Source organism: Bacillus cereus group sp. MG1, assembly GCF_040460035.1.
Lineage (GTDB): Bacteria > Bacillota > Bacilli > Bacillales > Bacillaceae_G > Bacillus_A > Bacillus_A cereus.
This window is the reverse complement of the sequence record NZ_JARVGY010000001.1, coordinates 5,127,495-5,185,165: the sequence shown is the minus strand read 5'-3', so window position 1 is coordinate 5,185,165 and position 57,671 is coordinate 5,127,495. Positions and strand designations below refer to the sequence as shown.

The window sequence follows — 57,671 nt, the reverse complement described above, 5'->3', positions numbered from 1 at the left end:
CGTAGAGAAAGTCTGGGGTTACGATTATTTTGGAGAAACACGAATAATTGATACACATATTAAAAACCTACGCAAAAAATTAGCTATCCCTTATATTAAAACAATAAAGGGTATTGGTTATAAAATTGATGAATAGTATTGTGAAACTCATGAAAATGAAGCAAATTACTTATAAACTCTTTATGACTACATCTCTCATTTTATTATCCTTTGCAGTATTGATTTATTTAACTTTATACTTCTTTCTCCCTACGTTTTATGAGCAATATAAAACAGATCAACTTCAAACAGGGATAAACGAAATCATTGATAAGTCTAAAAATCTTACGTTTCAAGATGCGATACCACTTTTTGATGAATACGCAAAAAAAAATAATGCGATGCTTTATCTTCAAAATAAAGAAGGAGTAATTATTTACTCTCCTTCATTTTCTTTTATTCAAAGTGGTACGCAAAAAACAGTAGTTACTAAAGCAACACGATTCGAGAATGCAAGTACCCTCAGCAATTCATATAATGTTACGAAACCAATTCAATTTCAAGATGGTAGTTTAACGCTTATAGTGTTTGCTACATTTCAACCGATTGATGAAGCTTCACAGGTTTTAGTACGCTTTCTCCCCTATATTAGTATCATTGTGCTCGTTATTGGTATAGGAAGTGCTTATTTTTATTCCAGGTTTATTACAAAGCCACTTATTTATATTAATGAAGGTGCACAAAAGATGGCAAATTTAGATTTCTCCGAAAAAATTGAGGTTCGCTCTACAGATGAGTTAGGAGAATTATCTAATAGTTTGAATGACATGTCTATTAACTTGCAACAAGCTATGTTTGATTTAAAAAAAGCAAATGAACAATTAAAAAATGATATTGAAAAAGAAAGAGAAATAGAAACAAAACGCAGAGAGTTTTTTGCGATTGTAGCACATGAATTAAAGTCCCCTCTTACTGTAATGAAAGGATACTTAGAAGGAATGATATACAATATTGGCCCTTATCAAAATCGCGATCAATATTTAAAGAAAAATCATCAAATTATTGAAAGTATGGAACAATTAGTTCGTGAAATTTTAAGCGTATCGAAATTAGAACAACACACCTTCAAACTAAAAGTAGAGAAAGTTAATCTTTCAAAATTAATAGGTACAATTACAAAAGATCTCGAATTTTTTGCTTCTCAAAAAAACATCGAAATAATAAAAGAAATTGATTTTGACCTTTCTATTTATACAGATTGTGCTCTTTTAGAAAAAGCATGTAAAAATATTATACACAATGCGGTTATGTATTCACCACATAATGAAAAAGTCTATATAAAGTTAAATGAGGATTCGAAACAAGGTCAAATCAAAATGCAAATTATAAATACAGGTGTCAATATTAAAGATGAAGATTTACAACAAATTTTCAAACCATTTTATCGAATTGAAAAATCAAGAAATCGAAATACTGGAGGAAATGGTTTGGGGCTATATATTGTTAAACAAATTCTTGAAACACTAGATATAAAGTATTCAATGAAAAATATGGAACATAGTGTGCAATTTTGCATGAGTATTCCATTATCTAAACATAAAAACAAACAAACTCTCCTTTAAATAGGACGAGTTTGTTTGTTTTTGTAGTAAGTATAAACTTATTAACAGGTTTTTCATTTGATGATATGTATGTTCTTAGAGCTGCTTTTGATAAGCAATCTATGCAAGATCTTCTTGGGAATTTAATAGTTGTTCGCCAATCTACCCTGCATTTACTTAGAAGCTTAGATAAAGAAGCTTGGTCACAAAGAGGAAATGCGAATAATTCTGAAGTTACAGTTCATGCATTAGCATACATTATTGCTGGTCATGAGCTTCATCATCTTCAAATTATAAAAGAACGTTACCTTGGTCCTGATCTATATCCAGCAACTTAATATTTGAAGAAAATGAGTCCTATTTATGTAGTGCTCTATTAGCGCTTAGAACCATGGCAATTAAATGCATTTATTTATAAAATTCACCACATAATATTTATGCTATCCCTTCTTATTCTGTACATAATTTTCTTTAGGCTGATATACTATAAACGCAATAGTTCTGGAAAGGTGATGATAGTATGTATGAACAACAAAATAATAGAGATAGAGATCAAAAAATGATGTTTTCTATGCAAGGAGTTCCCACAAATAAAATTAACATGCATCAATTACCTAAATGGATTAGAATTTTTGGCTATTGTGCGTTTGGTTGGATAATAGTATTTAGTTTAATTATGATTGTAGGTTTAATTCTGCAATAACTATACAGAGTAGGTAAACGGGACGATATTTAGGTCATACATCTAGGTAATGTCCCGTTTTTTATGTGTGATTATCCCATGATATAGGTAACCAATTATAATAAAAAGAACCTGTAGAATATCCTACAAGTTCTTTTTATTATATTATTAAAACGGGAACAACAAACTATTTTAACATTCAGTACAGGGAGACCATTTTGATTATGGCTTGATTTTATTATAAATCAAATATAAGCTTTTGAAAGGTCTAGATTTTGAAAATTATGTGAATTAAAAAACTACGATGTTTATATTAGATTTCATTTACGACCAACTTCTTCTTACTTAAATACACTGCACGATCTGATTTTTTAGCAACCTCCTGTGAGTGCGTCACAACAATAATGCATTTATTCTCTTTATGTGCAAGTTCTTGAAATAGTTCTATTATATCCATTGCAGTTTCCTCGTCGAGGTTTCCTGTCGGCTCATCTGCAATCAGTAAATCAACATTACAAGATAGTGCTCGAGCAATTGCTACACGCTGTTGTTGTCCACCGCTTAGTTGCAGGACGTTTCGTTTCGCTTCAACTTCTGTGAGTCCTACCCTTTCTAACAATTCTAATGCTCTTGCTGTTTTATTTTGCACTTTAACACCCGTAATTTCCATTGCTGTTAAGACATTTTGAAGAGCTGTCATATAGGTTATCAAATTATAAGATTGGAAAATTACAGATACATTTTGATTACGGTATCGATCCAAACCAATTTTTCTAATATCTTTGCCATTATACAGTACATAACCATTTTTAGGGACGTCCAGTCCACAACCTAAGCTCAGAGTTGTGGTTTTACCAGATCCAGATGGTCCTAAAATCGTGTAGAAATGTCCTTTTTGAAAAGAAAAGTTAACATTATCTAGTATCGCTACATTTTTCCCATTACTTTCATAATAATAATCCAAATTTTTAAACTGTAAAATCGTCTCCATATTAAGCCTCCTCATTCATCTTTTAAAAGAATTTGTTTTGGGTTTAAACGTAGAATAGATAATGCTGGAAGAAGCGTTGCTATTATAGCAATAGCTAGTCCAATTCCACCCATTTTCCCTACATCTTCTCCTGTTACACTTACATCAATTTTATCAATTGGATCTTCTTTTTGATTTTGTAGAGTACCACCAGATCCAGCCATCATTACAGTACCATGTTGCGAAGTATCTGTTTCTTCGCTTGCAGTAGCAATTTCATTCGAAAGTAAATTATCTCCGATATATTGAGAAACTTTAGCTCCTGTTGTTATGGATAATCCAAATGCTAAAATAGCGACACACACTACTTCTACTACGAATTGCGCTATCAATTTCCACTTTTTCTCTCCAATAGACAATAGAATTCCCATTTCTTTACGACGTCCTTTAATTGATAGCATAATGATTAATCCTAAAATAATTGCACCTGCAATCGATACAATATAAATAATCATTTGAGAAGTCGAAGAGATATTTTCGATAGGACCAATCATTTGCTTGTACAATGAATCATGCGCATCTAATTTATAATAATTAAAATCAATGTTAGATTTTTTTGCTTCTTTTTTAAATGCATCAATATATTGTGGATCATTCAAGAAATACACGACTTGACCACTACTTATACCTTGGTCTACTTCTAATTTTTTCATAGTTGAATGCGGCATATATAGTTTATTAGCTGGATCCATAATAGGAGGAGCCTGTTGACCCATTGCTTGCTCATTTGTTTCGTAAATGCCGATAATTTCAACCTCAAGAGTTTCCTTCTTATCCCCTGATTGTACTTTAACTTTGTCTCCTACTTTCAAATTGTTTAATTCCGCTAATCGTTTTTCCATTAAAGCTACATTCTGATCTTTCATTTGCTCTGTTATTGGTTTTCCATCAATGATTTTACTTTTTCCGTTTTTAAAGCTTTCTTGTAATGCAGTCTTGCGAACTCCCTCAATCATAAAAGAAGCATTCATATCTATTTCTGTACCAGAACTTGAACCGCCTCGCGCAGCCGTCATTCCCACTTTACCTTTTCCTTCTTCTTCTCCTTCTGAAGCTCCTACTAGTTTAAGCCCATCAGAAATACCGAAAGTGTTAGCTATGTAATTATAATCTTTTACATACTTGGACTTCGCTAATTGATTTGTTTCTTTTGCATCGAGCTGCGGCGGATTTGGCATTTCTCCAGTTTCCTTAGCTTTTTGACCTATTTTGTCGAAATCAAGACCTAAAGTAACATCTGCACCAAGTTTTTTTCTTGCAGCATCCGCTGCTTTTTTTGATGCATTTTGGATTGTGTAACCTGAAAGAACCAAATTTGTAACAATCAGAAAAACTGCCATCAAAATTAATGATGTTCCTATCCTTTTTTTCATACTGAGAATTGCTCGTTTCATAAAATTCATTTTTCTTACCTCCTTGATAACTTGTATTCTATATAGGTTATCTAGAGTTTATATGGAGCTAATCGGTAGTTTAACTAGAGATATAAGGAGTTTATGTGTAGTTATTCATTTACCTGTTCAAGAAAAACTAGAACACAAATTCAAAAATGCAGTCGTTTTTGAATATTGGTAAGGAGTTAGTCAATTTAAGAGACTTATAGAAAAAGAGGTTAAGCTTAATTTAATGTATATAATATAAAAAATATATTTATTGTATAATTTCTATACAATAAATATAGAGAAGCTATTTGTGAATATCTAGATGGGAATTGTTAAGTTCCTCATAGAAATTACATCTTTTAATAAGAAAAGAAACAAGTTAACATTCTTCTTAAATTTTAATATAAATTATTTATAGTTTTATTTTATTGCACGATTTATAATATAATATACAAATTTATCACCTATTTTTATAATTCAAGCACCTACTATTAGGAAAAGAGAATATTTCCTAATTAATTTAAAACATAAATTTTGTCTATGTTTTAAACAATATGTATTTTGGAGGAGGTTAATTTGATTTTTTCAAAACTCATTGATCGGTACGCCTTATATGATTTACACAAAAAAAGAAGTGTAGCATTTCAGTTTACTTCCCTTTCTAACACTTCATTAAATATAAAGAACATAGAATCTTTTTATAAAGTAAAACCATCACATTTTCATTTTGACATTAAGCATTCAAAGCAGGAAAATGAATACATGGTTGGGCAATTCAACTATAAAAGTTCGGTTCAATCCGGTGATTCACGCAACGACTCTGTAACTGGGGAATTATTCTTACATGAAAATGAAAATGCACCTCATGTTATCTTTGTTCACGGTTGGAGAATGGATTCTAACGAACGTGTGAAAAAAATATTCCACGATCATATGACCAGCCTGAAGTGGAATATGTATTATTTCACTCTACCCTATCATTTTGAAAGAAAACCCGATCAATCCTTATTCAGTGGAGAGTATATGGTAAGTGCAAATATTGAACGAACATTACAAGCAACTAGACAAGCGGTAGCTGATTTACGAGCTTTGATTAAATGGATTAAAGCAAATAAAAAGGGGACCCTGATTCTAATAGGAATTAGTTTAGGCGGATTTATTACTAACTTAACCTCTCTTGTTGAAGAAGAAATTGATGTGTTAGCATCCATTTTCTATGCAAATCGACTTTCTTATTCTATTTGGAATACAACTCCAGGTAAATTTATTAGAGAAGACTTGGAACATCATGGTGTTACGTATGATGATTTAATAGATTATTGGAAAATCACTGAACCGAGTCAAGCATTGCCAAAAGTAAAAAAAGAAAATATTTTATTAATTTCAGGTAAGCATGATCTATATGTGCATTCTGAGGATACAGACTACTTGTGGGAATCTTGGGAAAGACCTACACGATATATTTATAAATGTGGGCATGCCGGGATCGTTCTTAAACGTAAAAAAATTGCAACTGATACTATTGATTTTATTCAAAATCGATTGAACTCCTCACACTTATCCAATGTCATGCCTTAAATTGTGAGATTACTAAGTACAAAATCTTATACTTATATTGTTATATTTTTTACTAGTCACCTTTGTAAATCTTAGCCCCAAGCCTTACACGATTGAAAATGAAATAAAATAAATAACTAAGGAACTAATTTACCATATGGAAAAACATTGCTCAGCATTTTCACCAGTGGTCCCTGTATATGCAATATTACATACAAAAATCTTTATGTATTACGTTATTAATTTAAAAATAAATTATTCATCCATAAATCTATACCATCCGTATTTACAGTTATGGATACCCTAATTACATATGAAAAAGAGAGAAGAACATTGGCTAGTTCTTCTCTCTTTGTTTATTTTTAAGATAACTATCTATAAAATTTTGCTTTTCATAATTCTTCATGAGTCTAGAAAAGAATCTAATCCTTTTCTAGACTCAAAAATAAATTTTTCTAATGTACATAATTACAACGACATTAAACCACTTTGCTCTTAAATCCACTACTTGTATTATTGATTGCATGAAACTCCTTCTTGAGAAAGGTTTTAATTTCCGAATATTCTGTTGACCGTTATAACATATCCAATTTACAATTTAATTGTGGTGTTCTTTCACAATTAAACTACTTAGAATACACTTCATTTATTTGAAAACAATTACAAATAGAGGTGCTAAAATGAAAACTAGAGTAAATCCAGAATTATTACAAGGATTAGAGATGTTTCCGGATCTCGATTTACGCCCAGAAAATTTGCAATCAATCAGAGAAGGAATAGCTCAAATGAGACCACCTACCGTTGTTGATGACTCTCTTTCTTTAACAGATAAAGTCATTGTTGGGCCTGATGATAATCCGTTACCATTACGAATTTATCGTCCAAAATCAAATCATGAATCTTTACCTGTCTTATTATGGATACATGGTGGAGGTTATATCTTAGGGTCTATAGATGATAACGATGATACTTGTATGAGGTTTGCAAAAGAAGCTAGCTGTGTGGTCGTGTCTGTAGACTACCGCTTAGCACCTGAACACCCTTACCCAGCACCAATTGAGGATTGTTATTCAGCTTTAAAATGGATTGCTGATAATGCAAAGTCATTAAACATTGATTCGAATCGAATTGGGGTTGCAGGAGTAAGCGCTGGCGGTGGACTAACAGCAGCATTATCATTATTAGCACGAGATCGAAAATATCCTTCAATTTGTTTACAAATGCCACTATATCCAATGATTGATGACAGAAATGATACACCTTCAGCGAATGAAATTAAAGAGGGATTTGTTTGGAACCAAAAGGCAAATGAAGCTGGCTGGAAAATGTATTTAGGAGAAATGTATGGAACGGATCAAATCCCTGCCTATGCAGCACCTTCTCGAGCTGAGGATTATAGTGACTTACCGTATACTTACACATTTGTTGGTCAATTAGATCCATTCCGCAGCGAAACATTAACCTATGTAAGCAAACTAGCACAAGCTGGTGTTGATGTGGAGTTTCATTTATATCCAAATGCCTATCACTGGTTTGAAGGGTTAAATCCAAATGCCGATGTATCTATTTATGCTGTGAACGAAATAGTACAAGCAATAAAGACTGGTTTCAAACGAGTATCCAAGGTTGAGGCTTAATCCCATTACAAGAGAAACACTTATAAATAGTATATATGTATTTATCATTTAAATATAATAGCCGATTCTAAATAAGAATCGGCTATTAATATGTAAAATCCGCCTAATATATCAAGGTTGAGAAACAGATATAAGATGTTTAGGCGATGTGTTTATTTCCTCTGCTAATGCTTTTATGTTCATCATGATTTGAAGTATTTCTTCTTTTGTTGTTCTTGGGTTAATAGAGCAAAGTCGAATTACTACTTTTTCTTTTAATTTAGTCGTACTTAGCATAGCAAATCCTCTTTGATTAATTTCTTCCACCAATTTTTTGTTTATTTCATGAATTGTATCTGTAGATGTTAGCTCACATGGAATATAACGAAAAGTAACAATTCCTAATTGGGCAGGTGTTACTACTTCCCAATCTTTTTCTTTCCTTAAAAACTCTTCAACTTGTTCAGCTAGCATAATGCCATGATCAATTGCCTCACGAAAAGCTGTAACTCCGAATGCTTTAAAAGAAAGCCATACCTTTAATGCTCTAAATCTACGAGAAAGTTCAATTCCACGCTCCCCAAAATTCACTTTTTCTTCTATATTAGTTTCTGTATCCTTAATATACTCTGGGATCATACGGAATGTTTCACTTAAATATTGGCTATTTCGAATAAGTACACAACCAACATCATAAGGCTGAAAAAGCCATTTATGCGGGTCTAACGTTAAAGAATCGGCACGATGAATTCCACTTAATAACTCCCTTCCTTTTTCACTGAGAATTGCTGCAGCCCCATAAGCCCCATCCACGTGTAGCCATATATCTTCATCACCACATACATCAGCCAATTCATCGAGGGAGTCCACCGCTCCGCAATTCGTTGTCCCTGCATTAGCAATAACACAGAATGGTTTTTTCCCTTTTAATCGATCTTCTTTTATTTGTTTTCTTAAAGTACTAACTGAAATTTTTAAGTCTTCATCTGTCTCAATTCGGCAAATTTGATGCTGTTTAAAACCTAATACTTTAAGTGCTCGATCTACAGAAAAATGAGTTTGGTTAGAAAAATAAACAATCGCATTTTCTATGTCATTATTCAGCTTGACCTGTCTCGCTACAGTAAGTGCAGTCAAATTAGCCATGGAACCACCACTGACAAATAGTCCTTCAGCTGAATCAGGGAATCCTAGCATTGATTTTAACCAGTTAATTGTCGTTAATTCAATTTGTTCGGCACCTGCACCTACTATCCAAGCTGTAGGAAATACATTAAACCCACTTGCTAAAAAATCTGCTAATACACCAACATAATTATTAGGACCTGGCACAAAAGCCATAAAATGAGGATGATCCACATGAGTAATTTGATTAAACACATTGTTATTAAGAAAATGAAGTAATTCTTTTGGATTAGATCCGTTTTCCGGAATCGTTTCAATTAGCTTGTCTCTAAAAATATTACTATCAATCGTTTCTGAAACTGGTTTACTTTTTAAATGATTCATATGATCAACAATCAAGTCAACCGCTTGATATCCTAACTGACGCATTTCTTCGGCTGATAACTGTAATTTTTTTGTCATTTGATTTACTCCTATTCTATTTAAAAAGGCGAGTTCTTGCTCGCCTTTTCATTTTTTATAATTTGTAATCACAAATTGTTTGTATTGGATTTTGAAGAATCGTGTTGATTAACCCATGGATGTGATTTAATATTTCCTGTATTTTCTCTGCTTCATATACCGTTTGATCATATCCAAACTTTATTGTAAGTCTTTCTTCAGGGAAGCACATAATTCCATACTTTACATGTGGCTCATCAACAACTTCGTAATCCGTGATAGCAAAATGTCTGTTTTCATTTGAAGAAAAGATTGCTGGATTAGTTGGATAGTTTTCAAAAACCCAAAGATGGTCAGTCAACTCAGTTTTTAATTCACTTTGCTTTTGTATATCAACAAATGAATAGTATGCATACTCATTACATTTCAATGTCTCTAGTTGTACCTTTTGCAGGAAGTCCACAAAAGATTGCGTTTCTGTCCATGCTAATCGGATAGGCAAAACATTTGTGAACAGACCGAACATATTTTCAATTCCTTCTACTTCGGGAGGTCTGACTGATACTAGATTAGGCAATACTACTTCTCTCGTTCCGTTGAATTTGCCAAGCAATATTCCCCATACAGCTAGTAATGCCGTATTCATAGTTATATTATTTTTAGTTACAAATGTCTGTAACTGATCAGTCAAATCCTTGTCTAATGTTAAATCCATAAAAGTGAAGTTTAACCCTTCACTTTTAGATGGGACTTTCTTTTTAGGAATACTAATTTTCTGATTGTATCCTGATAAATAATCTCGCCAAAAATGACGTGCTTTCTCATGATCTTGTGCCAAAGTCCAATCTATAAATGTTTCAAAAGGTTTTACCATGGGTAACCCCGCCGTAGTTCCGGCATTTGTAGTTTCGTAGAGCTGGAATAATTCGTCTATCAAAATGCTGACGCTCCAACCATCACATAATAGATGATGGGAACTCCAAATTACTTTATGCTCGTTATTACCTAGTTGGAATATACAGAGACGTGTCATAAGTTCATCATTTTTAAATCCTCGACTTAAATTTTCATTCATCCACTGTTTTAGGAATTCTTGCTGTTCTTGTTTCGTCATCTCAATCAAGTTTTTTATTTCTGAATTTATTTGAACATCATATAGAACAGCTTGCCAAGGTTTTGCTTGTTCATCTTGCACAATTATTGTTCTTAAAGAATCATGACGATCAACTAATTGTTGGAAACACTGAATAAAGAGTTTAATATCCAGCTCCCCCTCAAGTGCCCAAATTGTTTGTTCAAAATATGCATTTGTATCAGGTTCATTCGTAGCATGCTCATAAATAACTTCCTGGAAAGGTGCTAACGGGTAAATACGTTCTATTTTTATATCCGGCATTTTTTCTTGTATTTTGTTAAGTGTATGTTGATTAAGTTGTTTATCTTTAACATTTAGTAATGTAGCTTTATTATCGTTCATTATGTTTACATCATTTGTTTGTGAACTTGAAAACTGGTCTAGCTTTTTAACAAATTGAACCATGTCCCTTAATATAGGAAATGAAAATATATTTTTTGGTTCAAGCTCGAATCCTTGTCGATACAGTCTGACGGACACTTGAATCGCTTTTATCGAATCTCCACCTAAGGCGAAGAAATGATCATTTACTCCAACTTGATCTATTTTGAGTACTTCTTGCCAAATACTAGTTAATATTTTTTCCATTTCAGTTTTTGGGGCAATAAATACTTTATTTTTTTGTTTCTCCGGAGTAGGGAGCGCTTTTCTATCTAATTTCCCGTTTGGAGTCAGGGGTAATTGGTCCAAATAAACAAAATAAGAAGGAATCATATAATCTGGCAAGTGATCTCGCAAATGCTTTCGTAGTTCTGTTGTACTAATATTTTGCTCAGTTACCACATATGCAACTAAAAATTTTATTCCGTTCTCATCTGTTTGATCAATTACGACAGCATGTTCGACTTGTTTATAAGTTAGAAGACAATGAGAGATTTCTTCTAACTCTACTCGATATCCCTGAATTTTCACTTGGTAATCTTGGCGGCCTAAAAATTCAATATATCCCTCAGAATGCATTTTTCCACAATCTCCTGTTTTATATATAAGACCAAAATCAGGATGTGACACAAACGCTTCATTTGTTTTCTTTTTATCATTTACATATCCTTTAGCAAGGCCCACTCCCCCGATATATAAATCTCCAATTACACCAACAGGGCACATTTTCTTTTCATAGTTCAACACATAATACGTTTGGTTTGCCAAGGGCATCCCGTATGGAATACTATTCCAATGTGATGCCACCTGTTTGATCGGATAATAAATTGACCAAATCGATGCTTCTGTTGCCCCTCCTAGTGAGACTACTTCTGCAATCGGAAAATGTCGTTTTATTTTTTCTGGTAAAGAAAGCGGAATCCAATCTCCACTATGTAAAACTAAACGTAAAGAAGGATATTCAAAATGAGAACCTACTTGCTCCAATGCCAAATCCATGATTGCAGGCACTGTATTCCAAATTGTAATCCCTCTACGTTCGACAGTGCGGATTAATTCTTGCATGTCTCTCGGATCACGAATCATTACTAACATTGCACCTGTGCTTAAAGCTCCGAAAATATCGTATACAGATAGGTCAAAACACATGGAAGAGATACCAATAATACGATCATCTTCATTCACCTCATATTTTTGATTTATGTCTTGAATAGTATTTGTAACCGCTTGGTAAGTAATAATTACTCCTTTTGGTTTTCCTGTACTTCCTGAAGTGTATATAATATAGGCAATATCTTCTGGACCAGCAATAGCGGGCATATCTTCTGTTGTATAAAATGACAAATGATTTTCTTCATAAAGACTAGGTTCTAATAAAAGCTTGCATGAGCTATTTTTTAAAATATATGTTTGGCGATCTAAAGGATGATCGGGATCAATCGGAACATAAGCGGCACCTGATTTTAAAATACCTAACATATTAACAATTGTGTCAACTCGCCTTTTTGCTAAAAGACCCACTTTGTCACCTAGACCAATACCTTGCTCTTTTAAGAAGTGGGCAATTTGATTAGAACGTTTATGAAGTTCCGAGTATGTTAACCATTCTTGTTCAAATACCACTGCTACTTCATCCGGCGTACGTTTTACTTGGTCTGTAAATAATTGATACAGAGTAGTTGAAGGTATTTTTTCTGTTGTTTCATTGTATTGCTTAATTAGAGTTTGATCCGATTCTTTCATATGCAAAGATGTTATATCGCTTTGTTTCACCAATTGTTCCAATAAGTCAACAAATTGGGAAAACATTGCTTCTATTACATCAACATCAAACAACTCTTCAACATAGTTCCAGCTAATTAATAACTCTCCATTTTTTTCAATTACTACATTATCCAAATACACTTGTGGAGTCCGAGCATGAATATAGCGAAGAGAACCAAGTTGTTCCCAAGAGAAAGCACCTGCACCTGCTAACATCGAGGTGAAAACGATTGGCATAACTGCTTTTGGCGTCATCTGATGATATCGAGTAAAATCTCGAATAAAGTTAACTCCATCGTAATGACGATGTTCAAGGCCATCTAATAAAGTAGCTTGCGTTTCTTTTACTCTAGTAAAGAAAGTTTGCTCTGGTTTTACATCAACATCCAATAAAATAAGTGATGTGAAATCTCCAACAATCTGTTCTACTTCATCATGAACAGGATAACGGTTAAATACAGTCAAGTTAATTGCTAATCGACGTTGATTACTCCAATATGCCAACACATCACCATATATTGTACAAAGTAGAGCGGAAGGCGTTACCTCTTTCTCTTGTGCTAACTTTCGTAGCTTTGTCCATTTTTTATTATCCAGGATTTTTGTAAGTGATTGGAATTTAGGAGTAGCAATCTCTGCTGGATCCTTTTTTAACAGCAAAGAAGGTGCAAACGGAAAGTCAGGAAGCTTACTTGTCCAATAATCTTTTGCTGTTTTATATTCTTCGCTTTGTTCCATTTCATCATAGATAAACATATAATCTTGAAAATCAAAAGATAAAGATTCTAATTTTTGATTTGGTTTATAATAATAATGCAACAAATCCTGTCCAACAATGTTCATGCTTGCTCCGTCCATTAATAAAGCATCGTATCGAAAACATAATAAATACGTGTCTTCTTTTAAAAGAAAAGCTTTCAATTCAAACAAAGGCCATTGCCCCAAAGGGAATACATGGTTAGTCATTCGAGAACGCTCTTCTTGTAAGCGAGCATGTTGATTCCTATCATCTAAATCTATGAGACTCACTATTTCAATCTCGTAATCAGGAACGCTTTGTAATATTTGCTGTTTTCCCTCTGGTAAAATTACAGCTCGCAACATTGGATGACGATGAATTACCTTTTGAAAACTTTTTGAAAGACGATTGATATCCAATGCTGTTTCATATTCAAAATATGTTTGAGGTGAAATACCGCTTAATTCAAACTGTGAATTCCGTCCTATCATATACGCTGTCTGAACTTCTGTTAAGGAAAATGGCTTAGACAAATCTTTAACATGAGTTGGTCTACTTTCAAGGTTTTCCTCTTTATGCTCTAACTTTACACAAGAACTCAATTGAGCGATTGTGGGGTGCTTAAAAAAATCTGTTGTACTTATTTTTAAGCAGTCTTTTCTTAATAAATTAATTACCTGAAGTGCTTTAATAGATTCTCCTTTTAATGCAAAAAAATTATCATGAATACCGATTCCCTCAATCTCCATAACTTTTTCCCATGCACGCACTAATTTTTGTTCAATTTCATTGCGCGGAGCAACGTATGGAATTGATACATAATCCGTTTGTGTTATATCCAACAATCTTTTTCTATCCACTTTTCCATTTGGATTCAATGGAATCTCTTCTACCTGAATCATTTTTTCAGGAATCATAAACTCAGGTAATTTATCACTTAAATATTTTCTGATTTCACCAAAAGACACCTTGTTATCCGATACATAGTAGGCAGCTAATAATTTCCTATTTCCATATACTTGATCAACAACGATAGCCTGGTTTATTTCTGGATATTCCCTTAATTGAGTTTCGATTTCTCTTAATTCAATCCGATACCCCCGAATTTTCACTTGATGATCCATTCTACCTAAATATTCAAGTTCTCCATTAGGCAACCAACGAACGAGATCACCTGTATGATACATCATTTCCCCTGCCGCAAAAGGACTCGGTACAAATTTTTCATCTGTCAGTTTATTTTTACCAAGATACCCTCGTGCTACCGCTACGCCAGCAATGCAGAGTTCACCAGGAATTCCAAATGGTTTTAATTGGCCATACTTATTCAATATATAGGAATGATAATTCGGGTTAGGTTTGCCAATCGTAACTTCTTTGGAAGTGCTCAAGTCTTTTACTGTTGCGCAAATGGTTGTTTCTGTGGGACCATAAATATTTAAAATTGTTGCTTCACTGATACAACGAATTTTTTCAACCAAATCAATGGAAAATGATTCTCCTGCTAATAAAATAGATTTTAAATCTTTTAGAAAAATCGCCCCTTCTGGATCACTCAAAATCACTTCCATTCGCGATGGCGTTGATTCCCATAAATCCACCTTATGTTTTTTGACCAAATGAGACAATTCTTTTGTTGCAAACTGGTCCTCTGTAGCAATTACTACTTTTGAACCTTGCGTTAAAGGAAGACATATTTCTAACAAGGAAATATCAAAAGATACACTAGCAAGAAACAAGAATGATTGATTAGCTTTTACTTTTTCTCTCATTACATTTAAAAAATGAACTAGCGATTTTTGTTCTATCATTACCCCTTTTGGATTTCCTGTCGATCCTGATGTGTAAATAACATAAGCTAAATCATTAGGATTATGTTCTCGAACTAAATTACTTTCTTCACCTTGAAAAAGATATTCTTTATCAAGATACAGTACTTCACCTGCAAATTGTGGCAATACTTCCTCTGTTCGCTTACTAAGTAAATATTTTGCTTGACTATCTTGTAACATATATTCAATTCGTTCAGTTGGGTAGTTAGGGTCGATTGGTAAATACGCTGCTCCTGCTTTTAAAATCCCCATCATACCAATAATCATTTCTAATGACCGATCTACCATAACACCAATAATACTTTCTTTTGAAACACCTTTACTTTGAAGAATAGAAGCCAATTGATTCGCTTTCTTATTCAATTCTCTATATGTCAAAGATTGATCATTACAAACAACAGCAATTTGATCTGGAGTTTTTAATACTTGCGCTTCAAACAAATCTTGAAATGATTGAAACAAGTCTATGCCCGTTTGAAAAGTATTCAATCCTTCTAACAACTCTTTTTCTTCTTCTGCAATAATACAAATATCTTTCAATGCCAAATTCGGATTTTGTGAAACTTGCTTTAAAACATAACAATACGAATTGGCAAACTGTTGCAAAGAAGAGAATGAACGGGACTTGCAAGAAATTTGAAATTCAAATTCATTATGTATTTCATTCCATTTTCTTCGTATCCATAGGGCTAAATTATTCTCTGCGTATTCTTCTAGCGAATTTTCATTATGTAATCCTTCCATCCCGATTACAATTTGAAAAGGAGTTAAATTGTGTTTAACTAATAATTCAGAGAGCGGATACTCCTGATTTTCATACCCGAATAAAGTCGTTTGTTCAATCTCATTTACTAATTGTTTAAAGGTGTGATGCGGCTGGATTTCACTTCCTAAAGGAATCAACTTATTAAGATTCTCACTTTGTTCAAGATTCTTTTCAATTATAGGAATACCAATAGTAATTCTTTCTTGATCTGTATAATGTGCCAAACAAACCCTTAAAGCGGCTTGAAACCAGCTAAATAATAATAAATCTTGAGACTTACTTATTTTTTGTATACTTTTACTAAATTCTACATTCACTATGACTTGAACGTATTCACAAGGTGTTTCTTTATTTAGTTGGTAATCGCTATTAAATTTAAATACAGAAAAATCGAGAACCTCGGAAGATAATTGCTCCTTCCAAAACGCTTCTACTTCTTTATTTTCATGAATCGAACTTCGATCTTTAATGTGCATTTTTATCTTTATCCCCCTAATATTCATTTCTTCTACTCGTTAATTTTCAAGCCAACTTCAAGCCCATGGAGAAACACTTGATGACTATCCAAACATAAAAATTGCTGAATATCTTCAAATTTCATATGACCAACTGAACAAACCCCTAAATTTAATGTCTCAGCAACCATATTTAAGGTAGCAGTGATAATGCCTGACTCAATACAAGCAAATAAATATCCATCTGAACCGTATTTCGGGATGGAAGCGTTCGCATTATAAACCAAATAAACTGAGAAGGCAGATTGAGTAAATAAATCCTGATTAATTAACTCATGATCACTTTTGATTACTTGATCAATGTTGTTTACAATCACAAGACTATTTTTTGATGGGTTATAATAATAAAATCCAGCTTTCATATCCTCTATACGTTTTGGTTTTACATAAACAAAGATATCAATGGGATAGAGCCCCCCTGCACTTGCGTAATGATAGTATATTTTTTCTTCCCTAACCTGTTTTAGAGTTGATAAGAATCGGGAAAATTCCGAAAAACTAATATGTTTTTCCATATCAAATTGACGACAAGACCTACGTTCCTTGATTATAGTAGGTAGCTCATTTGTTGTTTCAAGTTGAATTTCGGTCGACCGTGCAGCAACGTGCGTGCGATTTAATTGTTCACTCATATACTTATCTAACTTTTCTTTAGAAAAGCGAATCTGGTTGCTATATGGATTTGAAAAAATCTTTTCTTGTGAAGAAAATACTTCTCTTGGGTGTAATATGTTACTTACTAACACACGATTTTTTATCATGAGCTCTATGTTTTTGTGTGTCTCTTCTACATTTCCTAATGAAAAGCGCTCTACTAGTTCACTGATTTTCACACCTTTTTGAGCCATAAAATAAAAATCAGGAAACCACTCAGACAGAATACCTGTAAATCTCATTTCCCCGATCAAAACTTCATTATGCAACTTCTCCCAATGCTTAATCGGAGACCAGTAATAAATTTTCTCGCTCATATAACCCTCCATAAACGTTTAACTTATTTTTGAAATGCAATTTTCTAATTTACAAAAATTTTTTCGGATTCTGCTCCTTGTCTCATAGTGATTATAAATACATGCACTTTAACGAAACTTGAAAATAATGAAATAACTTTTTCTTCATTAAAATTTTTTATTTCATCATAAAAAATGATTTCTTTTTGGATATTTCACATCCTTTCCCATAGTAATCCTATAAGGTATAAACCATTTATAACATTGAGAATATTCATGTATTTCCAATGTGAAATTATTGTAATGGATTGGAGAGCGGTTGAATATAGTTATTAAATCAAATAATGTTGAGAAAGTTTTATTTATTATATCGATAAAATTTTATGATGTAATTTATTACAAATAGATTAAGAAAAGAGTTTTAAATTTTTCTTAATCAGTTAGTGTGAAAATATCACATACTATTACATACAATCGAGTTACTTACATTTCATATTTAAAATAGAGAAAAGACACCTTGAATGGTGTCTTTTCTCTATTTTAATTCCATATACTTTTTACGCCTTTGTTATTTTTAAACGATTTGTAGGAATTAATACAACTCTAACATCTAGTTCGTTATATGTTCGAATATATAATAAACATTATATAAATTACGAATGTATTTCAGGTAATTTTATAAATAAACTCAAAGATATCTTCTCCTCCTACTGTCACAAAAGAAATAATCTATTGCTTATTTCTTTTATTAAATTGTAATATAATTACAGTATATGAAATTATATTACATTAACTTTAAAAGCGAAGTGAGAATAATCTTCACTTCGCTTTTTTCATTTGCAATCCTTATTAAATTTGCTCAATGCAGTATTTATTTCCACATTCTTCGTTTTTATTTAATCGGTTTCTCTGTTTTTAAGACAAATGAACTTAATGCAGGAACTTTAATTTTATTGTCATGGACAACATAAAGTGGTTTACTTCCCGCCTGCTTGCCGTCTACTAGTACTTTCCAAGGCCCTTTCGATGGAAGTGTTATTTCAACAGCTTCTCTATTTGCATTGTGAGCCACTGTAAAGTATTCATTTTTATTCCCCTCTATTGTATAAGCTACAGTATTTTTCGGAGCATCAATAAATGATACATGTGTTTTTATTTGCTCTGCAGATGTCATTCGAAAAGCTGAGTACTTTTTGCGTAATTCTATTAAACCCTTCATATAATCTACTTCATTATTAAACGTTGCACGGCGCAGCCAATCCATCTGGTTAATTGAATCTGGAGATTTGTAACTATTATAATCACCGTATTTCGTCCGCATAAACTCTTGCCCTGCATGTAAAAATGGAATCCCTTGTGATGTTAATAAAATTGAAGAAGACAATTTGTGCATTTGTTTTCGCATTTCTTCACTGTCACCTGGATTAGTTAACTCAAGTTTATCCCATAATGTATGATTGTCATGTGCTTCCACATAAGTTAATACCTGTTCAGGATCTTGATAGGTAGACGAATTTGTATCATAGTCAATACCTGCTGTAATGCCTTTTTTAATACGATCTTCCATGTTTTGCTTTCCATTTACAAAACCATTTTCCTTTTCCTCAAATACACTACCTTTCAACCCATCACGTATATTATCGTTAAAATGAGCAATCCCTTTCATTTTCTCTGCATTTTTTTGATTTGCTTTCAACTCAGCTGCAAGAGGTGTATTTAAATCCCATCCTTCTCCGTGTAGTATAATAGAAGGGTCAATTTGATTAACAGCTTTACGTATTTCATTCATCGTTTCATAATCATGAATACCCATTAAATCAAAACGGAATCCATCTAAATTGTATTCTTTTGCCCAATATGTTACGGAATCTATCATAAATTTCCTCATCATTTTTCTTTCTGAAGCAGTATCATTTCCTACTCCAGTTCCATTTGCAAATGTTCCATCTTCATTGTAACGATAATAATAACCTGGAACTAACTTATGAAAATTAGATTCAGCAGCATTATACATATGGTTATATACTACATCCATCACTACTCGAAGATTATTATCATGTAGTGTTTGAACCATTTGCTTTAATTCAGTTATTCGAACAGTTGGCTCATAAGGATTTGTAGAATAGGAGCCTTCTGGAACGTTGAAATTTTTAGGATCATATCCCCAGTTATATTGCGGTTCATTTAAAGTCTCTTCATTTACTGAAGCATAATCAAATATCGGTAAAAACTGAACGTGAGTAACACCAAGGTCCTTTATATGATCAAGTCCTGTTTTTACACCTCCTGGCCCTTTTGTTCCTTTTTCTGTTACACCTAAATACTTCCCTTTCTGTTTAATACCACTTTCAGGTTGAATGGAAAGATCGCGTACATGTAACTCATAAATAATAGCATCTTCCGGATTTTTAAATTTTGGCTTTTTGTTTGCTTTCCATTTTTTCGGATTTGTTTCTTCTAAATTAACGACTGCACCTTTATCGCCATTTACAGAAGCAGCACGCACATATGGATCAACCGCTTCAGCCCACTTATCACCAATTTTGACCTTATACGTATAAAAGAGCCCTTTTTGGTTCCCCTTTAGTTCTGCTGTCCAAGTTCCCTTTTCACCTTGTTGCATGTTTATTTCAGCACCTATTTTATCGTTCCAGTTTTTATATGTAACTAACTTCGCTTCGCTTGCAGTAGGAGCCCATAAACGGAACTTTGTATGTTGCGGAGTATATGTATTTCCTAAATCGTTGCCACCATAATAAAGTAAATTATCAAATTCTTCGCTACGAATGACTTTACCAATTTCAGTATTCGTATCAGCTAAGTTTTCAATTTTAACTTTGTATGTTTGTTTTAAATCAATTTTCTGTTCCGTAATTATTTTAACCTGATTAGTAATATCTCCACTGTTTGTATCATAAGGAGTAATATTTTTAATTTTAATGCCTTCAATTTCAATTTTCTTTTCCTTAATATGAAACGGGACATTAGTCGTTACAGTAATTTCATTGAAACTATCAATAGTTGCTTTTTGAATTGAGAGATCCGATGAAGGCTTAGAGTTATATACTTTTTCATCACCCGAAAGAATCCATACTTCAGCACGACCGTCCTTTATATTTTCAATCCAACGATCCCCACCATCTTTTTCCCATTCATTTGTTCGAACTATAAATCCTACACGATTATAGTCACCGTCTATTTTTATCTTAGCGTATTTTCCAAATTCATCTTCACCAGTAAATTCATAAGATGTACCATTTGCATTTTCTCCCCATAACCAAAGATTCCAGTCTTTTGTATTTCCAAGCTTTTCTTTGTAATGAATGATAATTTCAGTTGTTTTCGAATTTGAAACTGCCTTCACACTCTGAAAAGAGAAAACAGATGATAACATAATGATTAAAGTAAGTAATAAAACTGTTTTGTTAATTAATCTTTTTGTAATTTGCACCACATACACCCTTTCTTCAAATATTACTAACGATTTATTATGCTTTCACTGAATAAAACTGCTTAAATTTATCTAGAAATCTCTTTAACTTCACCTCCATATTGGCTATTTTCACGTATGTATTTCAATGACCTTTTAATACGAAAGCGTTTGCATTAACGCTTAAAAAAATAGATTTGTTTATGCCTTCATATATTTGTAAATACTAAAAGATCAGGGAAATCATTTTAAAGCAATCGTTTGTTATCGCTTTCATTTTATAGACTTTCTATCAAGAGGTCAATATATTATTAATTTTCTGTTTTTATACACTTTAAACCTTATTGATTTGTCACTACTTCTTAAAGAGAAAGCGCCTCATTATTGCTTAGTCAGTTTATTTTCAATAATACATTGCTATGAAAAAAACAGCTAATATCCTTAAAATGACATTAGCTGTTTTTCATAATGTATTAATATATGAATGAGAACTATATTTCTAAATTACTTAATTTTTGCTGCATCAAATGCTTTTTGAACTGCTTGAACTTCAGCTGTATTCGCACCATATTTATTAGTTGCCACTCGAATACATGCTGATCTCAATTCTTTGAAATTAGAAGTCATGTTTAACTCATCTGTATTTGCATAATAGAAAATATCAAACATTTTATCTTCACCAATTCCTTTAACAGTTACTCCGTTATGAGTTCCGCCTTTCGCAATGAGATACGCAACTTTATTAATAATACTTGAATTAAAATGAACACCGCCTTGATCCCATCCATTAAAATCGTTAAATTCACTGTAATCATCTGGATAAGGTACTCCAAGTGAAGATGGAACAGAAGCTGGGTTTTCCATATCACGGAAAACAGATCCCGTTTGTTCTCCCATTGTCCAGTTGAATTTTCCATTATTTACGTATTTCTCAATAGATGTTCCCATAATATCAGATAATGCCTCATTAATCGCACCGGATTCTCCGTAATATTCAAGATTAGATTCGCTAGAAGTAACAGCGTGTGTAAATTCATGTCCAGCTACGTCATATGCTTTAACAATAGGATCGCCATATACAAGCATACTTCCATTATTAGCACTTAATGCATTCTGCCAATTTTTCGGATCATTCGTCTCTTCAGAATCCCAAGCGTGTACAACTGAAACTACTTTTTGTCCTTTATTATCAAAGCTATTACGCTTGTATTTATCTTTATAAAAATCAAATACTTTTGTTGCTAAGTAATGAGCACTTACTGCTTTCGGATCGTTAAATGTTGCCGAAGTACTAGTCGCTAATGTACCAGGATAATAGCTTTCTTCTTTAGTAATATCTCTGTAATTCACATCATATGTTTCAATGCCTTGCCCTCTTGTATAATCAGCAAGAGCATATTTGCCATTACTTTGTTTAGAGATACCAAATGAACGAGAAATACCCAAATCATCTTTTCCTGTTCCAGTTAATGATGTAAGACTGCTTTGTTTACTTTTCTTTAAAGCTCCAACTAGTTTGTCACTGGCTTTTAAGTTAGATTCTTGTACCATATTTTTTAACATATCACCATTTTGTGCATTTACTAAATAAGTACCAGAAACATAGTTTGGTGTTGCAGCTTCAAAGGTAACTTGGTATGCATTTTTAGCTTGTCCATTATTTTCATCAACAAAAATAACCTCTTTAACTTCTGGCTCAGAAATAAACTTGAGATCGTTCCCGTACTTCGTATAAATAAATTGTTTTGCTTCATCTTTTGATAGATTAATAGGTTTTTTCAATTCTTCTTGTTTTAAATTTTGTGCGCTATCACCTGAAACACTTTTAATAACACCATTATTATCTACGTGTGCAGTTAATTGATGGCCATATACTTCTTTTCCTTCGTATGTTTGTTGCATACGCACAAGTGTAGTTCCATCATACGAACCACGTTTTTGAAGAACTTTATAATCTACTCCTGCTTCTCCATTGACTTGTTTTTGGGACAGAGCTTGCTCTGTTTTCTCCTTAAGTGCATCCTTTACTACATTTTCTGGTGCCTTTTGTGACGGTTGTATAAGTTCACCCGAACGGAACGATTCCTCTTGAATTTGGACTTGTAGTTGATCTGTTTCCTCTGCATGACCTACGCCATATGGTGCCACAGCTGTTAAAGCTAATCCTGTTGTTAATGCTACCTTAGTTAATGTCTTTTTGTTTTTCATTATTTCACCTCGTATAATTTTTGAAATAGAAAGCTTGTACAAAGTATACTGTCTATTTTTGTCGGAAAAAAGAGAAAATACGAAATTTATGTAATATTATGCAAAATTACATAAATTGTGGTCAATATTATAAATAATGAACGGAACACATATGTACATTAATTTGAATAAAAGAGAATCCTTATAAACGCTCATCCAATTGGTTAGTTATTAATTATCTATATTCATTCTAATAAAAGTATACTTACATCTAAATAACAACATAAAAACCCACTCTTTACTATTGTAAGAGTGGGTTTAATGCTATTAAAATAACAATTACTATAAGAAACCTTATAATTTATATTTTTTTAGTAATCCTATTAAGTTTTTTATAAAATTCACCTTTTGTCTTTACATGATTAAACTCATTTGGATTAATATTTGCTTTTTGTGAGAGTGCTACAATTTCTTCTTTTGAAATTGAGTCTTTCGTATTTATAGATGCTATATTTGTGTATTTTCCGTCTTCTGTTTTTGGAATTTCTAAAATCCCTTTATTCACGAGATCAACTACAGCCTTATGCTCTGAAGAATGTAAATCTACACCAGTAATTTTCCAATTACGCATAACTTTTGGAGTGTATACACCATTCTTTACCTCTTTTAAATATGTAATAGCAAGGTTACGAATGGTTCCGCCTGTTTCTCCAAATGCATTCTCTTGTTTAGATGACCAAATTTGTTCAAACTTACGCCCCTCTAAAGCTCCCCCTTTTGCCTGAAGAGCCTCCATTCTATATGCATTCATTCCTAGCGTCATAACATCGCTCATTTTGATTGGTTTGTTTGTACGAATAGAGCGTAAATTTGTAATTCTGCTTCCATATGGTTTTGTTAAGTCAATTTCGTATTTTACGCCTCCAAAGAAATCGTTCGTACTGTATTTAGATGCACGGCGGGTTTTATCAAAGCTAACGGTTACATCTCCGGCACGAGATGAGTTAAAATATCCTGCTGCCCATTCCATATAGTCTTTTAAATCTTTTCCAGAAATCTTATATACTGTAATTTCTCCCAAGGCATATTGGTAATTGTACGCAATATCTTTTTTCTTAATAGGACCTGTATCTAAACGGGCATAATCATTATCAATTTGATGGGCTACTACATCTGCTTTACTGTAGTAGAGCATGACTTCATGAAAGAAATCTGATAAAGGTGTTTCTTGAATCTGAACACTTGGAATACCCTTTATTTCATTTTCAGGAACAAGATTTCTACCCTTTAATTGAGCGACTACAACATTTGCATCTCCTCTCGCATATTCGTGAAAAGGTGTTAATGTTTCTTCAAGTGTAGGATCAGATAATATCGTTGTTCCATCAGCATTTTTTACAGGTATAGCGGTAGCAGTTTTATTTTTTAAAGTCAACTTCCCATCTTGCTTTGTAAAAGTAAGGTCAATACGTGAAATATGTGTTCCATATTTATCTGGTTCTGTAATAATTACGCCATTTACAACTTCTTTTTTTACAAGTTTATGCATGTGAGCCGCAAAAATAGCGCTTAGTTCCGGACAAGCATTTGCAATATCTTGAACACCAGTACCAGGGATACCATTCTCATTTTCTAATCCCATATGCATAACTCCTACCATTACATCTACTTTACCTTCTAATTCCTTAATTGCCTTTTTCGTCTCTTCTACCGGATTTTTCACCACTAAACCCTCTAAGTGATCTGTCCCTTTTTCAAAATCACTAATCATTGGTGTATTCATACCAATAATCCCAACTTTAATTCCACCTTTTTCTACAATTGTATATGCAGGAAGAAAGCGCTCTCCATTTTCCTTATAAATATTTCCTGCTAACGTTTTTCCCTTATATTGCTCACTAACTTTTTTCAATGTATCTAATCCAAAATTGAATTCATGATTTCCAAATGCCCAGGCGTCATATCCCATTGTATTCATCGCTACCATCATTGGCGATTGTGGTTTATCGTTGAATAATTCTACTGAGTTTCCTTGAATTGTATCCCCAGCATCTACTAATATGGTATTTGGATTTTCTTGACGGACCTTCTTTATAACCGTATAAAGCTGCGTCAAACTTCCACTCATATTTGCTCCATCAAGCGCATAATCCCAAGGCATAAATCTACCATGAATATCTGCAGTACCTAACAATGTGATATTAACTTCAGATTCCTCAGCCTTAGAGATAGATGGTTTGACTATTACTGCTGTTCCAAGCAGTAATAGAATTACAAAGTAACATACATAGTTCTTCCATTTCATTTTTTGCATAATAATAATATTTCTCCCCTTTTTGTACTTTCATAAAGTTGCTTGAACTTTAAAAATGTAACTTATTATTCAGGAAACTTCAACTACAAAAGATAATTTTGAAGGTGGTTCTGTTGCAAAATAAAGAGAATAAATTGCATACATCCCCTAACAGAATTGTATTTTATCGTTTCCTGACAGAATACCCCTTCCTTAAGCGTGTGAAGAGTACTTTCAAAATAAGGACATATCATTCATCATCATAAAATCATTATTTCAATTTACTAAAATTCGCATATAAAATATGTTATGATGATTATTTTTTTGAATTTCATTGTCGAAGTATTTCCTTCTCAATGAAAATACTTCCAAAAAAATAACCCCGCTCTTCATTTAAGACGGGGTTACACTTATACAGAAAATCGGATAGTTTCATATTTTCTTAAGCTTATTGGTTACTTTCAACTAATTTCATTCTATTTTTGTTTTCTTCTGAATCAATATGAATCAACCGTTTTCCCTGTTTATAATACGCATCAATAAATAGGGAATGATTTTTACTTTTCAATTTCACAAAGTAATTTTATCTCTTTTATTTGTGAAATATGACGCTGTTCATGTAAATAAATCAGTTCTATCCACTGATCAAGGGATAATTCTCCAAGAGCTGGATGCATCACTGCTTTTTTCGCTAATATAGACTCATCTTCTATTGTACTCAGGAAACGCATCAATTCTTTTCTTGATTCGTTTAGCGTATTGAGCATTTGCTCCACTTCAAATGGTTCTATACTTGGTTCAATCATTTCTGGAGCTATAAACTTTTTCGTTCTATCTAATAAAATAGTGTGAATTTCTTTACGCTCATTTTGGGTACTATCTAACTTTTTTAATCCTGATGAAATAACTGTTATAACTCTCTCATCTAATAAAACTAAATGATGACAAACTTGTGCAATACTCCATTTATCCTTATCTGGTTTCCTATTAAATTGAGCATCACTCAACAAATTAATTTCCTCAACTAATTGATCTCTCGTTTTATAAAACTTGTCATTTACAAATGTATCCATGTGGATTCTCCTTTCATTGCAACCTACATACTTAAATTCCTACGCTAGAAATATTATCTTCAAAAAAAGTTTTTCTTTCACTACTATTCCAATTTCATTTTAAAGCTACAAATGAAATTATTTGTTTTTTATATCTTTTTAATTGGCACAAATAAATTAACCTTTAACTTTCCGTCTAGATCTTCAGCAACATTATTTAAGCAAAACTCTAAATTATCTCTATCATAATCTGCATCATACTCACTATTTGGTAGCCACTCTGCATACATGTATTGATACGCTTCACTTAATTTATGAGGTTCATCATAGAACTGGTATAGACCATATGTACCTCCATCTAATCTTTTAAATTGCACATCATGATGCTTTTCTTTATCGAAGTTTTCAGGAATCGTAACACATGCATCATGCCGGCACTTATGACTTGCAACAAGTTCAGGATTATCTAATGATATTCCGATAAATGATTGCTCTGGTGGATAAAGTTTATTTTCAATTGACCAATTCAGTAACTTTCCCCAGTGATCTTGTGGTTCAAAGTAGCTACCAGTTCGTCTTATATATGCTACTTCTAATGGTGGAAATTTTTTTATAAAAACTTTCATTTACATCTTCTCCCCTATAAATATGTACACTGTTTATTTAGCTTTCTTTAAATATTTATTCCTTCTTAAATAAAAAGAATCCTCTAATCACATGAATTTTAATTGAAATACAATTGATTACTATTACTACTACTAAAGTAGTATGTACTTTCATACTTTTATTTGATTTTAAATTCTTTTTAAATCGATATATTAATTGTAAGAAAATAAAAAGGTGGAGGATTTTAATTGATTAAAGGAATATACGAAGCGCATTTACCAGTATAATGTCCTATCAATTTATCATTAAATAAATGTAAAAAATAACCCTATTTATTCATTTTTAATGCGTATGTATGTACATTTGTTAATTTATTCGATATATTATGGGTATTGAATGATTACGTGAAGTGTATAGGTCGCTTATATAACACCTTATATTTTTATATCCGTGAAAACTACAAAGTGTATGAAAATCCATTTGTCAAATGAATTTAGTGCGGAAGGAGGTTTGTGGTTACTTCATAGGGTATAATAATCAGTTTTTTACTGATAAAAATATAGGAGGCGACATAATGTTTCGTACGATTTCAAATTTCATGAGAGTAGCTGAGATAAGAAGGAAAATCCTTTTTACACTAGCGATGTTAATCGTTTTTCGAATTGGCACGTTTATTCCAGTTCCTCATACTAACGCAGAGGTATTAAAAGTACAAGATCAAGCTAACGTTCTAGGTATGTTAAACGTATTTGGCGGAGGAGCATTGCAACACTTCTCAATCTTCGCTGTAGGTATTACACCATATATTACAGCTTCCATCATAGTACAGTTACTACAAATGGATGTTATACCTAAATTTTCGGAATGGGCAAAGCAAGGAGAAATGGGCCGTAAGAAATCAGCTCAATTCACTCGATACTTTACAATCATTCTCGCATTCATACAGGCCATCGGAATGTCTTATGGCTTTAATAATATAGCAGGTGGACAATTAATAACAGATCAAAGCTGGACTACATACTTATTTATTGCGACAGTTTTAACTGCAGGTACTGCATTTTTACTTTGGTTAGGCGAACAAATTACCGCTAACGGAGTTGGTAATGGTATTTCGATGATTATCTTCGCAGGTCTCGTTGCCGCCATTCCAAATGTTGCAAATCAAATTTATTTACAACAATTCCAAAATGCTGGCGATCAGCTATTTATGCACATAATAAAAATTGTTTTAATTGGACTCGTAATTTTAGCGATAGTTGTTGGTGTTATTTACATTCAACAAGCTGTACGTAAAATACCGATCCAATATGCAAAAGCTGTTTCAGGAAACAATCAATATCAAGGAGCAAAAAACACTCATTTACCGCTTAAAGTAAATAGTGCTGGTGTTATACCAGTTATCTTTGCTTCTGCATTTTTAATGACGCCGCGTACAATTGCACAGCTCTTCCCTGATTCAAGCGTATCAAAATGGTTAGTTGCAAATCTTGATTTCGCACATCCAATTGGAATGACACTTTATGTCGGTCTTATCGTTGCTTTCACATACTTCTACGCATTTATTCAAGTAAATCCTGAACAAATGGCTGAGAATTTGAAAAAGCAAAATGGATATGTTCCTGGTATTCGTCCTGGTAAAGCAACTGAACAATATGTAACTAAAATTCTATACCGTTTAACATTTATCGGTGCAATTTTCTTAGGTGCTATTTCTATATTACCGCTCGTATTCACGAAAATTGCTACGTTACCACCTTCTGCTCAAATTGGTGGTACAAGCTTACTTATCATTGTCGGTGTAGCACTAGAAACTATGAAGACGTTAGAAAGCCAGCTTGTAAAACGTCATTATAAAGGCTTTATTAAAAAAGTGAATTAATTATTAAAAACACAGTTGGTTATTTTTCCAACTGTGTTTTTGATTTTATCAGTCCTGTAACATACAGGGCTATTGCTTTATTAAATTACATCTCCTTCTCTAATAACCGCCCTTTTTTGAAATAAGTCCGTAGTGTTGAACGATTGGCCAAAAATACACCAATCAATATAAGACAAGCCCCCATTCCCATTGTAGGATTTAAAGGTTCTCCTAAAATGATATATCCCACAATTATTGCAATTAATGGTGATACATATAACCACGTCGATGGAAATACTGGATTTGTTTTTGATAAGAGCCAGTAATATAATCCGTGTCCACCAATCGATCCGATAAATATGAGATATAAAATAGGCCATTGCACACTCCATGAAGTTAATACGGTTACATTTGGTTGTTCTACAATAATAGATGCGATTAGTAGTAAAATCCCTCCATAAAACATTTGAATACCGTTAATAAGAAATGGTGATACATTTGATAAATCTGACAGTATTTCTTTCGAACGAATAGAGCCTATTCCGTAAAATAACTCCCCTATAACTAACACAATACAAGCAATACTCCATATGAAACTTACTTGTTGATGCATTCCTGGTAAAGAAACAAATATAACACCTGCTAGTGCAATAACTAAAGCAACGAGTTGTTCCATTTGTAATTTCTCCCTATCCCTCTTTGCTTGTATTAATAAAATCATCATTGGTCCCGTAGCAGAAAGAACAGCAGCTAATCCCGAAGAAATATATTGTTCTGACCAATATAAACTTGCGAATGTCATAAATGTTAAACAAAATCCAGCATACATAATGCGTTTTGAAAATATATGTGGCATAATTTCTTTTCGCTTTAATTTAAAAATAATCATAAGGATTATGCCCGCTAAAAAGAAGCGAATTCCTGCTGAAAACAACGGTGGCGCCCCTGCTTCAATTCCAATTTTTATCGTTAAAAATGTTGTCCCGAAAATAATACATACTAAAATGTAATTAAAAATGACCATTTTGCTTCCTCCTTTTTACTCTTAGAATGAGTATAGAGGCTATGGTGTATAACAGTGTATCGGTACATATAACAGTTACTTCAAGTTGTAGTTGATTCCCTATATATTTTTCGCTTTAATTAAGTTAAAAAGAAAAATAGGTGAACCTATGAAAATTGTATTGCGTAAAGAAACAAACATACCGTATTACAAGCAAATATATATGCAAATTGTTGACAGAATACAAAGTGGTATGCTTTCACATGGTGAATCTCTTCCTTCTTTACGTTGTATGGCCACAGATTTACAAATCAATGTATTAACAGTTCGTAAAGCGTATAAACAGTTAGAAACGAAAGGGTATATACGCATCGAACAAGGAAAAGGTGCTTACATATATAAACGGGTAAAGAAAGATTTCAAACCAATTCCGTATAAATGGCAACAAATGAAAACGATTAATGTTATGCGTTCTCAATATGCAATGAATAAGCACCGTAAATATTATAATTTTTCACAAGCAATTCTGTATCCTCGTCTGTTACCAAATCCATTTTTGGCAGATGAAATGCATAAATTGCTGGATAAAAATCCGATGTTGTTAGCAACTTATGGGCCAGTTCAAGGCGATTATGAATTGCGAGTTGAAATAGCAAATTACTTAAATGAACACCAGAAATTAGTGACAGACCCATCTCAATTATTAATTACAAGCGGCGCACAACAAGGAATTGATTTAATTGCTCAAACATTATTAAAACCTGGAGATATTGTATTAGTAGAAAGTCCATGTTACAGTGCTGCGCTTGATATTTTCATCAATAAAGGTGTTCAAATCATTCCCGTTTCTCTTGATAATCATGGAGTTCGCTCCGACTTAATTGATGATATTTGTCAAAGTAAAAATCCCGTTTTATTGTATACGAATCCCACCTTCCAGAATCCGACAGGTACAGTAATGAGTAAAGAACGAAGAATGGAACTTATAGAACTATCGGAGCTATATCAATTTTTTATTATTGAAGATGATTCTTTCGGAGAAATATATTTTGAGGATGCTATAGTCCCGCCCCCAATCAAAAGTTTTGATAAAGATGGCCACGTAATATATATAAAAGGATTTAGTAAAACGTTAGCACCAGGACTGCGTATCGCAGCACTTATTGCCGATGGCCCTATTTTTGAATGGCTATATGCAGTAAAAGGTTCGATGGATATCGGTAGTCCTTTATTAACACAGAAGGCACTTCTACCATTTTTACGTGCAGAACGTATGAAAAACCATTTAGAAAAATTACGTACAGCTTTACAAATGAGACGTGATTTAACAATTGATATATTGTCGCCATTAAAAGAACTACACTTTGAAATACCAAATGGAGGTTTTAATTTATGGGTGACACTGCCTGATTCGATAGATCCCTTTACCTTATTACAAAAAGCAAATGAAGTAGATGTCTCTTTTTTACCAGGAACAGCTTGTCTATTAAATTACGAAACAAATGATAACCAATTAAGAATTAGCTATTCAATGTTAAACGAGAAAGATATGGAAATTGGATTAGAAAAATTACACGATACAATACGAAACAGTATTTGTTAGAAGTAATATCACAATAGCTAACAATAGCTAACAATAAATAATACTCGAAAATGAAAATGTATAGTATGGGATATTATTTATTGTTGAGCTTTTTCGTTATTCTGAACAACCGGTTTTAAAACTTGTCTTTCTTTTAATTCTTCAACAATACCATATTGATCAATAACAATTGCTTTCATTTCCTCTCCTCCTTGCTGTTTATTTTAATAACATACAATTATTTCTCAAAATTTTTTGCCTTGAATTAACATATAATTATTTTTGGGGGTAATTATGCAAGAAGCATTATAAAGTGAAACTTTAATCAACCCTCGCCAATCGGGCTTTTTCGGGAAGTTGGTCCCCTCCCAACTTCTTTACTTTCCCTGAATTTTAAGATGGGACTCTTACTGTCCAGCAAATAGCGGGATGAATTCCACCACGAATCTTACACACATCTTAGAATCATCCAAAATTGTTTTATTAATTAAATTCAAAAGAAATGAGGCTAACTATATGAGTGAAAAGATATTTAAAATAAACGGAATTGATATATGTACAGAAAGCTTTGGGAACCCTAAGAACCCTGCTATTTTATTAATTATGGGCGCTACATGTTCCATGGTTTATTGGGATGAAGAGTTTTGTGAGCTGTTGGCTAGTACGGGGAAGTTTGTTATTCGCTTTGATAACCGTGATGTTGGGCGCTCTGTTGCCTATGAACCTAGAACTTCCAATTACACAGTAACAGATATGGCTGAAGATGCAATTGGAGTACTAGATGCTTATCATATTGATAAAGCTCACCTATTTGGCATGTCATTAGGTGGTATGATTGCTCAAATTGCCGCTGTAAAACATCCCGAAAGAATTTTGACGCTAACTTTACTAGCGACTAGTGTAATAGGATCTGATGACAATACTCGCGATTTACCTCCAATGGATGAAAGGATTTTAACACATCATGTAAATGGCACAAGTATAGATTGGGCAAATAAAAATGATGTGGCAGAGTATTTAGTTTCAGGATCTCGTCTATTATGTGGATCAGAACGAATATTTGATGAAAATAGAGTTTATAAACAAGTAAAACAAGAAATAGAACGCGCAAACAATTTATTAAGTATGTTTAATCACGCTTTACTTCAAGGTGATGATGCATATGAAGGTGTACTTCAATCCATACAAGCACCTACATTAGTTATTCACGGAACAGACGATACAGCACTACCATTTGAACATGGCCTCGCACTAATTGATGAAATTCCAAACTCAGTACTATTAACCCTTAAAGGGGCAGGCCATGAAAACCATCCAGATGACTGGGAAAGCATAATTAATGCTGTTTCTAAACATACATCTAAAATTTAGATAAATAACTAATGGAAGGGTCACAAATTGTATTGTGCCCCTTCCATTTACAAACAAAACCCCATCACTGTATTCGTATGTATAGTGATGGGGACTTCTTATATTTTTCTATGTTTAAAAAAATGGACAATCTAATTGATCAACAGATTCCCATAATTTTTTTTTTGCATTTTCAGTGGATGTATTTGTGTCTAGTGTCATGTTTTTAAAAGGGTTTACTTCGACTTTTAATAAGGATGAAGGCTCCACATATAATGAGAAAACATGGCTGCTTGGTAAAGCTTTAGAAACGTCAATATCTCCTACTTGTTTAAATAGTTGCTGTGCAGCAAAGAAGAAGAAATTAGTTGGATTTGATTGTTTATTCAGCCACGCAAGCATTTCAGGTGATACCGATTTATGAATATTGATTTTTACTCGATCACCACGTTTATATCGCCTAGATCGCATACTTCCACCAACTAACTTATCGTTAAGTTTGTAAATCCTAACTCTTTTTGCTTATGCTCTCTATATTTTGGCGAACAAGTATAGACTAATAATCCTCGTGCATTTGTAAATAACGGATTATCTACAAAGATTACATTTTTGAGTCGTCCTTTTTGCTTTAAAATCATTTTTAAACTGTTTTTAATAATTACTGCACCCCCGCCATAAATAAACACGTATGGATCGTCTTTCATATCATCAATTTTATTTATAATATCTGTTGCAACACGCGCTGCTAAACCTAATAGCGCTGGCTGTGATTCCTCAACTAATAATGTATTTCTCGGATGCTTATCATTTAAATAAATTTGATTGAATTCTGTAATGCTATCAATCGTTTTAGTTGGATACTTCCGGTTCCATCTCGTAATGATTTGTAGTAACGTCTCTTTTACACCATAAGATAAACCTTTACTTAGTTGCGGACGGAAATTCACCCCTAATGAAACGACTTCTTCTGTCGTCCCTGCGCCAATATCAAAAGAGAGTAAAGTTTTATCTACAAAATCAATTTCAGAAACTTGATTTTGCTCACATTCTATTTTATGTTTCACAACATTTCCTTCTTCATCGTATACAATGCCCCACGTCCCAGAAGCACCCTCAGGTAGGCATTTACAATACTCAATTGAAACATTAATTGTCACATCGCGTCCGTTCGGATAATGGAAAATAACCTTATGATTTCCCATATAACGTTTTGCATTTTCAGCAGCTATTTCTTGTGTAATAAGCTGCATAGGAAGAGCGACAGATAAATCATAACGAATATTAATATGGCTAGAAGTTGGACTTTGACGCATAGCGCTTACCGCCAAACCTGATAGTATTGTAATAACCATTAACTCATCCGTTGACTTATTTGATTTCTTCTCTACCTCAGTACCTTTTAATTGATCTTGAATGACTTTTTCTCCAACGATGTATCGTACATTATTTAGCATTAACGATGGAGAACTTATAGTCACATCAATGTGGTTTTCTAATTCAGATAATGAAACATCTACCTCATCTAAGAGTCCTGTAGGCTCACCTATATATAAAGAATAAATACTCGGAATAAAAATAGGGTCTTGCCCTTTCACCATTAACTTCAAACCGTTGTTTCCTGCATCTGCACCAGCTTTTAAAAGTATAGACATAACTACCCCCTAAATTAATCTGACATCCCTTCCAAATATATGCGAGCCCATTCTTTTACATTCAAATGTATTGTAATTTTTTATTTATCATAGAACTAAAATATTACATACTTACATATTTCGTGTAAAAAGTATTTGACATGATACTTTTCCAATTTTATACTTATATTTGTAAAGAGTTTTTTACAATCGAGGGGGCAATTATTTATTGAATACTAAAAAAACTATTTTTATAATCATTGTTTTAGCATTAATTGCAATACTAGTACATGGCACATATAAATACATAACTGAAGGTTCTATTTTGGGCGGTACAATTTTTGCTATTTCGTTAATACTTAGTAATTTAATTAATTACATTACTTGGGGAGATCCCCACGGTGTATCAGAAGAAAGTCAAGATGAAATGGGACAACAAATTACATATAAAAGCTTTAAAATTGCATATTTTGTGCTTGTAATTGTAATGTTCCTTATATTAATCTTCTCTGAAGGATTTTCTATGGGGGCTAATTTAGATGGAGTAAAAAACCTCCCTCTGTTCATCGCAATTTGCTCTTCCTTCTTTATTTATCCTATTGTCGAACTCGTAGTTGCAAAACAATATAAATAAAAAGATGAGGTTTTCTACATGTAGAAAACCTCATCTTTTTATATTTACATACCCTCTACAATTGCTTTTAATTTGTTCACAGTCCGCCAATTCCTAACTGTAGCTGGTGTATGTAACTTCTGAAACTGGTTCATTAATTTAGAATTTCGAATGCTATTTTTGAAAAACAAATAAACGACTTTCTCATCTATATAGCAATCTTCAAGTTCACTTTTAAATATAAGCAATTGACTACTCTCTTCTTCAGAAAGTACATTCGCTAAAAAAGCAACATGAACACTTTCTCCTTCTAACAATGAATGAACTTCATACGGACATTGCTTAATAATATTTATAAATTCATCATGTGTTCTTAGCATGACTGGAACATCGAAATCAAATTCATTTTTTATTTCCGTTTGTATTCGGTCTTTTAGAAAGTTTATATCTTCCTCAGATTCGAACACGATATTACCACTTTGTATATACGTTTTCACTTGTTTTAACCCTATTGATTCAAACACTCGTTTTAACTCAGCCATTTTGATTACTTTATGTCCACCGACATTGATTCCTCTTAGTAATGCAATATAAAGTGTCATACTATTCCCCCCACAATAAAATGAACTTATCAATTGAATCGATTTCCCCACTCATATTTCTCGGATATTTGTTTTAATTCTTCTAACATATCATGAATAGATAATACCTCAAATAAAATAATATACTCACTTGAAAAATGGTGATGATAATGATTTGGTTTATAATCTTTTAAATCATTTTTATAACTCCAAGTTGAGATATTAAAAAATTCACAAACTAACACTGTAAGAAAAACTGCAATCCCAGTTTTAATCACTCTTCCCCCAACGATATTCCATTTTCTATCTTGATTTATTTTTTATATCCTTCATTTCTATTTCATTTTATATACATATATTGTATATTATTAAAATAAAAAAACCTACTACATGAATATTCAAGAGTAAGTTTTCTATCTCATTATTTCATTATAGACAAATGCATTATTATTTGTTGGCCTATTGGTCCCATTCTTCTAAAACCTTTATCTTGGAAGCCGACTTTTGCATATAAATTTTGTGCAGGAATATTTCTTTCATTCACAGCAAGTACAACTTCATTTTTTATTGGAAAATAACGTTGTACAAACTCTTCTAATAATAACAATGACTTTTTAACGAATCCTTTTCTTTGTCTATTGTGATTAATAGAAAATGATGTTAAAAGTAAAGCATCCTCATTATCTGTGAACTCCTTTACTCTATCTCCCGTTTCCAATGCGAAAAGACCCACCGGTACCCCATTGTAATCTAAAATAACAATCACATTTTTTGTACGATCACTTTTTGCTTTCTCCAGTAATGCGCTTGGATCTGATGTAAACTGAACTTGTTCACTTGGTAAAGTAAATGTTTGTATAACTTCTTTATATTTCTCCTTATACGGAACTAATTGAATTTCCCCTGTGTGTATGTTCATGCTAAACTCTCCCATTTTTTAGCTTATTAACTTATACCTTGCTGTGCTTTTGAATGCACTCTTCCATCTAAAAAGGTAATTTCAACAAATGAATTTGGATTGTTTCCTTTCCAAGCAAAAATTTGTTTAATTTGTGTAGAATGTTCTACCCCTTCTTCTATAAGTAAATCTCCTTCAAAACCAATTAAATCTTTCACTTCTGTATAAGTCATCCCTTCATTTATACTCGAAAAATGATTTATATTGATAGACTCTTTCTGTTGCCTTTCCATCACAGTAGAAGAAGTTGCTGTTTGATTTTTCACTTCTTTTCTCTGTTCACACGCTGTCATACTGAAACCTAAGCATAAACCAAACAATATACATGCGCTTTTTTTCATCATAACAGTTGTCCCTCCCATCATAATTAAACCATATTTTTCCTTAAAAATAAACTGAATATTTAATATTATATTTAAAAACCTCGTACAATTAAGTACGAGGCTAATTTCATTTATTCAAATGATTATTTGATTGATCATTCTGTTCTTTTCTTAACTCTTGTTCTTCATCTTTTGGTAATTGTTTATCATTATCCTTAATTGGATTCGTTTCTCTATTTTCTATCATATCATTTGGAACTTGTGGCATTACTCGGCCCACAATAGCGGCTAATTCATCTAGTATACCTTCACCTGTTTTTCCTTTTTTAATTTGCTTTCCAATTTGTTTGAGCCGTTCATACGTATCAACATCTGCTACAACGACTGCATTAGCACCGTCAGGGTCATTTTTTAAACTTTCTGCAACAGAGTATTTAATTGATTCAACTCGAGTTCGATCAAGTTTTGCTTTTACATCAATACCTACAATAGCATATTTTCCAACAACGACCGCGGTTGCATCATTCACACCTGGCACACTTGCCGCTAAAGATGCTAAATGATCTGCTGCTTTTTCATTTGGCTTATTTGATTTATTCGTATAATTAACATTTTTCATTGAAACATTTTTTTGTTCCGGTTTTTCGTTTGGATTGTCTTTTTTTCCAATACTGCATCCAGTTATAACGAAGCAAAGCATCAATATATATATTAGAGTTTTCATTATTTTCACCACTTCACTATTAAGGTTTAATCATAAATTTTTTCAACAGCTTGCATTTTCTTTACCTTTTCCTCGGCCCCGCTATTAGCATTAATGAATATTTGGTACGTATCTTTTCCTAAAGTGCCTACAAATTCATAGCAAAGCACTTCATTATGCAAATCATTGACTACTAAAGCTTTACGTTCTTCCATGACTTTTACATCCGGATTGATTTTCTTTCTTGCTTCTGCTGCAGTTAGCTTTGCCGATGGAACTGTTCGCTTTTGATGTGACGCTAAATATTCTTTTGCGGAGAACCCAACGATAGAACCATCATCTAAAGCAATTTTCATTTGGATTGCTTCTGGATAAATTCGTACTCCATTTTCATTTACTACATACGTAAATACACCAACATTATCATATTGAGAGCTATCATAAAGCTCCATATTATTAAACTTATGGTCCTTTAAAAATTTCAAACCTTTACTACCTGCATCGTTTAAACTAACTTTCTGTTCTTTAATTTCGCGGTTATTCATAACCCAAATTGGATATCCGCCTTTTCCGGTAATATCCATATAGAACTCATTATTCGTTGCTTCATCTTTAATTTTCACACTATAGAAGGATTCTTTCGCACCTTTTCCGCTTTTCTCTACATCTACTTTTTCATTTCCTTTTAAATTCAGAAACGATTTTGCGATTTTCGCCGCTTCATCTTTAGAAATTGCCTTTCCTTCCGCTTCAAATCCGCCTTTTTTATTTTTTTGCGCACTTGTAAAGGTCGGTCCGAAGTTTGTAGAAGAATATGATGTTACGTTTTTCTCTACAGTTTTCAATCCATCAATAATTGTGTTATCTGCTGGATCGCGATTTGATGCAAGTGCCATTTCTACATCCATCCAGCGTAAATTATTTTTCAAAACAAGATGTTGTACTTTTCTTAGTTCATCTTGTATATTTCCTGCATTTGAATATAAAGTTTGTAGCGTTTTATATTCTTGCTCATTTAACGGCTCTTTTTCTAAATCACGAATGGCTGCACGGTAACTGAAATCACCGATATTCGCTAAAAATTCTTCCGTTTTATTAAATGGCATTAATGTTAAAGGAAGTTGCCCTACATCCGAGCGAGCTTCAGATGTTAAACGCCATACATCCGCTAATGCAGGTGATAAAGATGATCGTGAATTCATCGCAAGTGTTGTGCCAATTTTATCGTGTAATAAATCGACTTCGTATGCTAAATCATGGAATGCACGTTGATAGCTATTTTCCGCTCGAATTAAAACTGCATTTTTCTCTTGGTGCTCTTTATAGCCCCAATAGCCTGTTCCTACTACACCGACTGTTAATAATACAATGATAATACCTCGTAACATTGTCCCACCTCCGCTCTATTTACAGAAAATATGTTTACCGATTTTTTTAATTTGTGGACGAGTCCAAATCCATTTACTAGTCGCAGTATCTGGATTGAAATAATATAAAGCATTTCCTGTTGGATCCCATCCGTTAATCGCATCTAAAACTGCTTTTTTTGCTGTTTCATTTGGCGTTAAATATATTTGTCCATCGGCTACCGCTGTAAATGCTCTAGGTTCAAAGATTACACCTGAAACAGTATTTGGGAATGACGCACTTGTAACACGATTCAAAATAACGGCAGCTACTGCAACTTGTCCTAAATACGGTTCACCACGCGATTCTCCGTATACTGCGTTTGCCATAAGCTGAATATCATTTTGAGAATAACCGTTCGGAACATTTGTCCCTTTATTTTGAAGTGGTTTATTCTCTTGTGCAGTGCCACCGCTATTTCCTTTATTCGTTGTCGTCCCTTTATTAGCAGTTGACTTGTCATACTTCGTTGCCTTCACGAGCATTTGCTTCGTTTTAGCTCCAGCTAAACCATCAACGGGTAATCCGAATTTCTCTTGAAAATTCCGAAGTGCCCAATATGTACCCCATCCGAAAACACCATCCACTTTTCCCGTATAAAACCCGTTATATTTCAAACGAGATTGCAGTTCAATGACATCTTCGCCAGATGCTCCTCTTTGAATAACTTGATTAGAAAAAGCCTCTACATTCTTTAATTGTATACTACTGACCATTAAAGACAGTCCTATGAACGCAAGTAAAACTGCTATTTTAAAAATAGCTTTTTGGCGCATAATTTTCCCTCCTTAATTACGGAAATGATTTCTTGGTTATGTTTTGTAAAAGCCTCGCTTTTATGTAAAGAAGACAAAAAAATCCAAACTAATATCGTTGAAAAAATATGTAAACAATATAAAAAAGGATAAAAGGAGTTCATCATGAAAAAATGGTTAAAACGTGTCGCACTTGTCATTCTGTTCCTAACAACATGTTCAAATATATATACAGGCTCATCAATTGTTCATGCGCAGCCGCCGTATGCCAAATGGGGTAAACTTGCCGTAGAAAAGACGAAAGAACAATACCCAAAAGCAGAAATTATTGACTATCTTCATATAGGTAGAAAACCAAAAACAGTTCAAATAACTGTTGAAAAATTTAAATTGTGGTTACGTGAGAACGGAAAAGAATACGGTGTTTTTGTTGATGTAGAATTTGAAACGAAGACGGAGAAATTTATAAAGTTGTCGTTTCAGAAGACGAGTAGATAAAGTGAAACCTTAATCAGCGGGGGGTTTGTTCATCTCCCACTAATCATCAGCCCTCACCAATCGGACTTTTACGGGCAGCCCGACAAATAGCTGGATAAAGTGAAACCCCCACTGTTAAAAACAGACACAGTGGGGTTCTTGCATTTCTAAAATTCTTTTCTAAAGTTTCGATTCCCTAAAAATCTTACCAATATACAAATAGCACCAATTACAACTGCTATCCCTATACTGTATAAAAGTACTTTACCATATCCACCTATTCTCGGATCTAAAAACGGATATGGATACCAATTCACGATTGGACCACGTATTAAGCTATATACAACGTAAAAAAACGGGAATAAAAGCCAACTTGCAGCTTGTTTCCAAGTGATTTTCTTAATAGGTGGATTTAAAATCCAATCTAAAAGCATTATAATCGGCATGATATAATGTAGCACAGTATTTACCCATGGTATTGCCGTTTGAAGTGACTCTTCTAACCCTCTTAGTAACAAAAAATAAACGAGTCCTGTCGTAAGTATATATACCGTCGCCGCACCACGAAGTATACTAAACTGCTCTGAGCGACCAAATGTAGCTGTTCCGATACTACTTAAAAGGAGAATACATGCAACTAAAATGTTACTTTCGATAGTAAAGAAACTAAAAAAGTTAACTGGATTGAACGGTTTCACTTGTGCCCTGATTATGAATTGCGTAATAATGGCGCTACATACTAGAAGACTTAAACAGAATCTAAATAAAGATAAAATTTTTTCATGCTTCATACATTCCCTCCTTTTCTTATATATAATTAGAATTTCCCTGTACATGCTCAATAAATAGTTTTAATGGAACGAGCCCACGTTTTGGCATATGACTACTTATAATAGCTACTACTTCTAACTGAGGAATGATAACGATGTATTGTCCGCCGTATCCCATAGCGAAATATATACAATACGGTATGTGAAATCTTTCGGTATGTAATACCCACCAGTGATATCCATATGCGCCGACATGTTCATATGTTTCAAAATGCGCCCTACTTGACTCTTCTAACCATTTCGCTGATACAATTTCTTTTTCATTCCAATATCCATTTTGCAAACATAATTTTCCTAATTTTAATAAATCGGTAGATTTCATTTTCATACCGAAGCCGCCGACATATATACCCTGCGGATCTTGTTGCCACTCGTATTCGTTAATTTCTAATGGATTAAATAAATATTTCTTTGCAAACCGCTCTGTCGACATTCCAGTAGCTTCTTGAATAATATAGCTCAGTAAATGAGAAGAACCTGAATTATAATTCATTTTTGTAGCAGGTTCTTCAATTATTGGCTTTTCTAATATGTACTGTACCCAGTTCTCTGATTCTACAAAGTCATTTGGGAATACTACTCCATTCCCAAACTCTTTCCAGTCCTCACCAGTAGTCATTGTTAATAAGTGATATAGTGTTAAATTATGTTTTCCCCTAGGTACATTTTCAATCCACTCTGTGATCGGTGTATGTATATCATTTATATAGCCCTTATCAACTGCAATACCAATTAATAAAGATACGATACTTTTTGTAATCGAATTTATTTTATATAAGTTATTTGCACATTCGGGTGTTTTATAATACTCAGTTGTTAATTGTCCTTTTTGATAAACAAGAAATGTATTCACTTTTTTCTTTTCGAATTTATTTTCTAGTTGCTTGAAATCCAAAAACTTTACCTCCATTTAAATAGTTAATCCATTTATTATATCTTGTTCCTTCATTTTAAACATAATTGTGCTCAAATAAAAATAAACCTGTCAGCCATAATGAACTGACAGGTTTATTTTTATAATTTCGTACGAACATTCCAAAGCTCTGGGAAGAATTGTTGATCAAGTACTCGCTTTAAATAAGAAACACCGGAGGATCCACCTGTACCCATTTTATGTCCAATAATTCTTTCTACTGTTTTCATATGACGGAAACGCCATTGTTGTAGCCAGTCTTCAATATCAATCAATTTTTCAGCAAGCTGATATAAATTCCAATATTTTTTCACATCCGCATACACTTCTAACCATGCTGCTTCTACTGTTGCATCTTCTTCATAAGGCTGCGTAATATCACGGTTTAACACATCTTTATGAATAGGGAATCCTTCTTTTACTAATGCTTGAATCGCGACATCATATAGACTTGGTGCATGTAGCGCTTTATGAAGTCGTGCATGTAATTCTGGATCCTTTTCATAAATTTTTAATGCATGTGGCGTTTTATAGCCAAGTGCATACTCAATCATACGATATTGATACGATTGAAAACCTGAAGCTTGACCGAGTGAATCACGAAACTCAATATATTCTGATGGTGTTAATGTCGCAAGAATATCCCAAGATTGAATAATTTGAGACTGAATTTTTGATACACGTGCTAACATTTTAAAAGCTGGTTGTAATTTATCTTGTTTAATAGATTCAATCGCCGCATTTAGCTCATGTAAAATGAGCTTCATCCAAAGCTCACTTGCTTGGTGAATAACGATAAATAACATTTCATCATGATGGTCTGATAATCTTTTTTGAGAAGATAGTAAACTATCTAATTGTAAATATTCCCCATACGTCATATTCTCTTTAAAATCCGTATGAATCCCTTTTTCCATAATTACTTTTTCATTTTCTTTCATATTAGCCAAACGCCCCTTTTATATGATTCTACTTATATTGGTCTAATAACGGCTCGAACCGGACTTCCATCCGCATCAGTTAATGCAAGTGGTAATGCAATCAATTCATAATCACCGTCTGCTACATGATCTAGTACGACATTTTCTAAAATATGAATTCCATGTTTAAATAATTGATGATGCGCTGCTAATTCTTTATCATCTAGCGGATCAACTGATGGTACATCTACTCCGATTAAACGAATACCTTTCTCCGAAAGAAAAGGTGCTATGTCTGCACGTAAATGAGGGATCACATCTGGAAATTCTTCAGCTTTTCCATGTGAAGATGTACGTAATAATAATCGTTCTACACCTTCTAAATGAAAGCTTTCTAATTCCTTTTTCCCGATGCTTTCAAGATTAGAAACGTCAATAATCCGTGCTGGGCCAACATAAACTTGAACATCTAAATCCAATACTTTCTTTCCATCATTATCAAAATGAAATGGTGCATCAATATGAGTGCCTGTATGAATACTCATCGTTAACTTTCCAACATTTACCGAGCCACTTTCTTCTTTTGACCATGAAACTTCATATGAGAACGGTGTGTCTCCTGGCCACGTTGCAATATCATTATTTAGCGGTTGTGAAATATCAATCCACTCTGATGTTTTCATGCTTATGCCACAACCTCTCGCTTATTTTCAAACTGTTTATACTCTTCTTCTTTCATAATTTTCTTTAATATTTGTACAGATTTCCACACTTCTTCATATGTGTTATATAAAGCGACCGGCGCCAGTCTTACTCCATTAGGTGCTCGGAAATCAGGGATAACTCCATTTGCTTTTAGCGCTTTACAAATACGTGCTGCTTCTGCATGTTCTAAATATATGTGCCCGCCACGTTTTTCATCCTCTAATGGATTTCCAATTGTAAATCCGAAATCTTTTAATTCGTGATCAATTAAATTCAGCATATATCTTGTAATATGTAAAGATTTTTCGCGTAAACGTTCAATACCAGCATCTTTAAACATTTCAAGAGAACCAATTAAAGGTGCTGTACTTAATACGTGCGGTGTACCAATTTGATAAGCACCTGCATGATCGGCAGCTGTTAATGTATGCTCCATATCAAACTATTTATCTTTTCTAGAACTAAACCATCCAGACAATCCTGGCAGTCTATTAAAATGTTTACTATTTACATAAAGGCCTGCAACACTACCCGGTCCTGCATTTAAATATTTATAATTGCACCAAACAGCAAAATCGACATCCCAATCTTTGAAATGATGCGGAATAGATCCTATTGAATGGCATAAATCAAATCCAATGTGAATGCCGCGTTTATGAGCTTCCGTTGTTAAACGTTTCATATCAAGAATTTGACCACTTCTATATAAAACAGAAGGTAATAAAATTAAAGCGATATCATCTTCCAGCGCATGGATAATATCTTCTTCAGAAAGTGTTCTACCATCTCGGCTTTTCACTCTTACTAAATGCTCCTCTGGATCTAATCCTTTTAAACGAATTTGACTTTGAAGTGCATAAATATCTGATGGGAAAGTCAATTCATCCGCAAGTATTTTTGTACGTATTCCTTTCGGCTCATAAAACGTCGCAATAACTTGGTGTATATTCGCAGTTGTGGAACCGGTTACAATAGTTTCTTCCGGTAAAGCTCCAATAAGAGGGGCTGTAAGTTTACCTAATTTCTCTGAAAGGAAAAACCACGGATGCTCACCTTCTGTCCAGCCGTCAATACCATACTCTTTCCACGAATCTAGCAACGTAAGTAATGATTTCTCTGCTCTTTTTGAAAGTAGCCCTAATGAGTTTCCATCTAAATATATAGTACCTTCTTTTTTATAGAATTCAGTTTGAAAATCTTTCAGTTCATCATGTTTATCACATTCAAGCGCATACTCATAAGTTGGTTGAAATGGTTCTTTATACATGGTGTCACCTTCTCTTAATTTTCTTTTTATTCTAACTAATTGAAATATATCACCTTAATTGATACAACGTCAATGATATTATGTCAGTTGACTTTATATATGAACTTCTTTTACAATACAATTATATTTTCAGATATTTCAGTATAAAGAGGTGATTCTTTGAAAAACAGTACCCTTTCATCAAGAAAACACCGCTCCTTAGAAACGAAGAAGAAACTATTACACTCTGGTTACACTATTTTTATACGTAACGGATTTCAAAAAACGACAATTACACAAATTATTAAACATGCAGAAACCGGATATGGTACAGCATATGTATACTTCAAAAACAAAGATGATCTCCTAATTAGTTTAATGGAAGATGTTATGAATCGTTTTTATAATATCGCTGAACGCTCTTTTTCTCCACAAACAAAAGAGGAAGTACGTATAATGATCCAAAATCAAGTTAGAGCATTCCTGCAATTAGCAGATGAAGAACGCGCTATTTTGCGAGTTGTAGAGGAAGCGATAGGATTATCAAGAGAAATACGGCAAAAATGGGATGAGATTCGGGAACGTTTTATAACAAGCATTAAACAGGATATTACTTACTCTCAAGAAAGTGGATTAGCACAACCTAATTTAAATAAAGAGATTGTAGCACGCGGTTGGTTCGCGATGAATGAATCGTTTCTTTGGACTATTATGCAAAATGACAAAAAGATTAACTTAGAGGAAATTGTGTATACGTTAACGGAGATGTATACGACCGGGTTATATAAATAGCACACCTTCAATAAATAAGGTGTGCTATTTTACATCTATAAAAATATATTATCCGGGTATGGTAGTGCTAAAGGAGGCTTTTCAGAAAATGAGAAATATTGTAGTTTTAAAGATTCACCATCTATCGATTTCAGTTTTCCACTAGTAATTTCACACTCAAACACAACAACAATATATTCTACCTTATCGCCATTTGCATATGTATAACGAAACTCTTTCCCTCCAAATACCCCTTTTTGTTTTTTCACTTGTACTTTCAATCCTGTTTCTTCCCATACTTCCCGAATTACTGCTTCTTCTGGAGTTTCCCCAGGTTCAATTGCTCCAGCCGGCAAACTCCAATATTCTCCGCCAGGATATTGAAATAAGAGTTCTCCCTGCTCGTTTTTAATAACTGCAGCTACACTTGGCATGAATATTAGTTCATGTCCTAATTGCTCCCGGATTTTTTTATAATATAGCGACATCGACATATAATTCTCTCCCACTCCATTAATGAATAACTGTATTTTCTGACATATATTCTATAATAATACCAATAACAATTTCTATATAGAAAGGATAAGAAAATGACCCAAGTACAACTAGTAAATAGCTTCCTATCATTTTTAGGAACGACAAAACAGCCTACTAGCTTAAAGTTTTTAAATGAGCTTATTAAAGCTCATCAAGAAAAAGTAAAAGAACCAATACACTTATCAAATATGAAAGAACTTATTTCAAGGTCTAACGATTGGCATACATCTCCTGTATTAAAGAAAATTCAGATTTTCGGTTATATCGATGGTATTCCAACTTCTATTAATGATAATGTTTTAAAACGATATTTCCAAGGTAAGAAAAGAGAACAAATCATTACATCTTCTGAACTTAATTATTGGATAACAGAAAGATTTTGTGTTGATAAAGAAATATATGAAAGAGCTATTGAGATTTTCAATGAAAAATCTTCAAATAGAATATTACAAACAAGTTCTTTAATATCTTTAGGCTGAGGTAAATAGCTAGTTGAAGGAGCAATTTCAAAATTAAAGCTTATATATCCACATCCAGTTAGCCACATATAGTGACATTTCAACTCTTCATCGAACATATATTTCACAATATCTATAAATAATAAATCTCCTGCGTATTGCAACAGAAACTCCATATTCGAGCTACAAGTATAATAATTGTCATCGTCATCAAGATTTTTTATATTATATTCCGCCAAATCCCATAAAAAATCTTCTTTTAATATATTTTTAATTTTTCCAACAATGCTTATCCCCCGAATTTTCCCAAGAATAACTCTCTAATCTACTTAAAATAATTTCAGTAAATTCTTCAGCAATGTCCTTAGAAATCTCACCACGATTTCCAATAATATCCCAAGCAATACTAATTGAAGTCCATCTCATCAATGAATTCTTTTCAAATTTTAAAAACTCTATTATTTCCTCCTCTTTCATTTCACTTAGAATTGCTTTTAATTCACTTTCTTCTAATTTACTTCTTTGATTATAATCAGTTTGATTTAGTATTTTTACATATTCCTTACTTTCTTGATAAAAAACAATCTTTACTTGTTCTGGTGATAAATCCGCTAATAGTTTTTCAATTTCTTCAGCGCCTATTTCTTTACCTTTATTTATACATTTGAAATAACATCCCATTTTAACTTTTCATTAATTTCACTCATAAGTTGGGGTATTACTACTTCACCATATTTTTTAAAACATTCATGAGTTCCTTCGTAATTTTAAAATAAAGTTTGATTAAAAATATCGTTTTAACCCGTATTCTATGGTAAATAAAAAGAATCCATTTTGAAAAAGATTGATCAAAATGGATTCTTATCCAGCAGGTTTATGTTTTGGTTTTATAAAAAAGTTTGATCATTTTCTATCAATGAAAACAATTAATTGACTATTTTTATTATGAAGAGGTCGGAGCAGGAAATTCATCAATTTTGATACGAAGTAAACTATAAGGTTTCTGTCGTAAGTCTTTTCCATAATGAAATCTAGGCTGTCGATGTAATTGGTTCACAATGACATACAAATATTGATCCGGACCAATTGAAAAAGTATCCGGCCACAAAATTCTCGGATCATGTGCGATAGCTTCCATTATGCCATTTGGCAATATCTTACGGATACTGTTGTTTTCATAATCTCCAGCATAAACAGCTCCCTTTGCATCGGTGATCATTCCATCAGACGCACCTTTTTCTCCCCAATACTCCACATGATAAGGTAAATTCATGTCCGGTATCGTTCTGTCTCTCAGGCTTCTGTTGAGATCGAGAACAAATGCCGACTGGTTAGTGGAGCAAAAAATAATATCTTTCCATCGGGAGAAATCGCAAGACTATCAGACGCCAACCTAAATGGAGAAGTTGAACCGTCTTTGTTTCGATTCATTAAAATTTGACCTTCTACTTTCGGTAAAAAATAGGGATCGGGTGAAGTTGAATTTGCTCCATTTAACCGTCTAAACGCGTTTCCATTTGATAAATCTACGACGATAATAGCTCCTGGTCCTCTTGAAGAAGAATCCGTTATATAGGCATAACCTGCTTTTCCAACACGAAAATCAAAACGGACATCATTCAGATAAGTTGTAGGCAGGACAACATCTTCTGTAAAGGTATATACTTTTCTTATTGTATTGGTTTCTAAATCAACAGCGACTAATTTTGCCCCCCCTTTAATAGGTTCAGAAAAATTGGGTGCCGCTGTATCTAATATCCAAAGCGTTCCCCTTCCATCAGCAACTACACTTTGGACACTGATGAAAGTCATTGGGATATTCTCGGGATTAACCAAATTGGTTTGTAAATTAGGATAAGGCTGCAATTTATCCTCAAAAATTTCCGCCACCGTAAATTTAACATCGTCTCCCCATTTCGGAAAGCAAATGAAAATACGACCGGTTTCTGAAACAGTAACACCTGTAGGCATAGCCCCATAAAATGCATAAACTAGTTCTAAATTACCGAAATATTTTTCACTAGGTAACATAGGTTTCATAATATCCTCCTCAAGCATTCAAACGGGATATCTCCTATATATGATTTATATTTTTTCTAGTGCATGTTTCTTAATAAGTTTTTCTATACGAAAAGATGATTGAATTGATTGTTTTCGAAATTTAATAAGTCTGTCAGAAGAAAGGAAACATTTTAATTTAAAGGTCTCCAGATGAAGTAGAATTCAATTAGCAGGTAGCGAAGTTCAACATTCCCGAATCAACGTTAAGCTGGTATAAAAAATGGGGAAATATCCCCCTTTAAATTTGTGAAAAAATGTACTTAAGCTAAACTGCCCGTTAGTTTAAGTGTAGCACTTCACAAACAATCTTTTGAGTATTCTTATTATTCCTGTTTCCTCAACAATCTGGCCCTTTAATTGAACAATACAACTGAAATTTAAGGGGCGAAAGAAAAATCTTATATTAATACAGGGTTTTATCAATCTTTTTTATAAATTATCAAACTTTATTTTAAATCAATACCACACTTTATTCCATGTTCCATGAGTGACTAACGGGTGCTTTGAACAAGAAAATAAAGGTGAGTACATATTATACATGACTAATATGCGCTCACCTTTATTTTTTTAGGATTTTTAGCTTTTAGGTCTTGATAATAATTTTTAGTGGTTTTATTAACAATTTATATTTAGTAAAATTGCTTTTTATGAATTTAATATAAGTCCAAAGAATTTCCTGGTCAATATAATAACGTATATCAGCACACTTTTTCTTTATTCAGTCTACTTACAATTCCAACTATAAATTTATATTCAATCCTCCTCTTCTTAGTTTTTTTAAACCCTTCTTTCGTATCAAAAATAAAACACGTTTTCCGAAACCAAATTCGTACATATAAAGACTCAAAATAAATAGGTTTTATAATTCCTCGTTCCTCAAATTCAGTTCCATCTTTATTTTCAGTTTCTGTTCGAACGAACCACCTATTTCCGAAGCCAATTTCAATATACTTCACATAAGTCCCCCTTTCGGAAATTAATTTCTAACTGTTCTATTATTTCCCCGGTAAGCGCACATTCCGACAGAACATGAGCCCACAAAGAAAAAGTAGATTGCAAAAATCTACTTTATAACTTATATTTTTGCATTCGTTTATAAAATGTACTACGGGGTACATTTAATAGTTTTGCAGCTAACGAAACATTTCCATTTGTCTTTTGTAATGCTTCAATCATGCTATCACGCTGTATTTTTTCGCGAAAATGTAATGTATGTTCTGTTTTATTTTCAACTTGTAACTCAAGTTGTTGTTGATTTCCCCTCATTGTTTGTAACAAAAAATCTACTTGTTTTTCGCATATTTCCCGTCCTTGCGACAAAATGTAAATGCGTTCTAATACATTTACTAGTTCCCGAATATTTCCGGGCCATGTATGTTGTAAAAATTGATTGTATATACTCTTTGGAAATACAACATTCCAATTCTTCCGTTCGCAAAAGTGTTGTATAAAATATGGGATATCCTCTTTTCTTTCTATTAACGATGGAACATATAACGGATAAACGTGCAAACGATAATATAAATCTTGACGGAATTTCCCTTCTTCTACTAACCGTAGTAAATCTTTATGTGTGGCAGTAATAATACGAATATTTACTGGTACCAATTTTGAACTCCCAATTGGAGTTATTGTGCGTTCTTGTAAAACACGCAATAATGCTACTTGCATCTCTGGTGGTACTTCACCAATTTCATCTAAAAATAATGTTCCTCCGTTTGCTTGTTCAAATTTCCCTTTATATCCTTGACGTCGCGCACCTGTAAACGCACCTTCAGCATAACCGAACAATTCACTTTCCATTAATTCTTTAGGCAAAGAACCGCAGTTAACAGCTATAAAGGGCCCGTCTTTTCTTGGACTATTTTCATGAATCGCTCTCGCGACATATTCCTTTCCTACTCCTGTCTCACCACATACATACACACTAGCATCAGTCGGTGAAACAAGCTTAATTTCTTCTAGTGTGTGTTGAAATGCTCTGCTTGTCCCGGTAACTCCTGAAAAAGTAATCCCTTTTATAAATGTGAGAGCAGAATATGTATTCATTTGTTTATTTTCCTTTAAATACATACATTTCCCAATCATTCTTTCATTACTATATACTGGTATCTCTAATTTAGTTTCCAATCCATGGTGCATTAACTCTTCAAGTTTCATTCTTGACCAATTATTTATTCGTTCACGAACGCTCTTACTCGCAGAAACGATAACATCACGATGATTACAAATAACTACTTGTTCATCACTATCAATGACATCTAAAAAACGATGGATTAAGTGTAATTCATTTTGATGAACTCTTATGCTACATTCACGTTCTATCGCATGTGCAATTGAAGTTACCATACCGAGCATATATGGATGCGAAAATTCAATCGGACACGAGAAATCTAGAACACCAATTAATTTCCCATCATCATTATGAATGGGAGCAGCCGCACAACTCCAGCTATGAGATGCCACGGTGTAATGTTCAGTACCACTTATCATAATAGCTTCTTCAATTTCTAGCGCTGTTCCAATTGCATTTGTGCCAACAGCTGATTCCGTCCATTTTACACCTTCAATAAAATTAATATGTTTCGCTCGCTTTAACGTTTGTTTATTTCCACTTAACGATAGAACATAACCATCTGGATCGATTAATAATGCCATCATTTGTAGTTCATCAATGGTTTTTCTCATATTTTGTATTTGAGGTAATGCGATATCAAGGAAAATTTCACTCTTTTTCTTTTGTTCTTGAAAAATGTTAGAAGACAAAATTTTCTGACCTTTATTCATGTGAGGATTAACATTAGCCTGTTTACATCGATGCCACGATTCTGAAATTCTTTGATTTATGCGATTTGAATCAAGAACACCTTCATTAACAAACTTTTTCCATGTATGTAAGTAAAACGGTGAAGCTAACATTGTATCATCTCCCTTTTAATTGTACTCCTCTCAGAGTATACGGCTCTCCATCAATTGCTTGTCAAAGTTATTTTTTTCTGTTTTTCGCTATAAGTTCTACTCTCATATCATAGTGAATTTCATTATGGCAATCCTCACATACGGCTAATGTTTTGCGTCTACGGGCAATCATTAATTTTTGCCATTTGGCTTTGCCTTTCTCAACATCTTTCATTTTTCGGACATGGTGCATTACTAAGTTAGAATCGGTTTTACCACAATGTTCACATTTGTTGGCTGACAACCTATCCATAAGACTAGTTGTTGACATATGAACTCTTGAGGCTAACAAGTTGTCGATGTTATTTTCTTGTGTTTTCATCTTAGTTATATCAACCGTTCTAAATCCTTCCCTGTAGAAAGAATGAGAGTGTTGTTTGCCTTTTTTATCTTTGTAATTGACTATGAATACACCGTTTTTGCAATATTTCCCCTTAATTTTTCCGATTGAGCTTTTATATTTATTGGCGAATGTTTTATACATGCTGTATTCTAGAACGTAACTGAATTTTTGGAGTACCGTTGAATTAACTGCATATTTGTAGTAGTTGTACATCCCTCTGATCTGTAATACATAATTATGTAGTATTTCCAAATCATCTAGGTGTGCCATTTCCGGTCTATGCTTTGGTTTCCAAGTTTCTTTCCCATTCACATACTTCATTTCTAAAACATTCAGGGCAAGTAATTTATTTCGCCATGTTTCATGGGGGATTTCAAGTCTTACTTTTAGATTGTGATGTCTTCTTTTTGCACCTTTCACCGAGTATTTGGTAAATAACTCGTTTCTAGTGATATTGACGTTGTACCCAAGAAATGTTGCTTTCTTGCTAGAGTGGGTGATAAGTGTTTTTTCTTCTGATAAAGTTAATTTTAATTCTTCATTGAGAAATTGAGCTATATCAGATTTAATGGCTTTGGCATCATCTTTACTGCCGATTATCATTACAATAAAGTCATCAGCATATCTAACATATTTTAGTGACTTAAATTTATCCGACATTGGATTGTAGTAGGGACGTTGTCCCCTTTCCTTAACCCATTCGTTGACTTGCTCGATTAATTCCTGAGCTTCATTGTGTTTACCTTGTTCTCTTAGTAAGTCTGCTTTCTTACGCCCTCTTTTTATTTTGAGGTGTAAGTATTGATATCTTTTATCAACTTCTCTGTCTTTTGGTTGACCTTTTCCGAACTTTTCAGCGTATTTTTCCATGTATATATCTAGTTCGTTTAGATATATGTTGGCAAGAAGAGGACTGAGAATCCCTCCTTGTGGTGTTCCACTGAATGTTTTGTGGAATTGCCAATCCTCCATGTACCCAGCTCTTAGGAACTTCCATATTAATCCGATGAGTGTTTCGTCATTGATACGTTTTCTTAGTAGGTTAATTAGGATATGGTGGTCGATATTGTCAAAGAAACCTTGAATATCACCTTCAATAAACCATTTAGTTCCATTACCACTCTTTTTAATTTGTTTCAAAGCTGTATGACAACCCCTATTTTTCCTGAATCCATGTGAGTTCTCAGAGAAGTTTGGTTCATAAATTGCTTCTAAGATATACTTTATTACTAATTGGACAAGTTTATCGTCAAATGTCGGTACCCCAAGAGGACGTTTTTTCTTACTCCCTTTTTTATCAATATATACTCGCTTAACAGGAGTAGGTTTATAGTTACCATTTTTAATGTTGTTGATGATTTTAGATACTCTATTTTTTGAGAAGCCATCAACAGTTTTACTTATGGTTCCTCTGGTCATATTACCTGGATTGGCATATATTTCTTGATAACCTTTATAGTAGAATTCTGGATTATAAAGATTTCTATATAATCTTTTGAACTTATAGTTTTCTTTAATAGTATTCTTCGACAAGGTGTTCAATACATAAACTGGATTTCTCATCAGCATCTCGCTTCCTTCCTGTTTATTATCATCATGAACTAATTGACTACCTTCCTTCGCCATCCTGATTTCACAACCATGACCTAACGTAATTTGTCATACGTTAGTGTGATAGGCTTTCCCTATCTCTGACTACTACGAAGGCTCCGTTACCATATGGAATATTCAAGAGCCACATTTCTTGGTTTTTACCTTGAAATCATCCTCTATAGCCATAAATGGCGCTTCCACTTAGGTAATCCCCATTTAGTACCTTGTAAATAGTTTGTAGTAATGTCGGTTGGGACTTTCAATCTTTACTAATGTACTTTAGTTGGTTCTCTAGTGTGAAACACACCTCTCTCCACAAAAAATAGATGAGCTGAACTAGAGACATATCGTTTCAATGTCTATTTCGATATGGTCGTCGATAAGACCCCTTGATTTATCCTTCACGCAGTTTAGCATTCAACCTTGTTTACCACGGTACACCTAGAAATTCAGTCGCACTCATGACATTAGAGTGACTTATCCCGTTGCAGCCATGCTACACTCCCCGCTCACTTTCGATTACGGATAAGGCTACCGGTGTCGGGTTGTTATCTTGTTTCACTTCACCCGCTGATTTACTAAATCAGAGTTTACAAGGCCCTTATGGGCGCACTTTCATCTCTACTATGTACTCCTGTAAAACATATTCTTTCCCGCCATGGTTTTCATACCATTCATGTATTCCTTTAATATGCCTCTCGTCACTTCTAATTTTCGATTCTATTTCATTATACTGTTCATAACTATCATATTCCCATATGGCAAATACTTCAGACGTACCATTCTTATTATCTTTCATCCAGCGTCCTATTAGCCTAGAACCATGCTTTAATTGATTAGGTAAGTTCGTGTGATTGAAATGATCATTAAATACTTCTATGAATTCATTTTTCACTACATAGTACTTCCTTCTGTAAAACATACTTCTTCACCTCTTTCATGAAAAGTATTAGTAAATCTTCCCATCACTACCGTATTATAATACTTTCCATCCGATAGTCTTTTGTCATTTTTCAAAATGCCTTCTACTTCAAAACCTAATTTTTTATAAAGATGAATAGCTTTCTCGTTTGTCTCTAATACTTGTAAAGATATTTTATTTACTGCATTTTCGTCAGCCCATTTAATAGATTGTTGTAATAGGCTCTTCCCCATTCTATATCCCCAAAACTCTTTTAAAATACAAACGCCAAACTCCACTTTATGAGATAATCTCTTAAAATTTGATCCTTCACATCTTGAAAATCCAACAATTCGATTGTGCACTTCTACAACTAAAAAGAGATTCTTCGTTTCTTCACTATCTGTTTTTATTATTTTTTGAAACCCTAGGTCATCTATAAATCCCTCTCCAGCATCTCTATCCATATTTTCAGTTTCTCCATCAATCTGAACTCTAATTTTCGATAACTGCTCAGCATCTTTTTCAGCTGCAGAACGAATTGTATAAGTTAATCCATTTATATGATACTCTTGCTCTTTTACAATCATGTCAAACTCCTTTCAAATCAATATAATGGCGCTATTACAACTTGTTTACCTTGTTTCTCAAATTCCTGAACAGTTTCTTTACTAGCCTCTTCGTCAGTTATAATAAGGTCAATTTCTTTTAGAGACTCTCCTCTTATAAAACAATCTATTCCAAGTTTATTATGCGGAGCTAAACAAATATTTCTTCTAGCAATTTCACTTACTCTTTTACTAAAATAAGCAACTTCAGGTGTTGTGCAGTACTAATACCTTGTAATGAAATGCCTCCACCTGTAGAGAAATAAAGATCAATAGAAAATCTACTTATCAATTCAGAGGCAAATGTATCAGTAATATTTCCTGAAGGCTTTACTTTTCCACCAATTAAATATGTATCGATGTTCTTATATTCTCTTAGATGACCAGCTATTTCTATAGAATTCGTAATAACCGTAAATGATACTTCCGGTAAATATTTCAGCATCGCATTATGAATGGAAGCCCCGCCAATAAAAATAGAATCATCTTCTTGTATATAAGATGCCGCAACTTTTGCAATTGTGTTCTCATATATTGAGCTATCACTATAACGTTTAGCTGGTTCCGCAGCTAAGTTCCTCACTCGCGTAAGTTCAATTGCACCTCCGTGCGTTCTTTTTAATAAACCATCCTTTTCCATAATAGACAAATCTCTTCTTATAGAATCAATAGACATTTCAAATCTTTCCGCAAGTTCCTTTGCGATTACTCTTCCATCTGTATTAAGTAGTTCTAAGATTCTCTCTCGACGTTCTTCAGTAAACATGTTATCACCACCGTTATTGAAGATTCAGAAACTTAAACTTTATTTTAATTATATGTATGCCTCTTCTGTTTTACAATATTTTCAGTTCTTATTTATTCCGTTTTATACAGTCTTCTCCCGCTTTCTATCCCATTAATTTGCCAACCGAATAAATGTATATCTGTATATTACGCAAAAATACTTTCATTTACCTTCCTGTTGATGTAAAATTATTCCTATGTTTTACTTTTTAATACAGAAAGGGATTACTATGAAATCATTAATCAAAACGACATGTACAGCATTATTATTTACTGGAATATTAACAGGATGTAATAGCAATACTACATCAAAACAAGAAAAGAGCGCTCTCGAAAAGAATGCAATGCACTATGGAGAAATAGTTAAAAACGAATACTATAGAGCGACAGTTGAAAATGCAAAGTTTGAAAAAATAGACAAAGAGCGACGCCTTACTACTCGTGTTATGATTAATAATGTTCGGGACGATGGACAAACTATTGATCTTTCGGAAATAAAATATTTCATACAAGATGAAAAAACTGGTCAGAAATATGAAGGTGAAGCTCATCCGATAGATGACGAGCACTATAAAAATGTTCCACACGAATTCTCTTTAACTACTGACGTTGTGTTTGAACTGAAAACTTCACCAAAAGATTTAAATAATATGTATTTATACATAGATAGCAAAGCAGCGCCGTTAACAGATACATATTGGAAGCTTGATAATTTAGTATCTAAATAGAAAGACCAGTCTTACATGACTGGTCTTTTACATTCATACATTTAACTTTCATTAACACTTATATTCATTTTCTAATAACAACTTGAATAACATCAGCTAAACCAGTGTGCCCTTTCCCTTCAATTCGCTCTTGTTCGCCATTAAAGAAATGAATTACCTTATGTTCTTCACACCAAGTAAGGATATCAATTGGATCATACAGCATATCAACATCTTTTGGTCCACCAGTACTATAGTTTATTTGTTTTTTTGAGTAAACTTCAAACATAATTAAACCACCAGGCTTTATCGTTTGTATCATTTTACCTAATATCATTTTTTTATAATTATCATGAAAATGTCCAAATACCATAATTGCTACATCATATTCATTTTCTGGCAAACTATCAGCTAATAAATCTACTTTTTTTGTATGCACGTTTACGTTATGCTTCTCTGCCAATTTTTTTGTCTTCTCTAATCCATCTTCCGAATAATCAATAGCTGTTACTTCGTTCCCTTGTCTTGCTAGAAATACAGCATTTCTACCTTCTCCCTCCGCAAATGCTATTACTTTATTGTGATTTGCTAAACGAAATGCTTGTTCTTTAATAAATGTATTAGGTTCTTCCCCGTAAAAATATTCATCTGATTTATATCGATCATTCCAAAATTTAGTCATCATCTTCTCTCCTTCTTCATATCATTTTCTAACTACAATTAAAGATATCGAAGAGTCTTTTTATCCTTAATTAATTTAAAAATAAAAGCAGATTAAAAATCCACTTTTATTTTTTTCGCAAGATCTACGATTTTTTGATTTCGTAACTTTTCTTCCATTTTCTCTTCTGCTGCAAGCATTACTTCATTAATTAAACATCCAGGTTTGTCATGTAAACAACATTCAAACAATGATGTTTTACCTTCAATTGCATGTATAATATCTAAAAATGAAATATCTTCCCAATTCTTACTAAGCGAGTAACCGCCCTTTGGACCAGATGATGAATGTATCATCCCTTCCTTCGTC

At 33.1% G+C, this 57,671-nt stretch carries 45 protein-coding genes and 4 pseudogenes (2 of these 49 cut by a window edge); 14 read left to right on the top strand and 35 right to left on the bottom strand.

Annotated elements, in window-relative coordinates:
• The 4 genes and pseudogenes from QCI79_RS27025 to QCI79_RS27010 all read left to right on the top strand — a co-directional run.
• Positions 1-136: the 3' end of a response regulator transcription factor gene (locus QCI79_RS27025; RefSeq protein WP_000800726.1), read on the top strand. It extends 530 nt beyond the left edge of the window; only the last 136 of its 666 coding nucleotides appear in the window; the start codon falls outside the window, past its left edge; it ends in the stop codon at positions 134-136.
• 13 nt (positions 137-149) lie between these two features.
• Complete coding sequence (locus QCI79_RS27020) at positions 150-1,601, top strand: sensor histidine kinase (protein ID WP_003284409.1); 1,452 nt, start codon at positions 150-152, stop codon at positions 1,599-1,601.
• A 41-nt stretch (positions 1,602-1,642) separates the two neighbouring features.
• A pseudogene (locus QCI79_RS27015) lies at positions 1,643-1,918 on the top strand (DinB family protein); the annotation flags it as partial.
• Between the two features lie 182 nt (positions 1,919-2,100).
• Positions 2,101-2,283 (top strand): hypothetical protein, encoded by a 183-nt coding sequence (locus tag QCI79_RS27010; RefSeq protein WP_000273232.1) that lies wholly within the window; start codon positions 2,101-2,103, stop codon positions 2,281-2,283.
• 292 nt (positions 2,284-2,575) lie between these two features.
• Here QCI79_RS27010 and QCI79_RS27005 read toward each other — a convergent pair whose 3' ends face one another.
• Both QCI79_RS27005 and QCI79_RS27000 read right to left on the bottom strand, forming a co-directional pair.
• Positions 2,576-3,253, bottom strand: a complete 678-nt coding sequence (locus tag QCI79_RS27005) for an ABC transporter ATP-binding protein (RefSeq protein ID WP_000447855.1) — start codon at positions 3,251-3,253, stop codon at positions 2,576-2,578.
• Positions 3,254-3,264: 11 nt separating this feature from the next.
• Positions 3,265-4,695 (bottom strand): ABC transporter permease, encoded by a 1,431-nt coding sequence (locus QCI79_RS27000; RefSeq protein ID WP_001010232.1) that lies wholly within the window; start codon positions 4,693-4,695, stop codon positions 3,265-3,267.
• A gap of 555 nt (positions 4,696-5,250) precedes the next feature.
• Between QCI79_RS27000 and QCI79_RS26995 the strand changes: the two genes are divergently transcribed.
• Together QCI79_RS26995 and QCI79_RS26990 are read left to right on the top strand one after the other, a co-directional pair.
• A complete protein-coding gene (locus QCI79_RS26995) occupies positions 5,251-6,252 on the top strand; it encodes an alpha/beta hydrolase (RefSeq protein WP_000577705.1) in 1,002 nt (333 codons plus the stop codon).
• 659 nt (positions 6,253-6,911) lie between these two features.
• On the top strand, positions 6,912-7,868 hold the full coding sequence (locus QCI79_RS26990) for an alpha/beta hydrolase (protein WP_000857943.1): 957 nt from the start codon (positions 6,912-6,914) through the stop codon (positions 7,866-7,868).
• A 111-nt stretch (positions 7,869-7,979) separates the two neighbouring features.
• On the opposite strand, the gene QCI79_RS26985 is transcribed toward QCI79_RS26990, so the two are convergent.
• The 8 genes from QCI79_RS26985 to QCI79_RS26950 all read right to left on the bottom strand — a co-directional run bounded on the left by QCI79_RS26985 (position 7,980) and on the right by QCI79_RS26950 (position 27,083).
• Positions 7,980-9,434, bottom strand: coding sequence for a pyridoxal phosphate-dependent decarboxylase family protein (locus QCI79_RS26985; RefSeq protein ID WP_000162820.1), 1,455 nt, complete (start codon positions 9,432-9,434; stop codon positions 7,980-7,982).
• A 55-nt stretch (positions 9,435-9,489) separates the two neighbouring features.
• Entirely contained in the window at positions 9,490-16,506 is a 7,017-nt protein-coding gene (locus tag QCI79_RS26980; protein WP_000547609.1) for a non-ribosomal peptide synthetase, read from the bottom strand.
• Between the two features lie 32 nt (positions 16,507-16,538).
• Complete coding sequence (locus QCI79_RS26975; RefSeq protein ID WP_001290955.1) at positions 16,539-17,516, bottom strand: SagB/ThcOx family dehydrogenase; 978 nt, start codon at positions 17,514-17,516, stop codon at positions 16,539-16,541.
• An 871-nt stretch (positions 17,517-18,387) separates the two neighbouring features.
• Entirely contained in the window at positions 18,388-20,946 is a 2,559-nt protein-coding gene (gene pulA / locus QCI79_RS26970) for a type I pullulanase (protein WP_021727603.1), read from the bottom strand.
• A gap of 483 nt (positions 20,947-21,429) precedes the next feature.
• Positions 21,430-23,133 carry a M4 family metallopeptidase gene (locus tag QCI79_RS26965; protein ID WP_021727604.1) on the bottom strand — a complete coding sequence of 568 codons (1,704 nt, stop codon included), beginning with the start codon at positions 23,131-23,133 and terminating at the stop codon, positions 21,430-21,432.
• A 340-nt stretch (positions 23,134-23,473) separates the two neighbouring features.
• Positions 23,474-25,426: a bifunctional metallophosphatase/5'-nucleotidase gene (locus tag QCI79_RS26960; RefSeq protein WP_001171086.1), complete on the bottom strand. Its 1,953-nt coding sequence runs from the start codon at positions 25,424-25,426 to the stop codon at positions 23,474-23,476.
• A 536-nt stretch (positions 25,427-25,962) separates the two neighbouring features.
• Positions 25,963-26,478, bottom strand: coding sequence for a DinB family protein (locus QCI79_RS26955; RefSeq protein ID WP_000379376.1), 516 nt, complete (start codon positions 26,476-26,478; stop codon positions 25,963-25,965).
• Positions 26,479-26,606: 128 nt separating this feature from the next.
• On the bottom strand, positions 26,607-27,083 hold the full coding sequence (locus QCI79_RS26950) for an AraC family transcriptional regulator (RefSeq protein ID WP_000862353.1): 477 nt from the start codon (positions 27,081-27,083) through the stop codon (positions 26,607-26,609).
• A gap of 554 nt (positions 27,084-27,637) precedes the next feature.
• Here QCI79_RS26950 and secY point away from each other — a divergent pair.
• Positions 27,638-28,942, top strand: coding sequence for a preprotein translocase subunit SecY (secY, locus tag QCI79_RS26945; protein ID WP_000490135.1), 1,305 nt, complete (start codon positions 27,638-27,640; stop codon positions 28,940-28,942).
• Positions 28,943-29,027: 85 nt separating this feature from the next.
• Here the strand turns inward: secY and QCI79_RS26940 are convergent, their stop codons facing one another.
• The gene (locus QCI79_RS26940) at positions 29,028-29,945 is read right to left on the bottom strand and encodes a DMT family transporter (RefSeq protein ID WP_000234328.1); all 918 of its coding nucleotides are present in this window, start codon (positions 29,943-29,945) and stop codon (positions 29,028-29,030) included.
• A gap of 148 nt (positions 29,946-30,093) precedes the next feature.
• On the opposite strand from QCI79_RS26940, the gene pdxR reads away from it, so the two are divergent.
• Positions 30,094-31,527, top strand: coding sequence for a MocR-like pyridoxine biosynthesis transcription factor PdxR (gene pdxR, locus QCI79_RS26935; protein ID WP_000706793.1), 1,434 nt, complete (start codon positions 30,094-30,096; stop codon positions 31,525-31,527).
• 495 nt (positions 31,528-32,022) lie between these two features.
• Positions 32,023-32,877 (top strand): BCA family alpha/beta fold macrolide esterase, encoded by an 855-nt coding sequence (gene mleBCA / locus QCI79_RS26930; RefSeq protein WP_001290770.1) that lies wholly within the window; start codon positions 32,023-32,025, stop codon positions 32,875-32,877.
• Between the two features lie 114 nt (positions 32,878-32,991).
• Here the strand turns inward: mleBCA and QCI79_RS26925 are convergent, their stop codons facing one another.
• Positions 32,992-33,327, bottom strand: coding sequence for a hypothetical protein (locus tag QCI79_RS26925; protein WP_001257760.1), 336 nt, complete (start codon positions 33,325-33,327; stop codon positions 32,992-32,994).
• Between the two features lie 11 nt (positions 33,328-33,338).
• The gene (locus QCI79_RS26920; RefSeq protein WP_000025622.1) at positions 33,339-34,508 is read right to left on the bottom strand and encodes a ParM/StbA family protein; all 1,170 of its coding nucleotides are present in this window, start codon (positions 34,506-34,508) and stop codon (positions 33,339-33,341) included.
• Between the two features lie 208 nt (positions 34,509-34,716).
• Here QCI79_RS26920 and QCI79_RS26915 point away from each other — a divergent pair, with 208 nt between their 5' ends.
• On the top strand, positions 34,717-35,121 hold the full coding sequence (locus QCI79_RS26915) for a hypothetical protein (RefSeq protein WP_001093143.1): 405 nt from the start codon (positions 34,717-34,719) through the stop codon (positions 35,119-35,121).
• 44 nt (positions 35,122-35,165) lie between these two features.
• On the opposite strand, the gene QCI79_RS26910 is transcribed toward QCI79_RS26915, so the two are convergent.
• The 6 genes from QCI79_RS26910 to sleB form a co-directional block, all read right to left on the bottom strand.
• A complete protein-coding gene (locus QCI79_RS26910) occupies positions 35,166-35,702 on the bottom strand; it encodes a DUF1697 domain-containing protein (RefSeq protein ID WP_000177395.1) in 537 nt (178 codons plus the stop codon).
• A gap of 400 nt (positions 35,703-36,102) precedes the next feature.
• Positions 36,103-36,615, bottom strand: coding sequence for a GNAT family N-acetyltransferase (locus QCI79_RS26900; protein WP_113623471.1), 513 nt, complete (start codon positions 36,613-36,615; stop codon positions 36,103-36,105).
• An 11-nt stretch (positions 36,616-36,626) separates the two neighbouring features.
• Positions 36,627-36,983, bottom strand: a complete 357-nt coding sequence (locus QCI79_RS26895) for a hypothetical protein (protein WP_000976435.1) — start codon at positions 36,981-36,983, stop codon at positions 36,627-36,629.
• 106 nt (positions 36,984-37,089) lie between these two features.
• Positions 37,090-37,686, bottom strand: a complete 597-nt coding sequence (locus QCI79_RS26890; RefSeq protein ID WP_000854054.1) for a YhcN/YlaJ family sporulation lipoprotein — start codon at positions 37,684-37,686, stop codon at positions 37,090-37,092.
• 26 nt (positions 37,687-37,712) lie between these two features.
• Positions 37,713-39,053, bottom strand: a complete 1,341-nt coding sequence (gene ypeB, locus QCI79_RS26885; RefSeq protein WP_000943727.1) for a germination protein YpeB — start codon at positions 39,051-39,053, stop codon at positions 37,713-37,715.
• Positions 39,054-39,068: 15 nt separating this feature from the next.
• Positions 39,069-39,848 (bottom strand): spore cortex-lytic enzyme, encoded by a 780-nt coding sequence (gene sleB / locus QCI79_RS26880; protein WP_001249052.1) that lies wholly within the window; start codon positions 39,846-39,848, stop codon positions 39,069-39,071.
• Positions 39,849-39,992: 144 nt separating this feature from the next.
• Here sleB and QCI79_RS26875 point away from each other — a divergent pair, with 144 nt between their 5' ends.
• The gene (locus QCI79_RS26875; protein WP_000758951.1) at positions 39,993-40,325 is read left to right on the top strand and encodes a DUF3889 domain-containing protein; all 333 of its coding nucleotides are present in this window, start codon (positions 39,993-39,995) and stop codon (positions 40,323-40,325) included.
• Between the two features lie 146 nt (positions 40,326-40,471).
• Here the strand turns inward: QCI79_RS26875 and QCI79_RS26870 are convergent, their stop codons facing one another.
• From QCI79_RS26870 to kynU, 5 genes and pseudogenes are all read right to left on the bottom strand, one after another.
• Positions 40,472-41,095, bottom strand: coding sequence for a Pr6Pr family membrane protein (locus tag QCI79_RS26870; RefSeq protein WP_000679907.1), 624 nt, complete (start codon positions 41,093-41,095; stop codon positions 40,472-40,474).
• A 16-nt stretch (positions 41,096-41,111) separates the two neighbouring features.
• Positions 41,112-42,029, bottom strand: coding sequence for a serine hydrolase domain-containing protein (locus QCI79_RS26865; protein ID WP_000346265.1), 918 nt, complete (start codon positions 42,027-42,029; stop codon positions 41,112-41,114).
• Between the two features lie 119 nt (positions 42,030-42,148).
• Entirely contained in the window at positions 42,149-42,988 is an 840-nt protein-coding gene (gene kynA, locus QCI79_RS26860; RefSeq protein ID WP_000661957.1) for a tryptophan 2,3-dioxygenase, read from the bottom strand.
• A 32-nt stretch (positions 42,989-43,020) separates the two neighbouring features.
• Positions 43,021-43,650 carry an arylformamidase gene (gene kynB, locus QCI79_RS26855; RefSeq protein ID WP_000858061.1) on the bottom strand — a complete coding sequence of 210 codons (630 nt, stop codon included), beginning with the start codon at positions 43,648-43,650 and terminating at the stop codon, positions 43,021-43,023.
• A gap of 2 nt (positions 43,651-43,652) precedes the next feature.
• Positions 43,653-44,939, bottom strand: a pseudogene (gene kynU, locus QCI79_RS26850) (kynureninase).
• 159 nt (positions 44,940-45,098) lie between these two features.
• On the opposite strand from kynU, the gene QCI79_RS26845 reads away from it, so the two are divergent.
• Positions 45,099-45,710, top strand: a complete 612-nt coding sequence (locus QCI79_RS26845) for a TetR/AcrR family transcriptional regulator (RefSeq protein WP_000798554.1) — start codon at positions 45,099-45,101, stop codon at positions 45,708-45,710.
• Between the two features lie 35 nt (positions 45,711-45,745).
• Here the strand turns inward: QCI79_RS26845 and QCI79_RS26840 are convergent, their stop codons facing one another.
• Complete coding sequence (locus tag QCI79_RS26840) at positions 45,746-46,183, bottom strand: NUDIX hydrolase (RefSeq protein WP_000062928.1); 438 nt, start codon at positions 46,181-46,183, stop codon at positions 45,746-45,748.
• A 96-nt stretch (positions 46,184-46,279) separates the two neighbouring features.
• Between QCI79_RS26840 and QCI79_RS26835 the strand changes: the two genes are divergently transcribed.
• On the top strand, positions 46,280-46,705 hold the full coding sequence (locus QCI79_RS26835) for a hypothetical protein (protein WP_000195532.1): 426 nt from the start codon (positions 46,280-46,282) through the stop codon (positions 46,703-46,705).
• 249 nt (positions 46,706-46,954) lie between these two features.
• On the opposite strand, the gene QCI79_RS26830 is transcribed toward QCI79_RS26835, so the two are convergent.
• From QCI79_RS26830 to QCI79_RS26795, 8 genes and pseudogenes are all read right to left on the bottom strand, one after another.
• Complete coding sequence (locus QCI79_RS26830) at positions 46,955-47,365, bottom strand: hypothetical protein (protein ID WP_000501981.1); 411 nt, start codon at positions 47,363-47,365, stop codon at positions 46,955-46,957.
• A gap of 262 nt (positions 47,366-47,627) precedes the next feature.
• Positions 47,628-48,724 (bottom strand): annotated as a pseudogene (locus tag QCI79_RS26825) (L-dopachrome tautomerase-related protein).
• Between the two features lie 719 nt (positions 48,725-49,443).
• Positions 49,444-49,701: a DUF3977 family protein gene (locus QCI79_RS26820; RefSeq protein ID WP_000873827.1), complete on the bottom strand. Its 258-nt coding sequence runs from the start codon at positions 49,699-49,701 to the stop codon at positions 49,444-49,446.
• Between the two features lie 112 nt (positions 49,702-49,813).
• Complete coding sequence (locus tag QCI79_RS26815) at positions 49,814-51,664, bottom strand: sigma-54-dependent Fis family transcriptional regulator (protein WP_000881432.1); 1,851 nt, start codon at positions 51,662-51,664, stop codon at positions 49,814-49,816.
• Positions 51,665-51,731: 67 nt separating this feature from the next.
• Positions 51,732-53,609, bottom strand: a complete 1,878-nt coding sequence (locus tag QCI79_RS26810; RefSeq protein ID WP_309009745.1) for a reverse transcriptase domain-containing protein — start codon at positions 53,607-53,609, stop codon at positions 51,732-51,734.
• A gap of 631 nt (positions 53,610-54,240) precedes the next feature.
• Positions 54,241-54,561, bottom strand: coding sequence for an NIPSNAP family protein (locus QCI79_RS26805; protein ID WP_023901464.1), 321 nt, complete (start codon positions 54,559-54,561; stop codon positions 54,241-54,243).
• Positions 54,534-55,130, bottom strand: a complete 597-nt coding sequence (locus tag QCI79_RS26800; RefSeq protein WP_000635686.1) for a GNAT family N-acetyltransferase — start codon at positions 55,128-55,130, stop codon at positions 54,534-54,536. Before QCI79_RS26800 ends, QCI79_RS26805 begins: the two co-directional genes overlap by 28 nt.
• 17 nt (positions 55,131-55,147) lie before the next feature.
• Positions 55,148-55,914, bottom strand: a pseudogene (locus QCI79_RS26795) (DeoR/GlpR family DNA-binding transcription regulator).
• A gap of 250 nt (positions 55,915-56,164) precedes the next feature.
• Here QCI79_RS26795 and QCI79_RS26790 point away from each other — a divergent pair.
• The gene (locus tag QCI79_RS26790; RefSeq protein ID WP_000838469.1) at positions 56,165-56,662 is read left to right on the top strand and encodes a hypothetical protein; all 498 of its coding nucleotides are present in this window, start codon (positions 56,165-56,167) and stop codon (positions 56,660-56,662) included.
• Between the two features lie 64 nt (positions 56,663-56,726).
• On the opposite strand, the gene QCI79_RS26785 is transcribed toward QCI79_RS26790, so the two are convergent.
• Together QCI79_RS26785 and QCI79_RS26780 are read right to left on the bottom strand one after the other, a co-directional pair.
• Entirely contained in the window at positions 56,727-57,326 is a 600-nt protein-coding gene (locus QCI79_RS26785; RefSeq protein WP_002101046.1) for a class I SAM-dependent methyltransferase, read from the bottom strand.
• Between the two features lie 89 nt (positions 57,327-57,415).
• On the bottom strand, positions 57,416-57,671 hold the 3' portion of the coding sequence (locus tag QCI79_RS26780) for an Rrf2 family transcriptional regulator (protein ID WP_021727925.1). Its footprint extends 146 nt past the window's final position; only the last 256 of its 402 coding nucleotides appear in the window; its start codon lies off the right edge, out of view; it ends in the stop codon at positions 57,416-57,418.

Bases quoted from the DNA above. Each gene is read 5' to 3' on its own strand.
- QCI79_RS27020 (WP_003284409.1), top strand. From the start codon at position 150: ATGAAAATGAAGCAAATTACTTATAAACTCTTTATGACTACATCTCTC.
- QCI79_RS27010 (WP_000273232.1), top strand. From the start codon at position 2,101: ATGTATGAACAACAAAATAATAGAGATAGAGATCAAAAAATGATGTTT.
- QCI79_RS27005 (WP_000447855.1), bottom strand. From the start codon at position 3,253: ATGGAGACGATTTTACAGTTTAAAAATTTGGATTATTATTATGAAAGT.
- QCI79_RS27000 (WP_001010232.1), bottom strand. From the start codon at position 4,695: ATGAATTTTATGAAACGAGCAATTCTCAGTATGAAAAAAAGGATAGGA.
- QCI79_RS26990 (WP_000857943.1), top strand. From the start codon at position 6,912: ATGAAAACTAGAGTAAATCCAGAATTATTACAAGGATTAGAGATGTTT.
- QCI79_RS26985 (WP_000162820.1), bottom strand. From the start codon at position 9,434: ATGACAAAAAAATTACAGTTATCAGCCGAAGAAATGCGTCAGTTAGGA.
- QCI79_RS26980 (WP_000547609.1), bottom strand. From the start codon at position 16,506: ATGCACATTAAAGATCGAAGTTCGATTCATGAAAATAAAGAAGTAGAA.
- QCI79_RS26975 (WP_001290955.1), bottom strand. From the start codon at position 17,516: ATGAGCGAGAAAATTTATTACTGGTCTCCGATTAAGCATTGGGAGAAG.
- QCI79_RS26965 (WP_021727604.1), bottom strand. From the start codon at position 23,133: ATGAAAAACAAAAAGACATTAACTAAGGTAGCATTAACAACAGGATTA.
- QCI79_RS26960 (WP_001171086.1), bottom strand. From the start codon at position 25,426: ATGCAAAAAATGAAATGGAAGAACTATGTATGTTACTTTGTAATTCTA.
- QCI79_RS26955 (WP_000379376.1), bottom strand. From the start codon at position 26,478: ATGGATACATTTGTAAATGACAAGTTTTATAAAACGAGAGATCAATTA.
- QCI79_RS26950 (WP_000862353.1), bottom strand. From the start codon at position 27,083: ATGAAAGTTTTTATAAAAAAATTTCCACCATTAGAAGTAGCATATATA.
- secY (WP_000490135.1), top strand. From the start codon at position 27,638: ATGTTTCGTACGATTTCAAATTTCATGAGAGTAGCTGAGATAAGAAGG.
- QCI79_RS26940 (WP_000234328.1), bottom strand. From the start codon at position 29,945: ATGGTCATTTTTAATTACATTTTAGTATGTATTATTTTCGGGACAACA.
- pdxR (WP_000706793.1), top strand. From the start codon at position 30,094: ATGAAAATTGTATTGCGTAAAGAAACAAACATACCGTATTACAAGCAA.
- mleBCA (WP_001290770.1), top strand. From the start codon at position 32,023: ATGAGTGAAAAGATATTTAAAATAAACGGAATTGATATATGTACAGAA.
- QCI79_RS26925 (WP_001257760.1), bottom strand. From the start codon at position 33,327: ATGCGATCTAGGCGATATAAACGTGGTGATCGAGTAAAAATCAATATT.
- QCI79_RS26920 (WP_000025622.1), bottom strand. From the start codon at position 34,508: ATGTCTATACTTTTAAAAGCTGGTGCAGATGCAGGAAACAACGGTTTG.
- QCI79_RS26910 (WP_000177395.1), bottom strand. From the start codon at position 35,702: ATGACACTTTATATTGCATTACTAAGAGGAATCAATGTCGGTGGACAT.
- QCI79_RS26900 (WP_113623471.1), bottom strand. From the start codon at position 36,615: ATGGGAGAGTTTAGCATGAACATACACACAGGGGAAATTCAATTAGTT.
- QCI79_RS26895 (WP_000976435.1), bottom strand. From the start codon at position 36,983: ATGATGAAAAAAAGCGCATGTATATTGTTTGGTTTATGCTTAGGTTTC.
- QCI79_RS26890 (WP_000854054.1), bottom strand. From the start codon at position 37,686: ATGAAAACTCTAATATATATATTGATGCTTTGCTTCGTTATAACTGGA.
- ypeB (WP_000943727.1), bottom strand. From the start codon at position 39,053: ATGTTACGAGGTATTATCATTGTATTATTAACAGTCGGTGTAGTAGGA.
- sleB (WP_001249052.1), bottom strand. From the start codon at position 39,848: ATGCGCCAAAAAGCTATTTTTAAAATAGCAGTTTTACTTGCGTTCATA.
- QCI79_RS26875 (WP_000758951.1), top strand. From the start codon at position 39,993: ATGAAAAAATGGTTAAAACGTGTCGCACTTGTCATTCTGTTCCTAACA.
- QCI79_RS26870 (WP_000679907.1), bottom strand. From the start codon at position 41,095: ATGAAGCATGAAAAAATTTTATCTTTATTTAGATTCTGTTTAAGTCTT.
- kynA (WP_000661957.1), bottom strand. From the start codon at position 42,988: ATGAAAGAAAATGAAAAAGTAATTATGGAAAAAGGGATTCATACGGAT.
- kynB (WP_000858061.1), bottom strand. From the start codon at position 43,650: ATGAAAACATCAGAGTGGATTGATATTTCACAACCGCTAAATAATGAT.
- QCI79_RS26840 (WP_000062928.1), bottom strand. From the start codon at position 46,183: ATGTCGATGTCGCTATATTATAAAAAAATCCGGGAGCAATTAGGACAT.
- QCI79_RS26835 (WP_000195532.1), top strand. From the start codon at position 46,280: ATGACCCAAGTACAACTAGTAAATAGCTTCCTATCATTTTTAGGAACG.
- QCI79_RS26830 (WP_000501981.1), bottom strand. From the start codon at position 47,365: ATGGGATGTTATTTCAAATGTATAAATAAAGGTAAAGAAATAGGCGCT.
- QCI79_RS26815 (WP_000881432.1), bottom strand. From the start codon at position 51,664: ATGTTAGCTTCACCGTTTTACTTACATACATGGAAAAAGTTTGTTAAT.
- QCI79_RS26810 (WP_309009745.1), bottom strand. From the start codon at position 53,609: ATGAGAAATCCAGTTTATGTATTGAACACCTTGTCGAAGAATACTATT.
- QCI79_RS26805 (WP_023901464.1), bottom strand. From the start codon at position 54,561: ATGTTTTACAGAAGGAAGTACTATGTAGTGAAAAATGAATTCATAGAA.
- QCI79_RS26800 (WP_000635686.1), bottom strand. From the start codon at position 55,130: ATGATTGTAAAAGAGCAAGAGTATCATATAAATGGATTAACTTATACA.
- QCI79_RS26790 (WP_000838469.1), top strand. From the start codon at position 56,165: ATGAAATCATTAATCAAAACGACATGTACAGCATTATTATTTACTGGA.
- QCI79_RS26785 (WP_002101046.1), bottom strand. From the start codon at position 57,326: ATGATGACTAAATTTTGGAATGATCGATATAAATCAGATGAATATTTT.